The 57,671-nt window shown below is 36.9% G+C and carries 43 protein-coding genes (1 of these 43 running past the window's edge); 39 read left to right on the forward strand and 4 right to left on the reverse strand.

Annotated elements, in window-relative coordinates; translation table 11 throughout:
• From QOL76_RS18300 to QOL76_RS18320, 5 genes are all read left to right on the forward strand, one after another.
• Positions 1-1,643: the 3' portion of an Ig-like domain-containing protein gene (locus QOL76_RS18300; RefSeq protein ID WP_283414408.1), read on the forward strand. 3,142 nt of this gene lie to the left of the window's left edge; only the last 1,643 of its 4,785 coding nucleotides appear in the window; its start codon lies off the left edge, out of view; it ends in the stop codon at positions 1,641-1,643.
• A 5-nt stretch (positions 1,644-1,648) separates the two neighbouring features.
• A complete protein-coding gene (locus QOL76_RS18305) occupies positions 1,649-2,731 on the forward strand; it encodes a PorP/SprF family type IX secretion system membrane protein (RefSeq protein WP_283414409.1) in 1,083 nt (360 codons plus the stop codon).
• Positions 2,732-2,741: 10 nt separating this feature from the next.
• Positions 2,742-5,084, forward strand: coding sequence for an OmpA family protein (locus tag QOL76_RS18310; RefSeq protein WP_283414410.1), 2,343 nt, complete (start codon positions 2,742-2,744; stop codon positions 5,082-5,084).
• A gap of 1,009 nt (positions 5,085-6,093) precedes the next feature.
• A complete protein-coding gene (locus tag QOL76_RS18315; protein WP_283414411.1) occupies positions 6,094-9,405 on the forward strand; it encodes a PAS domain S-box protein in 3,312 nt (1,103 codons plus the stop codon).
• Positions 9,377-9,850: a DNA-binding transcriptional response regulator gene (locus QOL76_RS18320; protein WP_283414412.1), complete on the forward strand. Its 474-nt coding sequence runs from the start codon at positions 9,377-9,379 to the stop codon at positions 9,848-9,850. Before QOL76_RS18315 ends, QOL76_RS18320 begins: the two co-directional genes overlap by 29 nt.
• 44 nt (positions 9,851-9,894) lie before the next feature.
• Here the strand turns inward: QOL76_RS18320 and QOL76_RS18325 are convergent, their stop codons facing one another.
• Complete coding sequence (locus tag QOL76_RS18325; RefSeq protein WP_283414413.1) at positions 9,895-10,287, reverse strand: response regulator; 393 nt, start codon at positions 10,285-10,287, stop codon at positions 9,895-9,897.
• A gap of 974 nt (positions 10,288-11,261) precedes the next feature.
• Here QOL76_RS18325 and QOL76_RS18330 point away from each other — a divergent pair.
• Entirely contained in the window at positions 11,262-11,864 is a 603-nt protein-coding gene (locus QOL76_RS18330) for a hypothetical protein (protein WP_283414414.1), read from the forward strand.
• Between the two features lie 267 nt (positions 11,865-12,131).
• Here the strand turns inward: QOL76_RS18330 and QOL76_RS18335 are convergent, their stop codons facing one another.
• Complete coding sequence (locus QOL76_RS18335; RefSeq protein WP_283414415.1) at positions 12,132-12,845, reverse strand: LytR/AlgR family response regulator transcription factor; 714 nt, start codon at positions 12,843-12,845, stop codon at positions 12,132-12,134.
• A gap of 742 nt (positions 12,846-13,587) precedes the next feature.
• On the opposite strand from QOL76_RS18335, the gene QOL76_RS18340 reads away from it, so the two are divergent.
• The 23 genes from QOL76_RS18340 (at position 13,588) to QOL76_RS18450 (ending at position 38,386) form a co-directional block, all read left to right on the forward strand.
• Positions 13,588-14,793, forward strand: a complete 1,206-nt coding sequence (locus tag QOL76_RS18340) for an OmpA family protein (RefSeq protein WP_283414416.1) — start codon at positions 13,588-13,590, stop codon at positions 14,791-14,793.
• Between the two features lie 137 nt (positions 14,794-14,930).
• Positions 14,931-15,344, forward strand: coding sequence for a response regulator (locus tag QOL76_RS18345; protein WP_283414417.1), 414 nt, complete (start codon positions 14,931-14,933; stop codon positions 15,342-15,344).
• Positions 15,345-15,659: 315 nt separating this feature from the next.
• The gene (locus tag QOL76_RS18350; RefSeq protein WP_283414418.1) at positions 15,660-16,217 is read left to right on the forward strand and encodes a hypothetical protein; all 558 of its coding nucleotides are present in this window, start codon (positions 15,660-15,662) and stop codon (positions 16,215-16,217) included.
• A 462-nt stretch (positions 16,218-16,679) separates the two neighbouring features.
• Positions 16,680-17,456, forward strand: coding sequence for a polysaccharide biosynthesis/export family protein (locus QOL76_RS18355; RefSeq protein WP_283414419.1), 777 nt, complete (start codon positions 16,680-16,682; stop codon positions 17,454-17,456).
• A gap of 6 nt (positions 17,457-17,462) precedes the next feature.
• Positions 17,463-19,910: a GumC family protein gene (locus tag QOL76_RS18360; protein WP_283414420.1), complete on the forward strand. Its 2,448-nt coding sequence runs from the start codon at positions 17,463-17,465 to the stop codon at positions 19,908-19,910.
• 240 nt (positions 19,911-20,150) lie between these two features.
• Positions 20,151-20,762 (forward strand): hypothetical protein, encoded by a 612-nt coding sequence (locus QOL76_RS18365; RefSeq protein WP_283414421.1) that lies wholly within the window; start codon positions 20,151-20,153, stop codon positions 20,760-20,762.
• Between the two features lie 707 nt (positions 20,763-21,469).
• Positions 21,470-22,786, forward strand: coding sequence for a UDP-glucose dehydrogenase family protein (locus QOL76_RS18370; RefSeq protein ID WP_283414422.1), 1,317 nt, complete (start codon positions 21,470-21,472; stop codon positions 22,784-22,786).
• A gap of 37 nt (positions 22,787-22,823) precedes the next feature.
• Positions 22,824-23,819: a mannose-1-phosphate guanylyltransferase gene (locus QOL76_RS18375; protein WP_283414423.1), complete on the forward strand. Its 996-nt coding sequence runs from the start codon at positions 22,824-22,826 to the stop codon at positions 23,817-23,819.
• Between the two features lie 34 nt (positions 23,820-23,853).
• On the forward strand, positions 23,854-24,225 hold the full coding sequence (locus tag QOL76_RS18380) for a four helix bundle protein (protein ID WP_283414424.1): 372 nt from the start codon (positions 23,854-23,856) through the stop codon (positions 24,223-24,225).
• Between the two features lie 55 nt (positions 24,226-24,280).
• Complete coding sequence (locus QOL76_RS18385) at positions 24,281-25,267, forward strand: GDP-L-fucose synthase family protein (protein ID WP_283414425.1); 987 nt, start codon at positions 24,281-24,283, stop codon at positions 25,265-25,267.
• A gap of 78 nt (positions 25,268-25,345) precedes the next feature.
• Positions 25,346-26,542, forward strand: coding sequence for a GDP-mannose 4,6-dehydratase (gene gmd / locus QOL76_RS18390; protein ID WP_283414426.1), 1,197 nt, complete (start codon positions 25,346-25,348; stop codon positions 26,540-26,542).
• Positions 26,543-26,566: 24 nt separating this feature from the next.
• Positions 26,567-27,577, forward strand: coding sequence for an NAD-dependent epimerase/dehydratase family protein (locus QOL76_RS18395; RefSeq protein ID WP_283414427.1), 1,011 nt, complete (start codon positions 26,567-26,569; stop codon positions 27,575-27,577).
• The gene (locus tag QOL76_RS18400) at positions 27,577-27,699 is read left to right on the forward strand and encodes a hypothetical protein (protein WP_377918609.1); all 123 of its coding nucleotides are present in this window, start codon (positions 27,577-27,579) and stop codon (positions 27,697-27,699) included. Before QOL76_RS18395 ends, QOL76_RS18400 begins: the two co-directional genes overlap by 1 nt.
• Positions 27,700-27,797: 98 nt before the next feature.
• Complete coding sequence (locus QOL76_RS18405) at positions 27,798-28,331, forward strand: acyltransferase (RefSeq protein ID WP_283414428.1); 534 nt, start codon at positions 27,798-27,800, stop codon at positions 28,329-28,331.
• A 172-nt stretch (positions 28,332-28,503) separates the two neighbouring features.
• Positions 28,504-29,040 (forward strand): serine O-acetyltransferase, encoded by a 537-nt coding sequence (locus QOL76_RS18410; RefSeq protein WP_283414429.1) that lies wholly within the window; start codon positions 28,504-28,506, stop codon positions 29,038-29,040.
• 59 nt (positions 29,041-29,099) lie between these two features.
• Complete coding sequence (locus QOL76_RS18415; RefSeq protein WP_283414430.1) at positions 29,100-30,629, forward strand: MATE family efflux transporter; 1,530 nt, start codon at positions 29,100-29,102, stop codon at positions 30,627-30,629.
• A 1,218-nt stretch (positions 30,630-31,847) separates the two neighbouring features.
• A complete protein-coding gene (locus tag QOL76_RS18420) occupies positions 31,848-32,777 on the forward strand; it encodes an acyltransferase family protein (protein ID WP_283414431.1) in 930 nt (309 codons plus the stop codon).
• A gap of 68 nt (positions 32,778-32,845) precedes the next feature.
• On the forward strand, positions 32,846-34,012 hold the full coding sequence (locus QOL76_RS18425) for a glycosyltransferase family 4 protein (RefSeq protein WP_283414432.1): 1,167 nt from the start codon (positions 32,846-32,848) through the stop codon (positions 34,010-34,012).
• An 856-nt stretch (positions 34,013-34,868) separates the two neighbouring features.
• A complete protein-coding gene (locus QOL76_RS18430; RefSeq protein WP_283414433.1) occupies positions 34,869-35,924 on the forward strand; it encodes a glycosyltransferase in 1,056 nt (351 codons plus the stop codon).
• Between the two features lie 14 nt (positions 35,925-35,938).
• A complete protein-coding gene (locus tag QOL76_RS18435; protein ID WP_283414434.1) occupies positions 35,939-36,457 on the forward strand; it encodes a serine O-acetyltransferase in 519 nt (172 codons plus the stop codon).
• Entirely contained in the window at positions 36,441-37,451 is a 1,011-nt protein-coding gene (locus tag QOL76_RS18440) for a glycosyltransferase family 4 protein (protein ID WP_283414435.1), read from the forward strand. Before QOL76_RS18435 ends, QOL76_RS18440 begins: the two co-directional genes overlap by 17 nt.
• Before the next feature lie 6 nt (positions 37,452-37,457).
• Positions 37,458-37,901: a glycosyltransferase family protein gene (locus QOL76_RS18445; protein WP_283414436.1), complete on the forward strand. Its 444-nt coding sequence runs from the start codon at positions 37,458-37,460 to the stop codon at positions 37,899-37,901.
• Positions 37,898-38,386: a glycosyltransferase gene (locus QOL76_RS18450; RefSeq protein WP_283414437.1), complete on the forward strand. Its 489-nt coding sequence runs from the start codon at positions 37,898-37,900 to the stop codon at positions 38,384-38,386. Before QOL76_RS18445 ends, QOL76_RS18450 begins: the two co-directional genes overlap by 4 nt.
• Positions 38,387-38,489: 103 nt before the next feature.
• On the opposite strand, the gene QOL76_RS18455 is transcribed toward QOL76_RS18450, so the two are convergent.
• Entirely contained in the window at positions 38,490-40,211 is a 1,722-nt protein-coding gene (locus tag QOL76_RS18455; RefSeq protein WP_283414438.1) for a capsule assembly Wzi family protein, read from the reverse strand.
• A 481-nt stretch (positions 40,212-40,692) separates the two neighbouring features.
• On the opposite strand from QOL76_RS18455, the gene QOL76_RS18460 reads away from it, so the two are divergent.
• The 7 genes from QOL76_RS18460 (at position 40,693) to QOL76_RS18490 (ending at position 49,835) form a co-directional block, all read left to right on the forward strand.
• Positions 40,693-43,428, forward strand: a complete 2,736-nt coding sequence (locus QOL76_RS18460; protein ID WP_283414439.1) for a T9SS type B sorting domain-containing protein — start codon at positions 40,693-40,695, stop codon at positions 43,426-43,428.
• 578 nt (positions 43,429-44,006) lie between these two features.
• Positions 44,007-45,188 carry an ImmA/IrrE family metallo-endopeptidase gene (locus tag QOL76_RS18465; RefSeq protein ID WP_283414440.1) on the forward strand — a complete coding sequence of 394 codons (1,182 nt, stop codon included), beginning with the start codon at positions 44,007-44,009 and terminating at the stop codon, positions 45,186-45,188.
• A gap of 1 nt (position 45,189) precedes the next feature.
• A complete protein-coding gene (locus QOL76_RS18470; protein WP_283414441.1) occupies positions 45,190-45,702 on the forward strand; it encodes a hypothetical protein in 513 nt (170 codons plus the stop codon).
• A gap of 579 nt (positions 45,703-46,281) precedes the next feature.
• A complete protein-coding gene (locus tag QOL76_RS18475) occupies positions 46,282-46,959 on the forward strand; it encodes a hypothetical protein (RefSeq protein WP_283414442.1) in 678 nt (225 codons plus the stop codon).
• A gap of 5 nt (positions 46,960-46,964) precedes the next feature.
• Positions 46,965-48,149, forward strand: coding sequence for an SAVED domain-containing protein (locus QOL76_RS18480; protein ID WP_283414443.1), 1,185 nt, complete (start codon positions 46,965-46,967; stop codon positions 48,147-48,149).
• Positions 48,146-49,381, forward strand: coding sequence for a nucleotidyltransferase domain-containing protein (locus QOL76_RS18485; protein ID WP_283414444.1), 1,236 nt, complete (start codon positions 48,146-48,148; stop codon positions 49,379-49,381). The genes QOL76_RS18480 and QOL76_RS18485 overlap by 4 nt, the downstream gene beginning before the upstream one ends.
• Positions 49,368-49,835 (forward strand): type II CBASS E2 protein, encoded by a 468-nt coding sequence (locus tag QOL76_RS18490; protein ID WP_283414445.1) that lies wholly within the window; start codon positions 49,368-49,370, stop codon positions 49,833-49,835. The genes QOL76_RS18485 and QOL76_RS18490 overlap by 14 nt, the downstream gene beginning before the upstream one ends.
• A gap of 71 nt (positions 49,836-49,906) precedes the next feature.
• On the opposite strand, the gene QOL76_RS18495 is transcribed toward QOL76_RS18490, so the two are convergent.
• Positions 49,907-50,293: a helix-turn-helix domain-containing protein gene (locus QOL76_RS18495; RefSeq protein ID WP_283414446.1), complete on the reverse strand. Its 387-nt coding sequence runs from the start codon at positions 50,291-50,293 to the stop codon at positions 49,907-49,909.
• Positions 50,294-51,339: 1,046 nt separating this feature from the next.
• Between QOL76_RS18495 and QOL76_RS18500 the strand changes: the two genes are divergently transcribed.
• The 3 genes from QOL76_RS18500 (at position 51,340) to QOL76_RS18510 (ending at position 57,664) form a co-directional block, all read left to right on the forward strand.
• A complete protein-coding gene (locus QOL76_RS18500) occupies positions 51,340-52,998 on the forward strand; it encodes a TlpA family protein disulfide reductase (RefSeq protein ID WP_283414447.1) in 1,659 nt (552 codons plus the stop codon).
• Positions 52,995-56,189 carry a SusC/RagA family TonB-linked outer membrane protein gene (locus QOL76_RS18505; RefSeq protein ID WP_283414448.1) on the forward strand — a complete coding sequence of 1,065 codons (3,195 nt, stop codon included), beginning with the start codon at positions 52,995-52,997 and terminating at the stop codon, positions 56,187-56,189. Before QOL76_RS18500 ends, QOL76_RS18505 begins: the two co-directional genes overlap by 4 nt.
• Positions 56,190-56,341: 152 nt before the next feature.
• Positions 56,342-57,664 (forward strand): RagB/SusD family nutrient uptake outer membrane protein, encoded by a 1,323-nt coding sequence (locus QOL76_RS18510; protein ID WP_283414449.1) that lies wholly within the window; start codon positions 56,342-56,344, stop codon positions 57,662-57,664.
• Positions 57,665-57,671 lie beyond the last annotated feature (7 nt).

A 57,671-nucleotide genomic window follows, 5' to 3' on the forward strand; every position in this document is an offset into this window, starting at 1 on the left:
CCGGTCCCAGCGAAGCCTCCCAGCTCCGTGTGGTAGATGACCTTCCTGATGAGTTGGAATATGTGGGAAGTGAAGGAGGTGTGTACCAGTCTTCCACGCATGAAGTAGTGTGGGAACTTGACAGACTCGGAGTTGGAGAGCGTGCCTCCTTTGAGCTTATCACCCGGGTGTCCCTTTCCAAAGAGCCGGGTTTGGTACGCAACGCTGTGACAGTTCTGAACAGAAAAGATGAAGAGGAGGATACAGATACCAATGAAGAGGTAGAGGTAATTCTAACTGAAAAAGTTGAGCTGCAAATCGAGAAATCCATCATTAGTTCTCCAGTAAGTATAGGAGGGGAATTCAGGTTTGGAATACAGCTCAAAAATGTGGGTAGCTTGAGCTTAACAAATTTAATACTTACTGATACACTTCAACCTTACTTAGATTTTCTCACCTCAGAATTTTTGCCTAGTGCAAATGATGAAAGTGTACTGACTTGGGAAGTTGATGATTTGGCACCCGGAGAAAGTATAAGCTGGGAGTTTGTTGTTCTACTTGATTATCAGCCAGACCTTGTTGGAGGGGAAATTACTAACAAAATATGGGCAACTGCTGAAGGACACCCCGACAGGTGGTCCGCTGAAGTGACTGGCGAAATTTTTGGTCCGCCATTAAGCGAATGGGAAGTGGATAAAGAACTGATAGGGGATCTGTTTAATATAGGAGATGTTGTTCAGTACGGCATCAGCATCCTAAATAAGGGAGAGCATCCAATCCGGAATGTAAAGATGAAGGATTATTTTCCTTCTGGTCTTCAATTTCTCGGTGTAGATGGGCCTGGATCTCTTGAACTGTTTGACAATGACTCACTGGAAATTACCATCCCTATATTGGAGGTAGGGCAACATCTGGACTTTACCCTGTCTTTTCTACTAGTGGAGTTTTCTCAAGGAATGATCAATGTAGTTACAGCAAGTGCAGACAATGCCCCAGATGTGACAGATTCCACTGAGATTCTTGATTTAAAAGAGGTAGATGTCACTATTTTAAAAGAAGTGTCTTCACTGTTAGTAGAAGTTGGGAAAGAGTTTAGTTATAAAATCACCGTGTCAAATATTTCAGAAGTTGAAGCTTCGTCTATTGAAGTTATTGATGTTCTACCCATTCAGATGGAATATATCAGAAGTGTTTACACGGTGGGACTGGCCAGCTTTAATTCTTCCGAGAGGTTACTCACCTGGAATATAGAAAAACTTCTTCCTGGAGAAGTGGTGGAACTCACTGTGATTGTGCTAGCTACCACTGAAGGTAAATATATAGCGAATAGCACCTCAGTCACTTCCCATGAACAAGACTCTGATTATTCCAATAATGAAAGTACTGTCATTCATGTGCAATTTTCTATTCATTTTCCGAACGTATTTACACCTAATGGGGACGGGATCAACGATACATGGGAGATTACAGGAATAAGTCTTTTCCCAAACAATTCTCTGGCAATAGTCAATAGGTGGGGTGTTGAAGTATACGCCGCCGATAATTATAAGAACGTTTGGACAGGTGGAAACTTGGTTGAAGGGACGTATTTCTATTCATTTAAATGGACGGATGAGTCCAACCATGTCTTTGAGAAAAGAGGGTTTATACACTTAAAAAGATAAGCATTATGGAATCCAGATTTATTTTTAATTCAGTCCTTGATCCCCATTTATTAAGCTATGGTTCCGGCCTGGTATTAAGGATTATTCAACTGTTAGGACATTTACTAAAAGTCCTTTTTTATTCTGCTATTTTCAAATTTCTTCTATCGGTAGTGGTTTTAATGATAGTTATATTCCAGGGGTCTGCTCAGCAGGTGCCACAGTATAGTCAATACCTGTTCAACCCCATTTACATCAATCCTGCTTATACTGGATATAAAAACGACGTATTCGTTCAGACTTTCTATAGAAAACAATGGGCTGGCCTGGAAGGTGCGCCGAGTACTTTTGGAATTGCAGCTGACGGAATAATCCCTCTTCATAATATCGGATTAGGAGTGGTCGCTTCTTCTGATCAGCTTGGCCTGCAAACTACCCAATCACTTTATTTTAATGGTGCTTACCATCTCCAGGTAGGAGAGTATTCATTTTTAAGTTTTGGTGCTGGGGTAGGCTTTGTAAACTATAGGATTAAATCAGAAAAATATGATCCAACTGTTGCTGCAGATCCTTCATTGATAGGCACCGGTGAAAGTGTGATATATCCTGATTTGAACATTGGCTTATTGTATTATTCGGACAGATTCTATGTAGGCTTTTCTATAGATCACGCACTTGAAAATATACTTCAAATAAAAAATGTTGATTTGGCTGTTAAACCAAAACGGTCCTATTCCCTTACAGCGGGGGCACTAATCGATCTTAATGGATATTTTTCCCTTAAACCTAGTCTATTTCTGTTGGATGATCTCAAGGCCATGACACGTATTGATGGAAATTTATTTCTACAGTATGACCAATTATTGGGTTTGGGACTAGGCTATAGAAGAAGTTTCAACTTTTTTGATAGAGTGGATGATATTGGCCTTCAGAAAGAAATTGCATTTCTGGTAATGGCTGAAATCTTTGTTCGGAAGAATTTTAGGTTCGGGTATGCTTTCGACCTTCCAGTATCCGGACAATGGAGCAGGCTCAATTCACATGAATTTTCACTGGGATATATGATCTCTTCACCTAGATCCAGACTGAAGTCGCCTAGGTATTTTTAATTAGTCTATAATGAAAAATTTAATAGCATATGTCGTCTGTCTTCTATCCCTCTGTGGCTGCGTTTCCTATAAATCCATTCAAAGAGAGGCTGATAAGCAATTCGGGTTATTTGAATATGATCCCGCAATAGAGAATTATAAAAAAGTTTTTGAAAAACGCCCTAGCCATTATTTAGCACTTAGACTTGCAACCTCACATCTGAAAAAGAGAGAGTTTAAAGAAGCTGAATTTTGGTATATATGGTATAGGGAAGGAGGAGATATGGGTGTAGAAAATTACTATGACCTCACAGAGATATTTATTGGAAATTCTAAATTTGAAGAGGCTAAACAAGCATTATCTTCGCTTGCTTCATTGGAGCAGGATCAGACATCTTCGCCTAGATGGCAGATGTTATACAAATCCGCATGGGAAGCAAAATCTATCCTTAATTCCCCTTCCACTTCCGAAATCATACCATTCAAAGAGGTTAATACTACCTATACAGAATTTGCATATTCCGCTTTCGGGACTCAGAAGTATTTTGTCACTGATAGGTTCTCTGAGCCAAAGGATGGTGCTAAATCCAAGGATTATAAATCAAGTAGATATGATTGGACAGGAAATGGTTTCTTACAGATTTATGAAGGTAGATATGATTCTATGAAGAGAGATCTTCAAGAGATTCATCCATCTTCAGATTTCAATTTCCCTCTACATGCTGGGCCACTGAGTAGGGATAGTATTTACTTGTTTATTACCAGCACACCAAAGAAAGGCCCTGCCAAGCATAGAATGTTAGAAGAGATAATTCCTCAGATTACCTGGGAAACTCAGGGTACAGAAAATGCCAGATTAATAACTGATACACCGACTAATTTTCTTACTGACCCATTTTGGGATGCAGATAATCAAAAACTATATTTTGCTGCTGACTATACTGGCGGTAGTGGTCAATTGGACCTATACCAGATGGTATTAGATAAGGATGGAACTTGGACTGAGCCCTTATCTCTAGGTGATGCAATCAATACATTTGGTACAGAGAGAAGCCCATTTGTTCATAAGGATACTCTATACTTTGCTTCGGATGGATTGGGCGGGCTAGGTGGACTGGATATTTATTATGTTCCCTTGCTATCCTCCTCTATAGATTCAATTCCTCATAATATGGGGGTACCTTATAATTCAAATAAAGATGACTTCTTTTTCTTTATTGATAAGGATTTAAAAGGATTACAGGTGATCTCATCAGATCGTGATGGAGGTATGGGGATGGATGATATTTATTATATTAACAAGATTCCTGAAGAACAAGTCAGGCGTATAATTATACAGGTTGAAGATGCGGAGACTCATATTCCTCTTCCTAATATTGGTGTAGAACTTCAAAAACAAAGTCTTAATACCTACCAGAACTTTCTTACAGAGGAAAATGGTACCACGGGTTTTTTTGTGACTCGTGCTGATACGCTAATAAACATCAATGTCTTCGGTCAGGATTACCTTAATTACGAAGTTAAAGAGTTGAATATCAGTAATGTGGATACTATATTTATTGAATTGCAGCGCTTACGACTAAATACACCAATGGTACTTAGGGATATTTATTATGATTTCGATAAGTATACTATTAGACCGCAGGAAAGTGAATCAGTTATCAAGCTTTCCGGTATCCTGAATGATAATCAATCACTGAATGTATTACTTAGATCACATGCAGATTCAAGAGGAACGCATTCCTATAATCAAAAACTCTCAGAGAGTAGATCCAAATCTGTAGTAGATTACCTGATTAGTGTAGGAATAAACAGAGACCGGATTTTTACAGAATCATATGGAGAAATTTATCCGGTCAATAATTGTGGAGATAAATGCAGTGAATATGACCATCAACTAAATAGGAGAACAGAAATTCTGTTTTTTCAGGGTGGTTTTCAGGCGAAACCTTATGAATACCCGTTGCTTGATATGAAAAATGGAAATAGGATGGAAGTAAATACAACAGTTCCTGAAGTTATTTCCACGCTGATTCCTAGTCAAACACATGAAGAATCAGATTCTCGCATGAGCCATAAGTTTGAGGATAAAAGTATGGAAGATTCAATCCAGAGTAGCCCTCACAAAAATAAATATTATCTGATAGCAGGAAGTTTTGTTACTCTGCAGGCAGCAGAAAAACATACCTCTAACCTTAAAACTAAATTATTAGAAAAAGTGATTATTCTCCCGCTCGATAGTAAATCAATGAGATATAGGGTTTCTTTAGGGGAATTTGAGGATTATGAAAAGGCAGATTTAAAGTTGGAATATTTTCAGCAAAAACTAAATCAAAATGATCTCTGGATTATGGTATCCAATAGTTTGCCATAATTGTTCACTATTTTCATTTAAAAAACTAATGTATGTAGATTCCTGGAAAATTGGTTTTGACTGAATGTAGTTTGATGATTTAGTATTGAATGCTACTTGCATTTCAGAAAGGCATAAAATTTTATCTGATTATACGCCTCTTTGCCAGAAGACCACAATGTCCTCGACTTACCTCGGCCACTGAATTTGAGGTTTTAAATTGGAGGAGAGGGGAAATTCGGCGCATGATACGTCCTGCCTAAAAGCCAAAACAAACGTGCAACGAGAGAAGTCAAGGTGAAGCTTAATGGAATTTGGCTACCGCCAGAATTGCGTATATCAATACAATCATATATGATAATACAGAACTCTGCCAGAAACTTCATTGAGATTTATAAAAAAGTTAAAATCAGAAGGCTGTTCACAGATTGGTCATATAAAACATGGCTGCAAAAGCAAAATATGTAAGGTTAAATCCATTATTCAGTTTTCTCCTGGATTTTAATCAGATACAACTTATCTCAGCTTCCTTTCATGAATAATTTCAGAAGATTGAAATTTGCAATATTCGTATATGAAGTTAGTTTCCTTCCCCGATTAGTGCTTAATTGATTATCCAGTACTTTCACGGTCTTCATTTGTACCATTTATTGGTCGGGTTGGATACATTTTAATTATTTTGGTAAGGGGAAATAATTAAATACTTAATATTTATATCCCCAATTGCACCAGATATAAAGCGACTTAATTTAGGTTAACCACTAGCTTTGCTGGTACTTCGGTCACCCGTCTCCCGATAGCTACCGGGAGGTCTCCCAGCCTGATAAGCAAAGTAAAAGAGGTCACTGGCGTCATTGCGGATAATCAGAATACTTAATCTTTAATCAATTCTGGACTTGGAATTAAGAATAAACTACACTCTAGTCATGATTGACATTTTCTTCGAAATTAAAATGATTCCTTTTTGTTGACTATACTTCTACGGGTATGCTAGTATGAAATTTAAAATATGTTATAATTTTCCTTCCATATGATTGATTCGGATATTCTTCTAACTACTACTAGCAAGGCTTTGTCGATTTTAAGAGACTCTAATGACTTCGAACATTCCGTTGCAAGATTTCTAGAGGAGATGGGACAGAGCTTACGCCTAGATTGCACTTACATCATCAGATGCCTGGATTCTTACCAGAATGGCGGAATGTGCTATGATTATGAATGGTGTAATAAAGATGTTGATTCTCGACTAAAGGGAGTTAAGTCAAAGATTCTTCTAAGTGCTAAAACAGGCCTAATCAAAGAAAGACTTCTATTAGATGGATGTTTTCATTCTAATGTTGACCCTAAGTATGATTTTTTTGCTGAATTCCAGGGTATCAGGAATATGAATGCTTGTTTGCTTGTACCCATTTGTGTCAATAAGGGGGTTTGGGGTGTGCTTGGTTTTGAATATAGCTTCTCCTTTCCTTACTTTTCTGATAGTTCTATTATACTCCTAAAGAATTTGGGAATAAGTCTTGGCTTCTTGATGCTCAGTCGCGAGAGTAAAAAACAACAGTTAGCGTGTGAACAAAAATATGGACGAATTATTGAAAATATCAGAGATGTTGTTTTCGAACTTGATTTGGATTTCAGGTTTATCTATCTAAATGGAGGATGGGAAAGACTCTATGGCTTTAGTAAAGAGCAATCCATTGGAAAGTCTATTTTTTCCTTTATAGAAAAGACATTTATAGATTTTTTCCTAGGTGAGCTTAAAGTGCTTTCTAGTGGAGTTACACTTAAAATATCTCTGGATCTTCCACTCATAACAGCCAATGATGGCTTACGCTGGGTAAGAATTTCAGTCAAACGGCCTGTAGATGGGGAAACAAGTCTTTTAGGAACTATTCTCGATATCCATCAAAATAAACTTAATATGGTAAAATTGAGGGACAGCCGCTCTGCATTTAATTCACTTTTTCATACCGTTGAAGGCTTAATATTTATAGGAAATCCATCTACCAGATCCTATAGTTTAATATCAAATAGAATTTCAAATTTTGGTTTGAGGCAAGAGGATTTTTTTAATAACCCGTCCTATTGGTATGAGATCGCACATCCAGACGATCGTTCACAGGTAGAGAAATTTATCCATAATTCTTGGATCCAGGACAGCCAAAAATTGGAGTATAGAATAATTAATATTTTTGGACAAACCCTCTGGGTTGAGAATAAAACATGGTTGGAATATGATCTGTCCGGAAAGCCATTCCGTCTGCATGGACGACTATCCGATATCACCAGAACTAAATCAAAAGAACTGGAATTAGTGGAAAGCGAGGAACGCTTTAAGGTTATTTCAGAAAACCTTCCTTTTCCACTTATTATGTGTTCATTGGAAAAGCTCGAGGTTCTGTATATTAATGAATTCTTTCTTGCTTTGATCTCACAAGGCAAGTCCGCCGTCAGACAGGATTTCAATTTAGATGATTTTGTCTTCCGTCCTGATTCTTCTATTTCCGTAAGAGAGTATATTCTTGATGTAGTGGAGATAGATAACCTGGAGGTGTTGGTTCGTGAAGCAGACGGTAATCACTGGTATAGCCTTTCCTCTCAAAAACTTCCATATAACGGAGGATTTGTAGTGACTATAATCTTATATAATATCCATAAACGTAAACTAGCCGAAATTGAGCGTATAAGGCTGGAGGAGGTACTAGTAGCACTGGATCAGACCCAGATCAGTTTTTCTATGGAAATGGAAGTGAGAGAGACATATTCAAAACTTCTTTCTACCCTGATTTTTTTTACCAAAAGTGAATATGGGTTTTTAGGAGAAGTGCTTTATGATGAGCATGGCTCCCCCTATCTCCGCTCAAATGCCATTAGAAATTCGGAATGTAACGAGGAGACTCAACGCTTTATAGACAGCCACATGGAGAAGGGGTTTGTCTTTAAAGAACTGGATAACTTAATAGGTCAGGTGCTTGTTTCAGGTTTATCCCTGATTTCAAATGAGGTAGGACAGTACATCCGCTCCAATGCAAATATGCCTAAAGGGCATCCACAGCTCAAAAGATTTTTAGGAATACCAATTTATAAAGGGGAGCAGCTTATCGGTATGGTTGGACTTGCAAATAAACAAAAATTGTATTCACAAGAGGACATAGATTTCTTACAGCCATTTATGTCAAGCTATGCAAACCTTATAGGTTTGGTAAATGAAAATAAAAAACGTGTTAAAGCTGAAAGCTTACATAAGGAATCTGAAAACCTCTATAAAATATTATCCGATAACGTGGATGATGTAGTTTCTCTTCATGACCTTCAGATGAACACAAAATACGTTTCTCCTTCCATTGAGAGAGTTACAGGTTTCTTCCCTCAGGATCTTTTAAATAAAGATTTTTTCAAATACATCCATTTTACTCTTCCTAACTCAATTGATTTTGAGAATTATCCAAAATTTGTGATCCCCATTACCCATAAAAAATCAGGGAAAATAATTCAGATAGAGATGATTTGGAAACCGCTCTATAATAACCAAGGGAAACTTTATTCTTATCTCGCCACTTCCAGGGATGTCACAGACAGAGAATTGATCTTGGAAAAGCTCAATAAAACGCTGAATAACGAGAAAGAGCTAAACCAACTTAAATCAAGATTTATTGCGATGACTTCACATGAATTTAGAACTCCTTTAGCAACTATTTTCAGTAGCAACGATTTGCTTAGACGGATTCTTGGCCAACTTGATGAGAGGGATATTAAAAGCAAATCTCTAAAACACGTTGATAAAATAAATTCTCAACTTCTTAGGCTTAATCAAATGGTCACTGACGTACTGTTAATGGAGCAGAATTCAGACGGTAGGCTAAACGTCAACTTGAGTCTATTAAATTTTAATGATATTATAGTAGAAACACTTCAGGAAAACTTCTCATTTGATGCCACAAATCCTTGTGTCTGCCTAAAACTTCCGAAATTATCTGTATACTTGAAATCCGATCGGACTTGGCTATCGTATATTATCAAAAATATTGTGGAGAATGCCCTTAAATACTCCAAAACTTCTGATAGATTACCAAACCTGTCCTTAAACAAAAAGAAAGATACAATTGTTCTATTAGTTCAGGATTATGGAATTGGCGTCCCAAAAAAGGAGCAGAAATTTATTTTTGATCCTTTTTACCGGTCTTCCAATGCAAGTAGCATTAAAGGTACTGGTCTTGGTCTCAGTATAGTCTATGAATTGGTATTGAAGTTGGGGGGTAAAATTAACTTCAAAAGCAAAGAAAATCTTGGCACCTCTTTTTCAATAGTATTCCCCTATGACGCACAAAATTCTTCTCCTGGATGATGGAGAAAGCCTATACAAGACGTATAACACCACATTCAGGAAGAATGGCTTAGAATCAATTTGTTTAATTGAGCTTAGCGAAATTGCAGAAGTGTTACTTAAAAATGAAGTGGACATAGTGCTTGTTGATACTAAACATATTTCAGAAAATACTCTTTATCAGATAGTTGCAGAGATTAGCTTACCTGAAAATCAAAACCTTCCTTTTATATTTCTTGGTAGTGATATTATCGATAGCGACAAATTCGACTTTAGTTTGAAAATTATTTTATGCTTACCTATTAGCCCAGAGTTGCTAGTAAATACCATAAAAAATGTTCTTGGCGAAAAGATAAGAAGAGAAGAATGGGGTAAACAGGACGAAAGAAATACAAACATTTTATCCCTTGCTAGACTCAAAATTGATTCAATAAGTGCTGAAAGGAGACTACAGTCTGGGGAGTAAGTCCACAGATTGATTTTAGAGTTTGTAACCGGCTGTTAGTACAATTAATTACTTTGTATGCATTCCGCATATCCATCTATGAGCTGCAAAATATCATTCCGCAAGTGATCAAGCGAAAATGGCTTTAAAATACAAAGATCAAAGGTGTGTCCTTGCAATTCTTCTTCAGAAAGTAAATCAAATGCGGATATGGCAATAATAGGTAGCTTTCTTGTTATTGTATTCTCCCTCAGAACTTTCAGGAATTGATATCCGTCCATGTAAGGCATTTTGAGGTCAGTCACAATGATATCCGGTAAATTATCGGTATTAATCTGGTCAATAGCATCAATTCCATTGCTTGCTACTTGGACTTGGAAATTATTCACTTCGAGAAATCGTTGAAGCATAAGACGATTGATCATACTGTCTTCTACAACTAATATTTTTTTCTTCATGGATCTATAGGTTTGGAATAGGTGTAATTTTAAATACAAATAAGTTGACTGGCTTGGACATTAATAAAGCACACAGAATTAAGCCGATTCTAGCTTCCGGGGAAATGACCTTTTTTTCAGACTGAATCTGGAAGTGCTTACGATTTAAAAATAAGTTAACCCTTGTATTCATTTCTTAGGAAATAGGAATTGCCTGATTGAGGAAATGATTAGGAAAGCACACTTTAAGTGCATAGAACTATAGATTAAGAAAAAAAATCAAACTATGGGTTCTAAAATCAAAAAAAGAGATGCTTACGCCTTGGTTATTTGGGATTCACTTTGATATCATATTATAACCGTTAATTTACCTTTTTTTTTAATAGGATCAATAGAAAAAATAAAAAATTATGGATAAACGCAATTCTGCCAGTAGCCAAATTCCTTTATGCTCCACCTCGACTTCGCTCGGTGCCCGTTAGTTTTGGTTTTTGGGGATTAGGGGAAAATTCGGCGTATGCCGCATTTTCCCCTAATCCCTTTAATAACCTCAAATCCGGTGGCCGGGCTAAGTCGAGGCCATTGTGACCTACTGGCAAAGAAGCGTATAATCAGAATAAAAAATGCCATTTTTTTTAAACCCAAACTACACCATTTGTTGCTAGGTAGATTTTTTCTTCTTAGGAAAATCCTATTCCGACCCATAAGCGCTCATTTCATTTACAATCTACTTCAAAAACTAAAAATCTCTCCATTAGCGCTATTGTAGCTAATAAAAATGTATTTCTTTTGAGACTAAGTGCTTTTGGAGCTAATAGTACTCTACATTGCTTTATTCGAAGTTTTCTTAGCACAATGCTTTTTAAGGTGATGTTCAGTCAAAAAGTTGTAAGACCTACTACTAAGAGGCTCAAATGCTAATAGTTAAAGTTTGGTTTTTTGACTTGGTAGATTTGAGATTGTGTTTTTTCAAGAAAGTTAAGATGTAAAAATTTATGATTAATTACTTCAGAAAGGTATTTACGGGCTATAAGCGGGTGGAAAAAGTTGTAGAGGGAATGGACACTACCTTTTTTTATATGGGACAATTAGTTAGGTTCAGTCCTATTACGATGATAAAGGAACTTAGATTTAAGCAAGTAACAGAAAAATTTACTCAGGTTTCTTCCAAACTTTCTATTACAGAGATTTTAGATCGTATCGGGCCAAATTCAGGGTTGGCGAATGCCAAGATAAAAGTTCATATAAAGGAAGATAACACCTTACTTAAAGTGCATAGACATGTTACTAAAATTGGAAATTTCAATACCAGCTATTATGAATTTTATATTGAGGATGAGCTCGTGGCAGTCTTCTTAAGAAAATATGATTATGGTAGAAGTTTTGCTTCTACAATCAGTAAAATTCATCCAGAAATTGTAATAACCTCAGTAAAGTCCGGGGAAAAATATCTTTTCAACCATCAAGAGGAAGGGAATCAAGTGATTGCTGAATTTTTTGGACATACCCAAATCTGGGTAATTGTCAAGGGGATTAAATTGAATAAGCTTATAGACAATTGGGGGCTGAATTACTCCCAAAAAAAGGAACTGGCTTAATACTATAATCTGAGTTGAGTATACCGGAAGTTTCCATCTTACTTACTATGAAGGTGAAGATAAACGTTAACCAAAAAACATATGGCCTTTCTATTTGGATTGAGGAGTATCATTTTTTTAATGAAATGAATCTGAAGAATTACCTATCACAAAATAGTTAAACCGCTTTGGACCTATCTATTGAGATACTCCAGCTCACTTTATAGGTATTGCGATGGCTAGTTGAGCAAAAAAGTTGTGCCGCTGTCGAGCTTGCGGAAAACTATTCTAATGAGACCTTTCTTTGAAATCTATAACTTTAGCTTTCAATTCCTGAAAAAAGCCTCTTCTAAGAGGGATGGTTTGCTTTTCCACGATAAGTTCCTTGGAATTTATCGAGTGTACAAAAGATAAATTTACAATATAAGATTTGTGAACTCGTATGAAGCGCTCTTCTGGTAAGTGGCTCATCACATCTTTCAGTATATCACGCATAGTAAACTGCTTTTCTTTGGTGTACACTTTTGTGTAAAGCCCATCTGCCTTTAGAAACATAATCTCATCTTCCAATAAGGATATGATATGTCCTCTGTCGCGGATTTGTAAAGTACGTTTTTTTGGAGAAGATGATTTATGCTCAAATGCCCTGAATGCAAGGTATAGACTAGACCGTAACCTTTCCTCAGAAAATGGTTTAAGAATATATCCTTCGTTTGGAACATTGGCTACTCTTTCTAGAAAGTTCAAATCTGAATAGGCTGTGATAAACACTGTTGGAATATCCTTTGACTTCCTGATTTGCCTGGTTAAGTCAATTCCATCCACGTTGCCATCTAATAAGATATCCATCAGGATCAAATCAGGAGAATTTTCTTTTAGGTAATCTATTACTTCGGTGGCATTTTTTAATATATGGGCGGTCTCATATTCCAAATGACTAAGAAGATCTTGGATGTTTTCTGCTAACTCATCCTCATTTTCTACAATTAGAATTTTTTTCATTAATCTGCTTTTTATTCCTCATTCGAAGGTAAAAGGAATAATTTAAACGGGACAAATCTTTGGTAGTTAAATTAAAAAAAATATGTCTTGCTAATACGAATTAATATTTTCAATAATTCTCTTAAAGATGTTTATTATTAATGTTTTATTGAATATGTTTTTCCTGATTGTTCTTTTTGTTTACAAAATTATTCCTTTTGTTGTATTTGGTTGGATTATTAGTTGTTTATTTGTATTTAATTAATGTTAGTAAATCCTCATATTTCAATTGTTGTTATACTTTTTAAATAGGGTGAATTTCAGGATCACCACACAATTATCAAGCTTTTCTTTTAGTTACTTTTCTTTTTGTTTACAAAATTTTGCATATAACATATAATTCGTTCAATACTCTAAATTTCAGTTTTAAGTCTACGTTTAAATGGTGTTATTACATACGGATTTAAAGGGAAATTCATGTCATTAATAGATATATAAGGCGTTCTTTTGTTTTTCGAACTAAATTCTAACTTAATGTTTTCAAAGCAGGGTTAATTTTTGGTTAATCCAGTCTTAGATTCTGGCTTTTAGTTTTTATTGAAATAAATGTACTCGCTGTCCAGGTAGCCAAATCTTTCAGGTTATCCTTTGCAATCATTATATGAAGAGATTATATTCTTTCCTTATTTTAATAGGTCTCATTAACGCTAATTTGCTTATTGAGATACCCCAAGCTCTGGGCAGTAGAATAGAAAAAGTCTATATGCCTAGCAAAAAAGATTCCCTCAGTAATTTGGGAGCTAAATTTGTCTTTGATCCCACTTTTCATCAGAGAGCCAAGCCGGTTGATGATAGCAGAATTTCTTCTTCTAAAAAGAATATAGCAGATACTAGGGTGTTAAACTCCCGGTCTAAGCAATCAAATTCAATGGTCCTGCTAGTTAAGGACAGGGGTACTGGAAAGCCTATTGACAATACCTTAGTTGTTTTAAAATTATATGAGACCGATACTTATACTGAATACAAAACAGATGATTTGGGTGAAATCAGTATTCCTCTCACATTTTCTGATTCCTTGGTGCATATTTCAATAGCAGCTTCGGGATATGTAAGCATCCCGGAGTGTACCATTCCGGTCTGGGATACTGCTCACTTAGAAGTCATCTTACAGCCTTTGCAACTAAATGAAAATTTAGTTTTGGCTAGGCTCGGGGCCGCTGAGAATGGAAAAACCTTAACAGAATCTGATTACCGCTCACTTGACAACCTAATCCAACTTCTTCATCTAAATCCTGATGTTCGGGTTGATTTAAAAAATCATGCTGATTCTAAGCATGGACACTATTATAATCAACGTATCTCTGAAAAAAGAGCCAAACTAATTGTTTCCTATCTAATCAATAAGGGATTAGACCCTAATAGAATCTATTCCGTTTCATATGGCGACTCCTATCCTTTAGTACCATGCACGCTGAATTGCACAAAAAAGCAATTCACCGAAAATAGTAGGACGGAGGTTGTGTTTTTTAAAGGAGAATTTCACTATCAACCATATAAATATCCAGATTTTGATATCGAGATGCAGGCTGTAGTACATACTGGGTCTAAGGTGACATTGCTGGAAACCAAGTCTACCATCTCTTCCGTGGATTCATTAGATAATTCTGTGATCCCCTCGTTGAAAGATTCCTTACATTTGACAAAGTCTTCAATTGGGGATACAGAAGTATCTCCGTTTTATTATCTGGTTACGAATGGTTTTTCGGATTTGGAAGCTGCTTATGCATGGGCAAATTACCTTAGAGGTAATTTCACCCAAGAGGTATTTGTGCTCCCACCCTCATCTAAGCAAAATAAATTTTTGGTAGCTTTGGATAGATATGTACAGCTGGAGCAAGCGTTGACTGAAATAAAGGATTATAGTGATTCTGCTCCTCATTTGAATATTTGGCTTTATTATCTAGAATAGGTGTTTGCTGATCATTTCTATTAATCTTTTTAGAATTAGTTAGTTATATTATTGGCATGTTATCAATGCCTTAAGATTTAAAATTGTAATTGTTTTGCCCCTTGGGCGTTAATATTTTTCTATTGATTTTAACTAATATGGAGTTTAAATTGTCCGAAATCCTAATCATTGATGACGATGACGCTATTAAGTTTGTGGAAAGCAAAATTTTAAGAAAAATGAGGTTTCTTAAGCCAATTCGCTTCTTAAAAAATGGAAAGGAGGGATTAGACTTTCTTAGATCACGCCCATTGGATCCATCCAGCTCATTCCCACGTCTTATCTTGTTGGATCTTCATATGCCTGTTTTGGATGGCTGGGGGTTTTTGGCTGAGTTCGATAAATTAAGTGATGAAATAAAATCTTCGTATGATGTTATAATAAGGACTAGTTCCATTGACCCGGAAGATAGAAATAGAGCTATAAATTCACCTAGAATTAAGGATTTTATTGTTAAGCCCCTAGAATATGATTTGCTTTTAGAGATATTTGTCAAGCATGGATTTGTTTAATTTACGCTACTTAAATTATTTGTTAGTTGGCTTGTATTATATTGAGCTATATTTTGACATGAAATTTAGACAACTCAGTTTTTGAATGAACTTTCCAATAGCATTGTCTAATTATCTATCTTTATTATCAGTTTTACATATTTCATGTTGGGTGAATCCTTCGAGGCTGCTATTTGATATAAGCCTCTGCGTTTTTAATTGCTCTCTCCGCTTGATTAATTAATTTCAGAAATCAGATCTTTTATATATATAGCAATTCATTTACAATCTAATGCATTTATTCGGTTCTTGTTAACTAATTCATAATATTTAGTCATGGAAAATAATGTATTCGTACGCCCTTTTTCTGCTGTGGAAAACATAGAAGGTATAGACGTGGAATTTATCCATGCTGGCGAAGTATGTAGATTTAGCCCCTTCTTAGTGGTGGAGGATTTTATTACCTCTTTTTATAGTCTGAGAATTAAGGAACGTTTATTAAAGCCATTTCCCCTTGATGTTATTCCCAGGTTTAAGGATTATTTCTTTACTTCAAATGCCAAAATCCAGTGCATTGCCAGCTTCTCCCAGAGAGAAATAAAATATGATTCACATATGTTTACTGGGCAGACGGTATTCACTCCATTCGAACAGGTGAATTACCTAAGAGATGGAAATCTTCTTTTCGAACATTTTAAGTTTAGTAATGATGTGCTGCCTTATGAAAGGTGTGTACAACATTTGGCTTATCTCTCTGAGCTCCGTCTTCCACGTTCCCAAGAGAGAATTCTGGTGCAGAACCATATGGGAGAGACCTGCCTTATAGAGAATGGTGATACAATTCAGATTTGGCTAATAAAAAATTGGCAGGCTATTATGGATATTATTTACTAAACTTCGACTAATGCTCAATCGTCGTTCTTTAAACGCTATTAATTCCCTGAACTATGTGATGGGAATTTCTTATTTACTGCTAAATAATAGTGGCTGTAAAATCTTGAATAGTATAATTTATTTGCATATAAATGCACAAATCAATTTTTAAGATCTCAGGATGATGAATTTCTATTTGTATATACAAACAAATAAAAACTGACAATAACCTTTAGCCCTTAATCCTTAATCCTTAAACACCTAGCAACCTTTGAATTTTCTATTTAAATAATCCATAACGTTACCATAGGGTTTTACTAGACTCCCTGTTCTAACAGTTTTTAGGAGCATTGTATTCGTATTGCTCTAGTACTAAGGTGACCCACCCCACATTAAACCCATAGCCCGATGTACTATTCTTAACTTTTGATTGGCTATGCCAGATACTTTATGATGAATATTAGTAAATGCCTTTTGTATTTTATGCTGTCTTTTCTTGTCTTTGGCTGCATCTCGAATGAGAAAATCATTTATCTGCAGAATTTGGAGGATAATAATCCAATATCAGACGATGAACTTATCACTTATAAAATCCCAGAATATAAACTCCAGTACAACGATATCATAGATGTGAATATCCAGACCGTGGAAGATATGACGCAGTTTGGCTTTAATAATATGCCTCCTCAGATGAACGCCCAAATGGGAAATGTTTCGGCACAAAGCGGGGGTGATATCTATTATATGACTGGATATTCAGTGGATGAGAAGGGCAATATCCGCCTTCCTATTGTAGGAGAAATCTATGTTCGTGATAAATCCCTGGAAGAAGCTAGAATGGATATTGAGAAGAAACTACGGGAGTATGTTAAATCCGAGCTATATGTCAAAGTTAAATTAGGAGGGGTGCGGTATTCTGCTTTAGGAGAATTTAGGAAACCAGGCAAGTACGTAGTACTTCAGGACCGGATGACCATCTTTGAGGCTATTGCCAATGCAGGGGATCTTACCACTGTAGCTAAGAGGAGTGAGGTATTGCTGATTAGACAATACCCAGAGGGAACACGACTTCATCGGATCGATTTACTGGATAGGCAGATTGTTGCCTCTCCCTTTTATTTCATACAGCCCAATGACCAATTGTATGTAGAGCCTATGAAGGTAAGGGAGTCAGGAACCGGAGAGAATACTGCCCAGACTTTGGCTTTGTTATTTTCTGGAATTTCTGCTGTTGCGCTTATTCTCAATTTAATCAATTAATTCCGCATGTATTCCCATATCCCGTCCAATCCTTCCATCGCGCAGAATGATTTTACTTTGCAGAAAGATGGTGAATTAGATCTCAAGGTGCTTCTTTTTAACTACCTGCAGTACTGGCCTGTTATACTCTTGTTTATCCTGGGAGGATTTTCCTCCGCTTTTCTATTCAACCGGTATTCTACTAATATTTACAAAGTAGAATCCAGTATTTTAGTGAAAGATGAAGAACCTACACTTGGAATGGATCTTTTTGAATCTTCCGGCCTGGGGATGCTGCAAGGCAAAAGCAACATCGAGAACGAAATTGGAATTCTCAAATCCTTTTCCCTAGCAGAAGCAGCCATCTCAGGTATGAATCTAAATGTGCAGTATTTCATAGAAGATTTTTTTTCCACATCTCAAATCTATGGCAGTCTCCCCGTAATGGTGTCAGTGGACTGGAACAAACTTCAGTTGGTTGGTGGAAGATTTAGACTTGAGGTGATTGATAGGGATTCCTTTGAGCTGACAGTGCAGAATGATGATTTTATGATCCACAATCCCGCAGATTCTTATTATAAAGTCAAGCGTGAGCAACCTGCTTTATTAGAAAGAGAGAAATATTCTTTCGGTGAGGAGATAGCAGGGGATGGCTTCTCTTTTGTAGTCAATCAGATATCAGCTTTACCTGGTGATGTACTTCTCTTTAATTTCGTAGATACTCCTACATTAGCTCTCAGATATCGGGAGGAACTCTCAGTATCACCCCTCAATAAAGAGGCTTCCATTCTTTCGCTAAGTTTGGAGACACCGGTGAGAAGGCTGGGAGAGGAATACATCAACAAACTGATGGAGATGTACCTTGCCAAGGAACTGAAGGAAAAGAATAAGGCCTCTGAAAATACAGTTAAATTTATTAATGGACAGCTTTCCGGTATATCGGATTCTCTTAGGTTTTCTGAAAACAGACTTCAGGAATACAGAACCAAAAATAAAATCTTTAATCTTTCGGAAGAGGGGTCTGTCATTTTTCAAAGAATACAAGAACTGGAAGTAGAAAGGGGATTGACGGAGATTAAGTTAAACTACTACGAGGTTTTGCGGGACTACCTAAATACTAACCAGACAGGGGATATGGTTGCTCCTGCTGTGATGGGAGTCACTGATCCCTTACTCAATTCACTGGTTCAGGCGTATAGTGAGCTTCAGGCTGATCAAAATACACTTTCCTCTAATTTTACAGATAAAAGTCCCGCAGTTAGGGAGAATTCCACTAAGATCCAGAATATAAAAAAACAGCTACAGGAAAATGTAAATTCTGCCGTAATCAATACACAAAACCTTATCAAAGACCTGGATGATCAGGTTCGGATGTTGGATATCGACGTAAATTCCCTTCCCGAAACCGAGCGTAATCTACTGGGAATACAGCGGCAGTTCTCCATCAATGAAAATATCTATGTGTATCTACTGGAAAAAAAGGCAGAAGCAGAAATCACAAAAGCTTCCAATATGCCCAAAAACAACGTACTGGACTTTGCAAAAGCGGGGCAATTACCGGTGGCACCCAAGAAGTCGCTGAATTTGCTCATTGGGATGATACTTGGCTTTATTATTCCTATAGGATTTATCACTGTCAAGGATTTTCTCAATACTAAAATTGATGATCCAAAAGAATTGGAAAAAGACATCAAAGTACCCCTTATTGGTATGATTGGGCGTAGTGTATCCGAAGATAAGATTCCTGTTTTAAATAACCCCCGTTCTTCTGTTACAGAATCATTTAGATCCATGAGAGCAGATATGTCTTATCTGAGTCCGGTCAGAAACAACCTGGCCATTCTTCTTACATCCTCTATTTCTGGAGAAGGCAAAACTTTCGTTTCTATCAACCTAGCCTCAGTTTACGCGCTTATGGGAAAGCGTACGCTCTTGATTGGCCTTGACCTTCGTAAACCAAAGATTGCTGAGGATTTTGGTTTAGAAAATGACAAAGGAATGAGTACTTGCTTAAGTTCTGATATTCCCTGGCAGGAGGTGGTGAAACCTACTGGCCACAAAGACATGGATGTAATCCTCTCTGGGCCTATTCCACCCAATCCCGCAGAATTACTTCTTCAGGGTAAATTTGCCCAGATTATTAAGGAAGTCAAGCAGGTCTATGATGTAGTGATTTTTGACTGTCCTCCTGTTGGATTGGTTTCAGAAACAAAAGAGCTGTTTCCTTATGCGGATATAAGCTTCTTTGTTTTCCGACAAGGATATTCCATGAAAGCCAATTCCCAGATCCTAAATAACCTGGTGGAAAAAGGAGGGGTATCCAAAATTTATGCTATTCTTAATGATGTACACATAGACAAGGGTTATGGCTATGGTTATGGTTACGGATATGGTTACGGCTATGGCAATAATTCCTATGGATACCACGAAGAAGTACAATTGCCATGGTGGAAAAGAGCTTTGAGAAGGAAATGACTTTTTAACCATTAACCATTAACCATTAACCCTTGCTCCCCTCTCTTCCTTTTATTTACAATTCTCTACAAAATCGAGATAGAATGGGATTTACAAAGTACTCCCTCTCACTTATATCACTAATTTCATTTCATAGTAGAAAAGTGGATAAGCCCAGCAGAACCCAATAATTTAGTCAATGCAGAAACCTCTTTTGCATATTCTTTTAAATTTAAACCATTGTTTGGCTATAATTTGACCATGGACATTTTGAACTATCTGAGTAAGTTGGCAACAGGTTACCATTCCAGATCCCTAATAATTTCAGGAATAAATGTAAAGTTTAAATTTTACGGAAAGCCTGTGCCCTTTGATCCTATTGCCATGCTCCGTGAGCTCCAATTCTTATCTCAGTCCCTAGGCTGTTTAAATTTAGATATGGATAAGGATTATCTGGATTTTGCTCACTATGAACTGGATATAGATCAGCATTTACCGGCTTTGGTAATAGCTTCCTTTCAGCTAGATGGGTTAAGGTATAAAGTAATCCGTTCTGTCAAGCGGGTCGAAAATCCTCGATGCAGCAGGTATATTTTCTATTGTGCTGACCAAATGATGGCGGTTTACCAACGCACCTACGATTATGGCCAATCTTTTGATAAGCTCTCAGCAAAATTTCTCAGGAATTTCGAAGCTACGGCTCCAAGCAATCAGCGCCTGATTAAAGTTATGTCTGATGGACAGTGGGGCCTCTTGGAGGGAATGGTAAACTCTCAATTGTGGTTAATAGTAGCGCCTAATCATATGAGTGATATATTACAGAAAATCATACTAGCTAAAAATACTTCCAGTGCACAAAAGCCGATTCACTAGCTTTAGTCAGACTCTCATGCAAATTCCTAATCCAGAAAACAAGCGTCTTTTTTGTTCGATTGCAGAGGTTTGTCACTTGTTAAAATATGTTGAACCTAATAATTCTAGTATGAACTAATCAACTAAAGACCAATAGCTGACTCTGCAGCAATAGACCCTGTTCGTCGTAGAGTATAGTCAACTTTGGTAATCCCTGCCTGCTATCAGGCGGGGGAATTTGTCTGCCGATTAGCATCAGCAGGACAGAATGAAAAAATAAATTCCTATTACAGACATCAAACTTATAATTAGGAAATACATAATTTCTCACATCTCAGAAATGCTTACAATCAGAAAATCCAAGTATGAGACTATAAAATTTAATTAGAAAATAAGGGTAAAAAATGAGTACAAAAATTACTCACTTTCTTATCTTTACAGCATGAAACGGGTGAACAAGCCTCATAAGCAATACATAGGCACTTTTTATGCCTTTCTACCCAAAAAACCTGGTTTTGATCCGTTTCAGTTTTTCACCAAGCAGCTAGTACCAGCTAAGTCCATCTGCAATCTTATAAGTTAAGACATATTATCCAGTGTAATAGGTAGCTACCTATTTTCAGGGAAGAATATTACCTTGCTTTTTTGATTACAGAATGTGACTGAAGGGGCGAAGCTGAGTTCAGACAGTATCTAAACCTTTTTTAAATCTAACATATTAATCGACAATGAAAATTGCAGTAGTAGGAACAGGATATGTAGGCCTTGTATCGGGCGCATGTTTTGCTGACGTAGGAATCGAAGTAACTTGTGTTGACATCGATCAAAAGAAAATTGATAACCTCAAAAAAGGCATTATGCCTATTTATGAGCCAGGCCTGGAAGAGGTTGTAGTCAGAAATTTCAAAAGCGGAAGACTTAAATTCAGCACGGATTTGGGCGAAGCTATTCAGGGAGCCTCAGTCGCTTTTATAGCTGTAGGTACACCTCCGGGAGAGGATGGATCTGCGGATTTGAAATACGTATTGGCTGTGGCCGATGAGATTGGTACTAAAATGAGTGATTACATTGTAGTGGCTACCAAAAGCACTGTTCCGGTAACTACCGGTGAGAAAGTTCGTGCAGCGATTAAAGCAGCGCTAGATAAGAGATCTTCGGATCTTCCTTTTGCAGTAGCTTCCAATCCTGAATTCCTGAAGGAAGGAGCTGCAGTGGAAGACTTTCTGAAGCCGGATAGAATTGTAATTGGAGTGGATGACGAAAGAGCTGAAGAGATTATGAAGCGTCTATACAAGCCATTCCAACTCAGCGGAGAGCGAATTATCTACATGGATATCCCTTCTGCAGAAATGACCAAGTATGCCGCCAACGCCATGCTGGCTACCAAGATCTCATTCATGAATGACGTAGCAAATTTATGTGAATTGGTAGGTGCTGACGCAAACATGGTTAGAAAAGGTATTGGATCTGACCCAAGAATCGGCAATAAGTTCATCTACCCAGGAGTAGGATATGGAGGGTCTTGTTTTCCGAAGGATGTGAAAGCTATCATCAAAACTGCCAAACAATATGGCTATGACCTGAGAGTTCTCCAGGCTGTGGAAGATGTCAATGACGATCAGAAATATGTGCTTTCCAAAAAAGTAAAAGCTCACTTCGGAGAGGATTTATCAGGAATGACCTTTGCGATGTGGGGACTAAGCTTCAAGCCAAATACAGATGATATGCGTGAAGCGCCTGCTGGAGTGATCATCGATGAGTTGAGAGCAGCTGGAGCTAAGGTAAAAGCTTACGATCCTATCGCAATGGAGGAAGCTAAGGAACATTACATCTTTGACAAGGTGACCTATTGCAAGGATGCCTATGAAGCTTTGGTGGATGCTGATGCACTTCTTTTGGTTACTGAATGGTCAGAATTCAGAATTCCAAGTTGGGATGTAGTAGGTAGACTATTGAAGAACAAAGTGATCTTCGACGGCAGAAATATTTACGACAAAAAGTATCTGAAATCCCTTGGTTTTGAATCCTATGCTATAGGAAGTTAAAACCCCTGACAACCGACAACTGATAACCGACAAACCTTTGAAAACCGTTAACGTCATTCTTTCCGGCGGAGTTGGCTCCAGACTATGGCCTCTCTCCCGCAAATCCCAACCTAAGCAGTATTTGCCAATTTTTGAAGGGGATACGCTTTTTCAAAAAACCATAAGCAGAAATTCCCATTTTTGTGATGAGGTAATGGTGGTAGGTAATTGTGATAATTACGAATTGTCAAGAAAGGACCTCGCTTCAGCTGGGATATCTACTTATGTAGAGATTATCGAGGCCTGTCCTAGGAATACAGCAGCCGCTATTGCTTTTGCAGCCTTTGCAGCTCAGCCAGAGGATATTCTGTTTGTTACACCTTCTGATCATCTGATAGAATCTGGAAATAACTACCAGCTGGCAGTAGATAGAGCTATTCAACTGGCCAAAGATGGTTTTATAGTTACCTTTGGGCTGAAGCCAAGTAGGCCGGAGACTGGATTTGGTTATATAGAGGCGGATGGGGAAGAAGTAAAGAGTTTCCGGGAAAAACCAAACTTGGAGACAGCTGAGGGGTTTTTAAAAAGTGGAAACTTTTATTGGAATTCTGGCATGTTTTGTTTCCAAGCAGGAGTGTATCTTGAAGAATTAAAAGCCTTTGAACCTGAAGTCTATACTTCTTCAAAAAAAGCATTTGATGGAGCGACGGAAGGTAAACTAGATTTTGAACTATCCATGAAAATCCCTTCTATTTCAGTGGATTATGCTGTCATGGAAAATACCAAAAAAATCAAAGTTGTTCCCTCAGAATTTGCTTGGTCAGATATGGGCTCCTTTGAATCTATTTATGATCATTTCAAAAAGCAAGGTCATACTGTAGACTCCAAAGGCAATATGGTAATAGGAACGAAGCTTCACACGGAGTTTCTAGGCCTAAAAAACACCTTGTTGATTCAAACAGCAGATGCTATTTTAGTTCTTAAGAAAGATAATGCTCAGGATGTGAAGAAGGTGTTTGAAAGGTTAGAGAAAGAGAAACCGGACTTAGTGTGAAAGGTGAAAGCTCAAAGGAAAAAGTTTTTAAATAATGAGTAATGATTTTGCTTTTAAGGAGTTGAAAGTTTGGCAAAAGTCCATTGAGTTTGCTGACTCAATTTTAGATATTATTGAAAATTTAAATTCATCACAAAAGCATTATAGATTAATAGAGCAAATTGAAGCTAGTTCAGTTTCTATCTCTTCAAATATTGCTGAAGGGAAAGGAAGAGATTCAAAAAAAGAATACATAAGGTTTCTTTACATAGCGCGTGGTTCATTATATGAGACTGTTTCTATTCTCACCTTATTTGAAAAAAGGAATTGGATTGCAAAAGAGGTATTAATCAAACTAGAAAATCTGGGAGTAGAGATTGCTTCAATGTTAAAAGGCTTAATAAATGCAATCGCTAAAACCCTTTAACCTTTCACCTTTGACCTCTCATCTTAGGTTCTTTAAATAATCAAAACAAAGGAAAGTGAACAAAACCACAAAGATATACATCGCTGGCCATCGCGGCATGGTAGGCTCAGCAATATGGAGAGCTTTGGAAGCTAAAGGGTATACACACCTTATTGGCAAAACCTCAAAGGAATTGGATCTTAAAAGTCAACCTGAAGTAGCTGATTTCTTTGAATGCGAAAAACCGGAAGTGGTGATCGATGCTGCAGCACGAGTAGGTGGGATATTAGCTAATAACAACTATCCCTATCAGTTCTTGATGGAAAATATGCAAATTCAAAATAACCTGATTGATTCATCTTTAAAAGCTGATGTAGCAAAGTTTATCTTTTTAGGTTCTTCCTGCATCTACCCTAAATTAGCCCCTCAACCTTTAAAGGAGGAGTATTTATTGACTGGTCCTTTGGAGCCAACTAACGAGTGGTATGCTATTGCTAAAATTACAGGAGTAAAAGCCTGCGAAGCAATCCGAAAGCAATTTGGCAAGGATTACATTTCCCTAATGCCTACCAACTTATATGGAACCCATGATAATTTTGATTTAACTACTTCCCATGTGCTTCCTGCTATGATCAGAAAATTTCATGAGGCGAAACAACCACAATTGTCTATGCTGAGCGAAGTCGAAGCAGATAAGGAGCACTTACCAGTAACACTGTGGGGAAGTGGAACACCTATGCGCGAATTCCTTTTCGTAGAAGACCTAGCAGACGCAGTAGTTTTTGCCTTAGAAAACAAGTTTCAGGATAACCTATATAATGTTGGAACTGGGGTGGATTTGACAATAAAAGAATTGGCAGAGTTGATCCAAAAAACCGTAGGCCATACCGGAGAAATCATCTGGGACTCCAGCAAGCCCGATGGAACGCCTAGGAAATTAATGGATGTCTCCAAAATGACTGATGCAGGCTGGAAGGCCAAGGTAGGATTGGAAGAAGGAATCAAGAGAACCTACGAATGGTTCCTGGAGAATCAGGAGAACTTTAAAGAAGTGAAATTATAGTTAAAAGTTAAGATGTTAAAAGTTAAGACGATATCACTTAACAGTTAACGATTAACAATTAACATTTAACAATACAACATGAAAACAGCACTTATCACCGGCATCACCGGGCAGGACGGCTCTTACTTAGCGGAACTACTTTTAGAAAAAGGGTACATGGTGCATGGAATTAAGCGTAGAGCATCCTCCTTTAATACCCAAAGAATAGATCACCTATATCAAGATCAGCACGAAAAGTCAGTTAACTTTAAATTGCATTACGGTGACTTGACAGATTCCATGAATATCATTCGAATCATCCAAGAGGTACAACCGGATGAGATTTACAACTTGGGAGCCATGTCTCATGTGAAAGTTTCTTTCGATTCCCCAGAGTATGTAGCTAATGTGGATGGGCTAGGCACATTAAGAATATTGGAAGCAGTTCGAATTTTAGGTCTGGAAAAAAAAACAAGGATTTACCAAGCTTCTACATCTGAATTGTATGGAGGTATGCCAGAGAATAAAAATGCTGCTGGATTTTATGACGAGAACTCTCCTTTCTATCCCCGTTCACCTTATGGAGCTGCAAAAATCTATGGGTTCTGGATCACCAAAAACTACCGGGAAGCCTATAATATGTTTGCCTGCAACGGGATATTATTCAATCACGAATCTCCTAGAAGAGGGGAAACTTTTGTAACAAGAAAAATCACCATGGCTACTGCCGCTATAGCAATGGGCTTGCAGGATTGTCTTTACCTAGGTAATATGGAGGCTCTTCGAGATTGGGGACATGCCAAAGACTATGTAAAAGCCATGTGGTTAATTTTACAACAGGAGAAACCAGAAGATTTTGTAATAGCTACAGGCGTAACTACTAAAGTTCGTGATTTCGTAGAGATGTCCTTTGCACATGTAGGCTTCAAAATTCGCTGGAAAGGAGAAGGAGTCAACGAAGTGGGTGTTTTAGAGTCAGTAGATGCAAAAAAATATTTTGAATCAACAGGAAAAGAGTTAATTGTTAATGGTTCAGAGTTAAATGTTAACGGATTAACTCTTAACAATTTAACTATTAACTCGGAAATCATCCGAGTGGATCCCACCTACTTCCGCCCAACCGAAGTCGATCTTCTCCTCGGTGACCCTACCAAATCTAAAACACAATTAGGATGGACACCAGAATACGATTTAGCTGGATTAGTCAATGATATGATGATTTCTGAAGTCAAATTGGTGCAAAAAAATATGCATTTAGTAGAAAGAGGACATGAGGTTTTTAGACATGCAGAGTAAATTTTAAACTATAATTTTTTAAATATGCAAATTTTAGTAACTGGAGCAGCTGGATTTATAGGCTTTCATCTATGTAAGAAACTAATAGATGACGGGCATACTGTAATTGGAGTCGATAATATAAATGATTATTATGACCCTACTCTTAAAATTGGGCGAATAAGCCAGCTTGGAATAGATAGAGAGCTTTCACTGCCTTTTGATATTGAAGAATCTACAAATAGTGATTTCACCTTTATCAGATCCAATATTGAAGAAGATTATTTTTGGGAAAAATTAGCTTTGGATTTTACTATTGATGCAATTATTCATTTGGCGGCTCAAGCAGGAGTAAGGTATAGTTTAGAAAATCCAAAAGCTTATATTAAATCCAATATTGATGGATTTTTAAATGTTTTGGAATTTAGTAGATATCATAAGATTAGTAATTTGATTTACGCATCTAGTTCTTCTGTATATGGAATGGAATCTGAGCAGCCATTCTCTGAACAGGAGTCTTGTAATAAACCAGTAAGTCTATATGCCGCTACGAAGAGGTCAAATGAGTTGATGGCATATACATACCACCATTTATTTGGCATAACTTCAATTGGATTAAGATTTTTTACAGTCTATGGTCCGTGGGGTCGACCTGATATGGCTCCTTTTATTTTTACAAAGGCTGCTTTTGAAGGTACAGAAATTAGAGTATTTAATCAGGGCAATCAAAAAAGAGATTTCACATACATTGATGATATAGTTAATGGAATAGTCCAAATATTTGATCAAAAAGCGAAAATTGAAGGAGCTGAAGTATGTAATATAGGGCAAGGCAAACCATTGGGTCTTGGTGACTTTATTAGTTTAATTGAAGAATGTACCGGCAAAGAATTAGCCAAAAAGTATGTTGAGGCTCAGCCAGGAGATGTTCAAGTGACTTTTGCAAACACAGAAAAATTAGAATCTACTTTTGCTTATCAACCAAAAATTGAATTGAAAAATGGAATAAACGAATTTGTCAAATGGTATATCAACTATTATAAAATAGATAAATAATGAAAATCGCAGTAGTGGGTACTCGCTATATGGGTCTGGTATCAGGCGTATGTTTTGCAGATGTAGGGATCGAAGTTACTTGTGATGATATCGATCGAAAGAAAATGGATAACCTTAAATAGGGCGTTATATCTATTTGTCAAAGATTAACTCTATGAAAGTCTTTGCTAGTAATGATGAGTTTGTATTATATAAAAAATCACTTTAAAATAAATTAGCTTTGAACATCAATTTTGATAAAATTAGACAATATTTCTTAAGGTTATTACCCAATAAGGTTCAGGCAAAATTATTAGGTGTAGAAATGGGTGAAAATAATTTTATCTCTTCAAGATTTTGGAGCTCTGAACCTTATCTAATAAAAATTGGAAATAATTGTCAAATAACAAATGGTGTAAAATTTTTTACACATGGTGGAGCTGGTGCAGTTAGACTAAAACACCCTAAATTTGATTGTTTTGGAAAGATTGAAATTGGTGATTTTGTCTATTTTGGGACCAATTCGTTAATTATGCCTGGTGTAACTATTGGTAATAATGTACTAATAGCAGCAGGAAGTGTAGTCGTTAGTTCGATACCTGAAAATGTTGTTATAGGTGGTAATCCTGCTAGAATTATTTGCTCGATTGAGCAGTATTTGGAAAGGAATTTGACATTTAATCTAAATACAAAGGGGCTATCTGATACCGAAAAGAGGAAGGTAATTCTTTCTAATATTGATAAATTGATAAAAAAGGAAATGTTAATTGCATGATATTATAACTGGTTGATTTATAGATTTTAGTTCTATCATTGGAGAATATTTTTTGAATAAATTGGCCTTTTTAAAATTTATTGAGCAACCTCTTTTTTGAATTTTATTTTTCAAAAGGGAAATCATCTCGTCGTAGATTATTTGAATGTTTTTTTTGCTAAAATGAATAAAGATGATAGGAAATGATCATATAAGGTATATTGGTAAAGATGGGGGTTGGGTTAAAATAGTTAAACTGTTTTTTACTACACCTGGATATAAGTATACGCTAATTATGAGGTTAGGTCAGTCAGAAGTATTAGTATTTAGGTATTTTTTTAGGTTTATACTTCGATTTTTGTCACGATACTATGGGTTTCAAATACCAGCTTCTGCAAAGATAGGGCATGGGCTTTTTTTAGGACATTTTGGCACAATAGTAATTAATAAAGAGGCCTTAATTGGGAAAAATTGCAATATTGCTCAAGGTGTAACTATTGGTCAGTCAAATCGCGGTAAACGAAAAGGAGCACCGAATATAGGCGATGAAGTATGGATTGGTCCTAATTCTGTAGTTGTTGGATCCGTGAATATTGGCAATAATGTTTTAATTGGTCCTAATAGCTTTGTGAATATTGATGTTCCCCCTAATAGTATTGTAATCGGAAATCCGTGTATTGTTACTAGCAATGAGTTGGCTACAGAAGGCTATATTAATAATAAAGTATAGAGATATTATTCTTTTTTATACAAATTCGCTTTAATATTTTAGTATTTTAATCCAATTTGATGTCTTCAAAAACTAAATTAATATTTAAGAATACTATATTTCTGTATTTCAGAACATTCTTTCTTATATTTATTGGTCTTTATACTTCTAGAGTTGTATTGGACCTTCTTGGAGTTGAGGATTTAGGTATTTATAATGTTGTGGCTTCTGTGGTTTTGATGTTAGAATTTGTTTCTTCAAGTTTGACAAATGCATCTCAAAGATACTTTAACATTGGCCTAGGAAAAAATGATTTTGATTTAACAAATAAATATTTTTCCCAGAGTGTTGGAGTTCATTTTTTTATTTCTTTAGTAGTAATAATTTTATTAGAAACTATTGGATTATGGTTACTTGAAAATAAATTAGAAATACCAGAGGATAGAACATTTGCTTCTTTTTGGGTATATCAGATGGCAATTATTTCTGTTATTCTTAAGATAAATCAGGTGAGCTTCCAAAGTCTTATTTTAGCTCGAGAAAACATGTCTTTATATGCTTATCTAAGTGTATTTGAAGGTGTGTCTAAGTTGTTAATTGTTTTTTTACTTGGTTTCTATGACTATGATAGATTGATTTTTTATGCTTTCCTTTTATTATGTGTTGAACTAATAGTTTTTATTTGCCATGTTTTTTATTGTAGGTTAAAGTATTCAGAATCTAATTATAAATTTTATTTTGATAAGTCTTTATTTCGTGAAATGTTAAGCTTTGTAGGCTTAAATATTTTCGGTTCTATTTCTTGGAGCCTTGGTGTTCAAGGAATAAATGTTTTGCTAAATGTTTTTTTTGGGCCTACTATTAATGGAGCGAGGGCGCTAGCATCTACTTTGGGAAGATATATAAATCAGTTTATTAATAATGTTTTTATGGCAATTAAGCCCCAATTAATTAAATCTTATGCTAATGGTGATTCTAAAGTAATGTTGATAATGGCTGAAAAATCCTCAGTTTATATTTTCTATTTAGTTTTGATTTTTGTTTTACCTGTTTTGTTCGATACCAAGTTTGTTTTAGATTTTTGGCTTAAGGAAGTTCCTCCATATACAGTAGGTTTTGCTAAAATTATTTTAACTCAATCTTTTTTTTGGATGTTAGCTATTCCATACAGTTTTATTACAACAGCAACTGGTAAGATAAAGAACATTCAGTTATATGGTAGGTTATTTACATTGTGTTCTTTACCAATTTCTTACTTATTGCTTCAGTATAATCTTAATCCATATATACCCTTAATTGTAGTAGGACTTATGGATATGTTTTATTTGGCATATACTGTGTTTGATGTAAGTAAACAATTAGAGTTTAAAATTGAAAGATATTTTATTAATGTGGTAAAGCCAATTGTATTTGTTACTTTACCTTTGATATTAATTGTGTATCTGTATTTTTCTTATATTTACCACCAGGTTAGCTCTAATTCTACATTGAATTTTCTTTGTCTAGGTTTGTTTTCTGTATTTGTGGGTCTTTCATTTGTGTTTTTGGTTGGACTTCAAAAAGGAGATTATTTTATAATTAAGAGCTATATAAAGTCAAAAATTGCGTGATTGTTAGGTTAATTTATTTACTGCTTTTTTTTCTAGGTGAAAATGTTTCTAATTTATTAGGAATAGAGCTACAGAATATTTTGTACTTTTTTGTAGTTTTTGGTATACTTGCAATTGTCCTTAATTATTCCCTTTTTAATTTGTTTATTAATAGGAAGGATGAATATTATATTATTCTTGTTATTATTGTCTTATTCTCATTCAGATTTTTTAGCGGCATACTTTCTGATTCAGTAAGATCAATCTTAGTTCTTTTTGTTACACCTATATTGTTTTTGTTAGTTCCTCAAAATATTGATGGAGTAAAGACTTATAATTTTAAGAAATTTTTGATGTCTTTGTTATTTTGGTTTTTCGTTATAGAATGTGCTATAGCAGTATTTGAGTTTTTTATTAAAGATCATGTTTTCTTGTGGGTAAATACAACTTTTGATCAAATATCAAACTCCGATGGAGCTTTTAGGAGTAACTCTATTCATGGTGCACCTCTTACAAATGCATTGTTAGTGACTATTGTGAATTCTTTCATAGTCATTTCAAATTTGAAATCAAAATACAAGCTTTTTCTTTGGTCTCTTGGTTTTATTGCTGTTCTTACTTTTAATGCACGTATAGCTATTTTATTGAATTCTTTTATTTTAATATTTTATTTCGGTCGAATTTTTTTTAGTACTAAATACTCTGTAAATAGAAAAATGATTATCTCAATTGGTGTTTTTATTATTAGTCTTATCTTTCTTTACTTAATATCATCCACTAATATAGGAAGTAGGTTGTTTGATAGGGAGTTATTTGACCAATCTAGTGGGGAGCAAAGACTGGCTATATTTGATATTTTTGATTACTATTCTATATATAGTTTTTTTTATGGAATATCAATGATGGAGTTTAATTATATTAAAGATAGTTTTGGTCTCTTAATTATTGAAAATTTTTGGATAAATATATTGGTATTATTTGGTTTAGTGTTTTTGATATCGTTGATATTTTTTTATACTAGATTAGTAAGAAGGTATTTGATCTTCTATTCTTTTAAAGATTCACTTATTATTGTATCTGTATTTTTGATAATTACTTCCATAAATAATTCTTTATTTACTCAATTTTTTCCACTACTCTTATATTTAGTTTGTTTAGATTTATTTAGGCCAATAATCTTTAATCGTATTGTTAATAAACGATGGTTATCTTAACTTTTCTAAATATTATTTTACTGTGATGCGTAATTTAGCATTAGATTATTTTAAGATCTTTTTAAGTGTCTTAGTTGTATGTATTCATCTTCCGTTTTATGTTGATGTGGAATCTGAATTTCTTTATACTGGTTATTGGTTATTCAGTAATGGTTTAGCAAGGATAGCGGTTCCTTTGTTTTTGATTATCAATGGATATTTTATTAATTTCTCATCTAGAAAAGAATTTCGAAACTTCTTCTTTAGAATCCTGGTCTTATATTTCTTTTGGATGGCTATTTATTTTCCTTTTTACTTTGATTCGGTCAGTGAAAATGTTTCTTATTTACTTATTATTATATTGTTTGGCTATCATCATTTGTGGTATCTGCCAGCTTTGCTATTAGGGGCGTCCATGCTCTTTCTATTAAACAAATATTTTTCTCATAAATCTGTCCTTATTATTTCAATTTTATTTTTTTTCACTGGAGTTGTTTTTCAAAGCATGTATAATTTTTATATTCCAACAAGTCGTGTGTTTTTATTTAGAAATTTTCTTTTTTTTGGCTTTCCTTTTATAACTATAGGGCATTTAATTAAAGTTAAATATATTGATTTCAGTTTTTTAGCCAACTGTAAAGCCTTTTTAGTTATTGCTTTAGCTTTTTTACTTCTTTTATTTGAATCTTATTTATCATTGTTGTATGGTTTAGGAAATGATCTTCATTTGGCATTATTTGTTATATGTCCATTTATTTTTACAGTTATCTCTCGTCTTGTTATTATAGGTCAAAGAGGATTTTTATCTGTTTTGCCTAATGGTATATATTTTACTCACGTTTTATTTATTTTGCTTTATGGTGAGTTTTTCCCATTTGCTTCAAATATTCAATTGTTTCCTGTTATTATGATTAGTTCTGTAATTTTTACATATTTTCTCAGTTTAATTAATAAAAGGGTGAAATATATTTTGTAATAATAATGTTACAGCTTATTTATTTTACTGTCACGTTGTCCTAGTTTGTTTGTAATTATAGATGGTTTATGAGGTTAGTTTTTGATTTAAGAATGGTTCAGCCACTAGGCGGTACTAAATATCATGGAGGAGGAATTTACGGGGAAATTTTGTTTAGTAAGCTTATAGCATTAGATTCTAAGCGTGTGTGCGGTTACTATGATTCTTCTAAATACATTGACTCTGCTTTGCTCGAATTAGTCGAAGTTAATGGTGTGCTATTATATGATTCTAATTTGCTTACCCTTGAAGAAGTAGCTTTTAGGGAGGGTAAAGTTATATATTCTCCTATATTTCTATGGTATCTTTTGGGTATTAATAGTAATATTAAAATTATTTCTACAATTCATGGTTTAAGGGATTTAGAATGTCCTGTTGATTCTCTACAATATGAATATTTAGACGGAAATTCTAAATGGAAAAGTTTTTTTTATAAAATTGGAGGATCTTTATTTAAGAGGGAAGTTAGAAAATACAGGATTAATACCGTTGAAAAGCTTAAATATAGAAGACTGGGCCTTCATTCAAATTTGAAGTTTATAACTGTTAGTAATCATTCCAAATTTTCATTATTGGCATTTATTCCCTCTTTATCTAGTAATAATATTGAAGTCTATTATTCACCTTCTACTGTTAATTCGTCTAAAATTAATAATTTGACACATTCAAATAAGTATTATTTATTAGTAAGTGGTAATAGGTGGCATAAAAATTCCTTGAGGGCTATTATGGCATTTGACAAACTATTCTCTGAAAGACCTGACTTTAATGGTTTTGTTTATATTACTGGTTTATCTTCAGGTGATTTTCTTAATTATCAAATTATTAATGTTAAAAGGTTTAAGTTTTTAGGGTATGTTTCTAAGCAGGAACTTCATACTTTATATAGCCAAGCATATTTATTTGTATACCCTTCTTTGAATGAGGGGTTTGGATATCCTCCATTAGAAGCCATGTCTTTGGGTACTCCTGTTATTGCTTCAGGGGTAGCTTCTATTCCCGAAGTTTGTGGTGATTCAGTTTTGTACTTTAATCCATTTTCAGTAAATGAGATTAAGATTAGAATTTTGCAGATGGAGGACTACGAAATTAGAAATTACTATATTTCAAGAGGCTTTGCTAGATTTAAAGATGTTAAGCTAAGGCAAGATCTTGATTTAGATAAATTGTGCTTTAAGATCCTTTCTTCTTTGTAATAATTTATAAGGTAATTTAGTTTATGTAGAAGTTCATAGAGATTGATTTTTCTTTGAGGGTATTTTTTTTTAAATTCTTTTAACAGTGACTTCTCGAGTCTGATAATTTATGGAGAGTGGGAAGTAACATTTTTTTAAATGGTTATGTTTTTTTAAGTAACTTTTGAGTTTTGTTAACTATCTCATTTGTGAGATGTGTTAATAAAATGTATTATATTTTACCTAAACGGGCATAAGAGTATTTATTTATCTTTAATTGGATGTTGTATGCTTTTAACTTTTTCCATAATTGTTACTTCTGTCGTTGAGGACAAAAGCCTTATATCCTATTAAATGCATTTTTTAGCATATTCATATATTTTTTTGATTTTGTTTCACTTGAAGATTTTTGTTTTATAGAATGTTTCGAATTTATTTAACAATTTTATTATTCTTTCAGATTGTTAGTTTTGACTTCCTTCAATGTATTTGATAAACATTACTTTTTTTAATATATTTATTCTATTTATTTTTATTTTAAGACGCTAGTTAAATTTATAAAGACCTTTCCATTAATCGTATTATTTAGTTTAAAATAAAGTTACTGTTAAATCACGATTTTAAATAAGCTGATGGTTGGTCTTGTTTAAGTTCTATCTCGTTTGAGATAAGAACAAGAATTAAAGGACTTTCATAAGTAAACAATAGTCATACAGATTATTACTTGATTGAAATCTTATAACGGATTATTCGCTCTCAAATAGAAATAGATTTTACACAATTTGATTATAAGGATGGATAGCAGGTATAAACTATATATTTCAAATATCATATTATTTAAATTTTGTCTTTTACTTCTTTATATAAAAACATGTGTATGAAACAAAAAGTGCTTTTTTTTGTAAACTACTACGCTGGTGGAGCTGAGAAGATGACTTTAAATATTGCTGGCTTTTTAAATCAAAATCAGTATGATATTGTATTATATATAATAGGGAAAGATTTGGGTCCCATTAGCAAATTTGTTCCTGAGGGGATTAGGGTTGAGCATCTAAAGGTTAATTCATATAAAGATTTTCTTGTTTTTAAATTGGCAAAAGCTTTGTATAAAGAAAGGCCAGAGTTCGCATTTTCTTCATTAATGCCAATAAATTGGAGGCTTTGTGTAGCTTCAATTTTATTTCCAAGTGTAAAGGTTATTTTGCGTGCCAATGATTATCTTCATACTCAATCTTTTCTACAAGTTGTGCGTCTGCGTTTCACCTATAATTTTTCTTGGAAGGTTATTGTACAAACACTAGAAATGAGAGATGAACATATAAATCGTTTACATCTCAAAGTTAAGGATGTTTTAACACTGAGCAATCCAGTAAATGTTAATAGGATTGAAGAAAAGATTAGGGGAAAGGGTTCTCCTTTTATAATGGGTCATTTAAATTTTGTTTTCGTTGGAAGAGTCGATTATATCAAGGGTGTAGATCTTCTATTGAAGTCGTTTAGCAAAGTCTTAGTGCGTTATCCAGATGCTAAATTATTTGTTGTTGGCGAAATAGGTGGCGTTTTTAAATTCTATTATAACAGTCTTCTTACAATTATTGAAGAGCTTAATATTGGGTCTAGTGTAAATTTTGTGGGTTTTACGGATAATCCTTATATTTATATAAAGTTTGCCGATTGTTTGGTACTTCCATCTAGAAATGAGGGTTTACCAAATGTTGTAATCGAAGCTCTTCATTTGGGTACTCCGGTAGCTGCCACATTATCAGTTCCTGTTGTTGGAAGAATCATAGTTGATGGTGTAAATGGGTATGTGGTGAATGTAGATGATGAGGTTGCATTTGCGAACGCTATGCTTAGTTCAGTGAAATTAGGAAGAGTAAATTCCTATTATAGATCTGCATCAATTGAAGACTTTCAGAATATTTTTTTGTAATTTAATGTGTTTATATGTCGTTTGTTAAAGATTATATTGCTTTTTCAGAACATACAGGAAGTTTTATTAAGCCTCTGTTAAAGGTTCATTTGTTATGTATTTTTTTTTTTAGGATTAGCCATATTTTATATAAAATTAAATTAATACCGTTGAGTAGATTTTTTTGGTTTATAAATCGGGTTTTTTTTTCTATTGATATTGATCCTAGGGCTAAGTTGAATGGTGGAGTGGTGATTTTACATGGTATTGGTGTAGTAATAGGTAGATATGTGGTAGCTGAAGGTGATTTTAAGATTTATCAGGGAGCAACCCTAGGGGGGAATAATGGAAAGGAATCTTGGCGTAATGGCGCTAAGTTTAGTCAGCCGATTATTTTGGGAAATTGTGTAATTGGGATTAATGCAGTAGTCTTGGGGCCAGTAATTTTAAATATAGGAGTTAGGGTTGGGGCAAATGCAGTTGTAACTAAAGACGTTCCCGAAAATAGTGTTGTTGTTTCTCATAATCGAATAATATATGATTTCAAAAAATAAGAGAGTGATTTCTATTACTACTAACCTTGCGCGTTATGGTGGGGCACAAAAGGTTTTAGTGGATGTACATAATGGACTTAAGAAACTATATGATTGTAAAATTACTGGCATTCAGAAATTCACTGAATTGCATCCGAAGTATTCTGTTGAAGAGGTGGAATATTTGAAATTTCGTCCATCAGTACTACGTAATAACATTGTCCTAGTGCATGCGAGGAATCTAATTCCTATAATGGTTTTTCTTGATAGAATCTTGTTTCTTAATGCTCAGATTATTTATGTTTCCCACAATGTATATACTACTTATAGGCATTTAACATTTTTTCCAAAAAATATAGTTTCAATATCGAACAGTGTAACTTCAAATCTATTAAATTATTTTAAAATAAGAGGTAAGAAAATTAAGTTGATTTATAATGGAATAGAGGATATGTTTGATACACTATCAGTAAGTAGAGGCTATAAAGAAGGTGGAATTATTAAAATTCTTTATGTGGCAAGGGTGAATAATGTGAAGAGGCAAGTAAGAATTGTAGAGAGTCTGAAGGGGAAACTGGATTCTAACATCCAAATTCATTTTGCTGGTGAGGGTAAAGATCTTGATAAGTTAAGGGAGATTTGTGATGGGTCTCTCAATTTTTTTGTTTTAGGCTTTGTAGAAAATATGAATAGGTTGGTGGCGGACTATGATTACTTGATGCTTTATTCATCGCAAGAGGGTCTTCCTTTGGCTTTACTTGAAGGAATAATGTGTATGCGTCCTATTCTTGTTAATGATGTTGGTGGAAACTTAGAAATAGGCGTTCCGGGGAAAAATGGTGTCGAATTAAATGAAAACTGGAATACTTTGCATGAACAGCTGAATAATTTAAACAGCATTACTCATCTTAAATATAAAGAAATGGCAGAGGCCAGTAGGCAATTGTTTCTTGAAAAATTTAGTTACGGTAATATGATTGAGAAGTATTCTGAATTAATTGAGTCTTTAATTTAATATGTTATGAAGGTAATAGCCATCTCATCAATAGGAGGTCATTGGATTCAGTTATTAAGATTGCGACCTGCGTTTGCCGGACATGAGCTAGTTTTCGTGTCTACCAATGAATCCTTTCGATCAATGGTACCAAATTCAAAATTTTATGCTATTTCTGATGGCAATAGAAGTGATATAAAGGGGCTATTAAGCTGTGTAACACAAATCTTTACAATTATAAGGATTGAATCGCCGGATGTGATAGTTACAACAGGAGCGGCACCTGGGTTAATTGCGTTAATTATCGGAATGCTATTTGGTTGTAAGACAATATGGATTGATAGTATAGCGAATTGTGAAAAACTGTCACTAAGTGGAAAAATTGCCTCTAAATTTGCTAACAGAGTATTTACACAGTGGGAACATCTGAAAACTGATAATGTATCCTTTAAAGGGAATGTATTAAAATGATTTTTTTAACAATTGGTACTCAAGAGCCGTTTGATAGGCTTTTTCAGGCATTAGAACAAATCGCTCAAAGAATTAACTTGGATATTGTAGCTCAGAACTCTCCAAATTCTGCCTTTACCTCCAATTTAATGGAGATGAATTCCTTTATGGCTCCAGAAGAGTTTGAACGATCTTTTGATTTAGCAGATTTGGTTATCGCTCATGCTGGGATGGGAACTATTATTTCAGGTTTGGTAAAAGGAAAGCCGCTAATAGTTTTTCCACGTCATAAAAGTTTAGGTGAGCATAGGAGTGATCACCAGCAAGCCACAGCGAAATATTTCGGAGAAATTGGTTATATCAATGTAGCTAATTCAGTTGATGAACTGGAGGAATTAATAAAACGGTTTATTTCCGGTGAACTCCTTGGCATCTCCAAGCCTATTGGGAATTATGCTTCGGATTCTTTAATTAAAGCCCTTAAAAATGAGATTCTTTCAAAGTAGGGGCTATTAAAAACCAAGAAAGAAAATCAACCTCGGTCTCAAGTTTTATCAATTGAACCTGTATATCTATTTAAGATCCTGGCACATACCAATTTTCTATTCTTTACAAGAGGTAAATAAGTGACATATTTAGACTTAGATTAAATAGCTTGTTTTCGGTGGAATGAAAAATATTATTTTCTGTGCTCCAGAAATTATAATTCAAGGACTGTGTAAAGCCAAGAGAGGATTTGAATAAGAGGTTTTTGAAGTTGTTCGAATAATTTATGTACAGCGTATTATCTATCCATGGCTTTACATGTAAGCCTGCACTTTTTGCATATCTATAAAAATTCGGATGATGTTCAGCTCTTTCAAGTTTAGCTGAGATCTCCTTTAGTCCGGTATAGTTTCCGATTTTTAGACTGTATAAATTTCCACTAATACCGGTATTTGCTCCCAATATTTGACCGCGGTTTGTCCATCCGTGTTTTACCTGGTAATTGTCATACGATCCCCTTCCACGATTAGGTATTCCATTTCCCCATCTTATAATATTATTTATGCTGAATTGTGTTTGAGACATTTCTCCTTGTATTCCTAATAAACTCGAGTTTGGAAGGGAGATATACTTGCTGAATCCTAATAAGAATGCTCTGCTGTGTTCTGGATTTAATAGAAGTTCTCGCCAACTTAATGGGTGATCATTTCTTGAATATTCAAAGTATATTTCTGTCTTTGCTTTAGGGATAACATATCTAGAAAATATACTTACATTCTGATCTTCTCTTCTCTCAATATTTTCAATTTCACCTTCTCCTTCTTTAGGGAAAGGGGCGAAAATTGGAAAAAATCCTCTAAAGCTATTCTCCATGTCTTCTCTGTAAATCTGAAATCCTCTTGTCATTCCAAGTGAAAATCCCGGAGTCCACTTTGGTGAATAGGATACTGTAATACCTGTGAAATATCGCCAAGATGTCTCATTAGCTCCATCTAGAAGAGCAGTATGTGCTCCATCACTGAAATGAGTTAATTCAGATCCTTTTAACTGACCAATCCAATAATTTCCCTCAAAAGACCCTAAAAATGTTTTTAAAGGACGATTGGTCTGCACTCTAAAATGATAAAAACCAGGAGCATTGTCACTTAGAACCAATGAATTAAATTGTCCTGGACCTGACCACAGATTCTCAGAAGAGAATCCAAAAGAAATACCATCGAAATTCATCATAATATGAGAATTTCCTAAAGAGAACTCTGATATAGAAGAGGTTCCAAATCTTGTAGGATTATCTATATCATAAGCACTTCTGCCTAAATATACAAAGTAGCTCTCTGGCGCATCCTCTGGATATTCCTCAAAGGCTGCATTTTGGGCATAATGATATTGAGGATATAACTGTATAGAGAGCTTTCCCAGCTTCATATGAACACCGGCGCTAGCTACTGTCTGTATTCCCTTTGCTGGGATCAAGGCTCCATTAGTCCATCCTCCTGGTAGGGTCGAATTGTAAACCGTAGTAAGTTGTAGCGGTAGGGCTGAAAGTTTGAATTTCCCTGATCTGCTTTGAGGAAGGCTTAACTTTGTTTCGTACCCTCTTGTTGAATCGGTTAGAAAAGGGCTTTCAAATTCTTTAAATGCAAATTCAACGTTTATTGGCCTTACATTAAAGCTGAAATCCCGGTTCACATTCCCTATCACCTGTTCTCTTCTTAGGTAATCATTTAAGATAGAGAAGTTTGTTGGGATGTTTTGACTTAGAGCATTACTAATAAATAGGATAAAAAACAGGAACGAAAAGATGGTGTTTAGCTTTGCCAAGGTCAATAGTGGTTTAATTTTCAATTAATGGGCTTGGGTATAACCGTAGCGTAAATCTACACAAACTTACTTATATAAATTCCTTAGCCGTGTAATAATGGATTATATACGTTTGAGCCAATATCTGGCCATCTGGTCGCTATCTGGTCTAAGTCTCAAGACTTAGACCTAAGATAATGCAGTCTTCAGACTGCCATTGGTTCTTTTGCCGTATATCCCGAAGCTCCCGTTTCATGCATTTCTAAACATTGGAAGCTTTCAACGTCCTGTGGACAGGGAAATCTCGTCAGTGGACGATTATCTGTTGCTTTCTACAAACAGTCTTTAATTACTGGCATCATTGGGGATAATGAGATTCTTTGTTACGTTTTATACTTTGAAAATATAAATAGCAAATAATCTTATATTTTTTGATTTATATAGGGTGTTAAATGCTGTATATATCTAAATGACAATGGTTTAGGGAATTGGCGGTATCTTTGCAGAACACCCTCACCATTTCAAGTTGAAACGAAAAGAACAATTTCCCTTTGGGAAGATTGCAGCCCTATATTTATTCATTCTGGTTGGTATCCTCTTAGCTTTTGAATTGTCTTCCCAGGGCATTAAAGCCAATACAATAGGCATTACACATGCCAACCATAACACACCAGAGTTAGTCGGTGATGCTAACCTGTGCTTGGTCCTCGGAAGGACAATTGGAACTTATAGTGCGGGAGGAAGTATTGATGACGTTTATGAATGGACTGTAACCGATTCAGCTGGAGAGGAAATTTTTAGTAATAGCGGAGGACAGCAATTTGAAACTATCCAAGTGGTGTTTAATGATGCTGGGGACTATGTCGTATCCATAAAAATTCGGCGTGGGACAAATTCTGATTTTTATCAGAGCCGTATGAATGTTACCATTCAAAAAGGACCGGATAAAATTGCACTTCAATCGGATTATTTACTGTGCGGTGACAATCCGGTAATTCTAACTGCACTGGACCCAGGTACGCCCAACCTTGGGAATTACTCCATAATCTGGAGAGATATAGATAAAAATGTATTAGAAACAGGCAATGAATTAATCGTTAATTCGCCGGGTATTTATTTGGTGGAATTATATCTTAATAATGATGACAATAGTAAGACCTGCACGGTAAATGGGACTACGTATGTAGGTCCTGCTATAGATTTTCAGATTCTTAAATCTAAGGCGAAAATCTGTGAAGGTGGAAGTGTTCTATTTACCACAGATATTCCCTTGTCTGGGGAATGGTTTATCCGTAAAAAATCAGAATCAAATAAAATCAGCTTGGGAAATGCTTATGAGCTTGAACTTTTATCTTCTGATCTCTCCGGCCCAGGAATTTATGAAGTAAGCTTTAGTGTCCCAAGCCTTGATTTTCCTGATTGCCCTTCAGAAAGAAAAACTGAATTTGAAATAATACAAGCTCCCCAGGTTGAAATCAGACTTCTAGATGAACCTGAGCAATGTGATAATCCTAACGGTAGCATGCAGGTATTGGTAATGTCGAATTTAGAATCGATTTCCATTCCAGAACTGGATTTTTATAAACAGGATATTGCGGCAGGGGAGGTATTTACATTTGACAACCTTAAACCAAGAGTATACCTGGTACAGCTGGTGCAAAATGGCTGTGTTACCAATAAACTGATTCAACTGAAATCTGAGGATTGGTCCAATATTCCTCCAGATCAGTTTAATATAGTTTTAAGCCAAATAGATGAAACTTGTGCTGTAGAGGAAATAATCCCTGGCAATCTTAGTGTAGCGCTAGCCGGGCCAATAGAAGATGGAATGTTTCGCATACTTTCCTCAGAAAAGGGAGTAGTTGCATCTGGAGCAATTCCTGTAGATGGAAAATTCGACATAGATCTCAATGCAGGGAATTACCTGCTTGAAATTACAATAGGAAACTGCACCTACCCCATAGAATCTTTTACTATACTTGATCAGCCTCAGGTAGCAGTGAGCGTTCCTTCAACCATAAACATTTGTGAATCCTACCTGTTTGTTCCGGAAACAAGCGATGAACTGCTATTTACTTTAACTTTTCCTAATGGGGAACTGCAATCTTTAAAAACCGGGGAAGCGTTTACTTTAACTGAAGAGGGTAATTATACCCTGCTAGCGGAGCCATTGGACGAAAATTCAACCCTTTGTCTCAAAAGAATGAATTTCACAGCAAGCTTACTATCTCCATTTTCATTTTCCGCTGTGCTTATTGAGGAAAATTGCTTTGATCCTATAAGATACCGGGCAGAATTGGAAGGGATCAGAGCTAGTGAAGTAAGTATACGCTGGTTCGATTCTGACGGAATAATTGTAGGCAGAAGTATGGAATTCTATCCTTCATACATAGGCGAATTCTCTCTTTCTGTAATGCCTATTTCAAGTGGATTCTGTCCTACTATACCTGTCGCATTTGAAGTTAAAGCCCCCATTACGCAAGTGCCCATGGACCTGGATTTAAGTAAAAGTTGTGACGATAGGGAAGCGGTCATCATATCTTTGACTACAAATCCGGAAATTGAATTACGTACTGAGTGGATATATTATGATGAATCAGGCGCACGTGCAGAACTAGACTCTTTGAACGAGCTTTTTGATATAAAAGTCTATAAGAGTGGAACCTATGAAGCGGTAGCTTATACCAAACTAGGTTGTGAAGTTGGTAGGAATCTAATCCAAGTTGAGGTTTCCGAACCTTACCCGGCACCGGATCTAGATCTCCTTTACCCTGTCTGTTCAAAAAACAACAGTATTCCTCCTATAGATCCGGGTGAATATGACGAATATGAGTGGTATTTTGGTGATCAATTGGTATCTAATCAGCGACTCTTTAAACCAGATAAAATTGGTAAATATCAGTTGAGGGTAACAACAGCGGAAGGCTGTATTCTGCTGGAAAACTTTAGCACTCATGATGTCTGCGATTTCAAGGTGGTCTTTCCCAATGCCATGATTCTGGGAAACCCACAAAAGAATTTCAGGGTTTTTATAAGTGAAGATATTACGGACGCTGAGTTGTTTATATTAAACCGGCAGGGGGAACTTATTCACCATGTCTCTACCAATAATGTACCCATAGAAGCTCCGGTTTTTATATGGGATGGCAAATTCAACGGCCAGTATGTTCCAGTAGGGAATTATGCATTTGTAGTTATACTTCGTAACCCCCCTTATGGAATCGAAGAAAGGGAAACCGGATCATTACTGGTATTGCAGTAAGTTTTGGGTGTCTTTTTCCTGGTCAGTTGTATTCTATTGAAAATATTCATAGAATTTGATGGTTGTTATTTCTGGACTGCCTATAATCTTCATCACCCTAGCTAACTTCATAATATTTCTCTCTGAATTACCCCCGTCATTGGGATTTGAATATCGGGTGAGGCACTCTCCTGTAGAGCCTGGGCCGCATACTTACGGGAAGAGGGAATTTGATAAGTTGGAGAAGGGCTTTTTTTCTATCCTTACTTTATGACTAAGCATAATTTCCATTCCTTCAAAGCAGATGAACACTTGAATACCAGCTATTAACGATAAGAGCCAAAAATCAATTGATACTTCACCTTTGCGATAAATATGGAGAGGTTGAATAATAGGTGCAATGAGGTTTTTAAGGCCAGTCCGGACAATTCGATAAATTGATATCTTGATATTTTTTAAAGTCAATTGAATATACAGCTCTCACACGCCGATGAATTCTGATTGACAAAATTTTATCTGATAATTTTTCATGGGAAAATTTTCCTATATTTGTTTTAACCCTATTGGTTTTAATCAAGTATTAAAGGTAAAATTACCTCATGAAAAGCGATATTGATAAATTATTAGAAAATATATTCAGAAGTGAAGAACTACCTTCTTTAAGAGAATTATTCGAACATAGAATCAAACAGCTGAATATAACCAAATCCCAGGCTTACGATGCATTGGAAATGGACAAAAAATCCGTTGAGCCGATTTTGGACAATGATGCCAAGCAGGTCGACACCATAAAGCTTCTCAAAATCGGTGAGTTCCTTGATCTTGATGTCGAGAAAACAATTCAGCTTTATCTAAATCAGAATACGGCTGAAAAAACCAAAGAATTAAACAGGACAAGAAAAGCAAAGTTCATTTTTGAGAATTTCGACTTAGCTGGCCTTAAAAAGCTTGGGTTTATTAATGATATAAAGAATTTGGCGGAAATCGAGGAACGGATTGTTGCTTTTTTTGGCCTTAAAAACATCTTTGAATACAAGGATGAAATCCTTACTAGGGTTGCCTTCAGTAAATCAAAAATATCCACTAGTGAAAAGCAAAGAACGTTTTGGATTAAGGTTGCCTATGCACAGTTTGAGGATATCAATAATCCACATGAGTTTGACCGGGAAAGATTAAAACAGCTAATCAGCCGAATAAAGCCTTTTACCAGAAACGAGAGGGATGGTTTCTTTACGGTATGCAAGGCATTGTACCATGCAGGGGTTACGGTGATTTTTCAAAGGCACATGCCACATACACAAGTCAGGGGAGCCACCTTCGTGGTGAATAACAAACCATGCATTATCATTACAGACCTGTTTAAAAGGTATGGGACTATATGGTTCTCGCTAATGCACGAATTGTTTCATGCACTATACCACTTGGAAGAGATAAAAACCCGGACCTTCCACCTTACAGGCGAAGCTGATTTATGGCTAGACAATGAAGAAGAGGCAGATGATTTCGCCAGAAGGTATTTTTTGCCTGAAGAGAGATATAAATTCATCATTCCCACCATTTCCAACCATTTTGTGGTACAGAAATATGCGAAAGAATGGGATATCCATCCCTGCTTGATATACAATTTTTACTGCTATGACAACCCTTCCTATTGGCCGGCATTTCACAAATATGACCCGGGACTGGATGAATCAGTAAGCAAGATAAATGCGATGCCATTTAATAAAGAGACGGTAAGTGAAATAGTATTGGAGATCAAAAATAATTTAGAACTGGTTTGATATGAGTGAAGAAAGCAACGATAAGGAACAGCAGAAAAAGTCCGAGGAGCAAAAGAGGCTAGAAAAAGAAAAAAGGCAAAGAGAGATTGAAGAAATCCTCTCTGAAGCAAATGCCAAAACCGGAGAACAACTGGTCCTCGATGAACTTGGTGGGCTAAAATCGCAAAATGAACTGAAGGAATTTGCTTTGGGGCAAATCCCTGATGATCCAGAGCAAAAGTACGATGTGTATTATAAAGGAGTTGAGAAGCTCTTAAAGAAATTCTTGCCCGAGGGAGACAAATACAAATCTGCGAGAGAAGTCATCCGGGAAGAGAAGAAAATCTTCTTGACCCGTGGTAAGAAGCTGGATAAAAAAGGAATCCGTCATGCCGACAGCAGAATGGGGTATATACAGGATATGGAGGAGATCATGAACCTGATTACCAAATGGGCTTTCGAAAGTAGAAATTACTTTGAGCTGTATAGCCTGCTAAGAGATAAAAACAAAGAGCTTGGATATCATGACGAGTGAGAAAGCTGAAGAAATGAAAGATGAATACAAATAAATGACTGACAGAATAGGTTTTATGAAGTTTGATATGTCATGTTGACACCAAAGCTGTCAGTAAATTTTGACAAACACACTGACAAACAGAATAATATTTGGCAGTCTGAGAGTAATTGAGACAGTTCATGTCCAAATATCAGATTTATAGATACTTGGCATGAACCCTGTTAAGAAAGGTTAACTTCTTTTGAAAAGAATTTAGTCAAAAGAGTAAAAAAATAAGGGGGAAGCTTCCGTTGGGAAAATAGGCTCCCCCGCTTTTACTTGGATTTAGGAACCCAAAGGTAAGAGTTTTTTTATTTTCCCGGTAGGTAATACCTCTGCCTATTTGACAGAGGTGGTTAAACGCTAGAACAATGGCAAAAACCGGAGATGGGAAGAAAATCGTCCCAGTGAAACCCTACACCAGAAAGGTGGGCGGGAAGAAAGTAGTGGTGCCTGGACATAGAAGATCCACACCGAATTAAGGCCTTATTGGCTTCAGGCCGATCTGTGGTCGGCCTCTTTTAAATATTTATCACCTTACCTTAAAAAAACAATGTTATGGCTACTATTTCCATAAATCAACTGGCCGAGTTTTCCAAGGCGACAGAAAAAGGAAAAGCTAGAATTATTAAACAGCAGATTGTTCCAAATCCTTTCTTAATCCAGTGGTATCAACTTGCAAAAGCGAGACTGAAGAAAAGTATCTCTAAAAATTGGGATCTCAATCCCGTCTATTCTGGAATTGAGTTATTGAAAAGAAGGACACAGTTTAAGAATAACCGACAGCAGACTGACCAAAAGGTTTCTTTAGAAGCCCTACAGAGCTTTCTCAGTACCCCTGCTCCGCTCATACTTCAATCAATCGAGTATGAGAGGGTAATACCTGATACCAAAAGCCTTGTTTTGGGTAACTTAGATATCATTGTAGCTCCAGATGTGGTGTTTCGGACTGAAATAGATGGTCAAAAGTATTTGGGAGGTTTTAAAATCCATGTTAGTAAATCAAAAGTTTTTGATCTAAAGCAATCCAGTTTGGTTGCCACTGTGCTTTGGAAGTATTTAGATCGAGAAGTGGCAAGAGAAGATGAGATTGTCATGCCAGGATTGTGTTTCTGCTATGATGTTTTCTCCAGTAGAATTGTTCCTGGAAATGAAGATTCAATTGCACTACTAGAAAATATAGATATATGGGGCCAAGAGGTAATCCAGATTTGGGATAGTTTAAGTCAGGCGTGATAGATATGGAGATTAAAAATAAATCACAGCTTTCAACCAATAATTCGGTGACTAAGAAAAAGAGGAGACCTTCAATTCCTACAGAGACAAAAACAAAACTATGGCTAACCTCAGGTGGCAGATGCCAGTTTAATGGATGTAATAAGCCTCTGTGGAGAAATGATGTCACGATGGACATCATGAATAAATCCTACATAGCCCATATTTACGCTTTTTCAGATAATGGACCAAGGTATGATGAAATCCTTTCTCCACTGCTAGAAACAGATTTCGCAAATTTGATGATGGTGTGTGATCAATGTCATCGAACCTTCGATGATAAAGATAAAGTGAATGAATATCCGGCTTCTTTTCTGATTCAGATGAAACAATCACACGAAAAAAGGATTGAACTTCTTACAGGTATTGATGTGGATAAAAAAAGCTTTATACTACTTTATGGAGCTAAAATAGGTGAGCATGATTCCCCATTAAGCTTTCCAAAGGCAGCAGAAACTATTGTTCCGAATTTTTATCCTGTTTCAGCAGAACCTCTTGACATTGGATTAAAAAATTCAGCATTTAAAGATAACAGCAAGGAGTATTGGGATTTTCAGGTTGCGAATTTGGTGCAATTGTTTAGAGAAAAAGTTTCTTATTCTAAACAGGCCGGCTCTTCCCCACATTATTCTATTTTCGCTTTAGCACCACAGCCACTCTTAATTAAACTAGGCACACTGCTTTCTGATCTTTATGAGGCGGAAGTTTATCAACTACATCGTAATCCGAAAACATGGAAATGGCTAGAAGAGGATGTAATTGCGAAATTTAAGTTGTTTGAACCTCAGAAGGATGCAGAAAATGTGGCGCTAAACATTTCATTGTCAGCAAACATTTCAAATGATAGAATTATAAAGGTTCTGGGAGAAAATACGGCAATCTGGACAATTACCATTGATTCGCCAGATAATGACTTCCTTCGTAATAGAAGTCAATTCCTTGAGTTTAACAAAATAATTCGTAAAGCATTTGATCAAATTAAATCGAGACATGGACAAGAAGCTATTTTGAATTTATTTCCTGCAATGCCTGTGGCACTTGCTGTAGAATTAGGCAGAGTTTGGATGCCTAAAGCAGATATGAGATTAAAAATATTCGATCAAAATAGAGAAGCAGGTGGATTTATAGAAACATTAACTATACCAGCATGAATTTAACTAAGGAGCAAAAAGAACAATTTGAAGAGATTCTTGAAGAGGTAGGATCTTCACTTGATATAACTGAATCAGAGTACAATGCCGCTGTCCAAAGCTATGAATCTGTTGGGAGATATCTTTCAAAAGATGATTCAGATTTGGCAAAATATGAACCAACAATTCTCCCCCAAGGATCATTCTTATTAGGGACAGTAATTAGACCAATCTGCAAAGATGACGATATTGATTTGGATCTAGTTTGTCAATTGAAAAACAAGAATTTTCACTGGACTCAAGCTGATGTGAAGAACAAAGTCGGTGATCAATTAAGAAAGCATAAAACCTTAGAGTCGTTACTTGATGAGGAAGGCAGAAGATGTTGGACTCTAAAGTACAGGGAAAAATCACCTAATGGTGGTAAATATCATATGGATATTCTTCCGGCTATTATAAGTGAAGGATATGGAATACTTCTTGAAAAAGCATTTTCAAATCGATCCTTGGAGGAAATTGACAGCCTTTCTATTAGAATGACAGATACAGAATTGCTTAATTATCCTTCTTCAATCTATGTGGAAGAATGGCCAAAGACCAATCCTTTTGGATATGCTAGTTGGTTTTTTCAGCAGGCTGAAATAGGCCTTGAAAAAAGCTTTAGCCTCCGAGAATCGATAAAGCCTGTCCCAAAATACCAGAAAGAAAAGCTACCTCTTCAGAGGGCTGTTCAAATTTTGAAACGTCATAGGGATATGATATTCAATGGAGATGAAGATAAGCCAATCTCAATTATTATTACAACCTTAGCAGCTAGAGCATATCGGAAAGAGTCTGATGTAGTCGGCGCGTTATTTGGAATAGTGAATCGGATGGAAGACTTTGTAGAAACCAAAGAAGATCCAGTTTCTGGTGAATTTTACAAATCAATACCTAATCCTGTAAACCTTGGAGAAAATTTTGCGGATAGATGGCGTGGAAACTCCATTAAAGAGGATAATTTTTACAAATGGCTAAAAAAGCTGAAGAAAGATTTGGCTGAATTTGTTGAAAATAGAGGGGTAAATCTTCAAAATTCCTTATCGGATTCATTAGGAAAAGGAGTGATTTCTGAGGCATTTACCAAAATTGGTGTTCGGAAGCGAATGCTGACTGAATCAGGTTTAAATCGGTTTGACTCAAAAATCGGAATAAGTACTTCTGGGGTTAGTTTTCTCAAATCTCATAATTTTTATGGAAATGCAGAAGAGTAACTTCATAAGCGTAGGAGCACAGGCATTAAATCTAAGAAAAAAGTTTCCTTCAGGTGAGATTACTACCGATAAGGATCAATCACTTATTTGGAAGGGGACTTTGACCCCTTCACCTTTGAGTGAGTTCTATGATATAAAACTTAAGTTTCATAGAAATGAAGGAGTCGATGTTTGGGTTACTAACCCTCTTCCTTTGCTTTTAGCTCCTAACAAAACTAAACTGCCTCATGTTTACGACCACAAACATCAAGAACTATGTTTATATTTCCCAGATGGGAAAGAGTGGAATCAAAGAAAGTTATTGAGTGAAACTATTTTGCCTTGGACCATTGAGTGGTTATATCATTACGAAATATGGGCGCTTACTGGAGCTTGGACTGGTGGTGGTTTGCATCCAAAAAAGAAAAAGCCAAAAAATAACTTTGATATTCGAAAGGTCTTTAAAAATAGGTGATCTGTGTAGCATTAGGGGAGTGTTAGCCGAACTCTGTCCTTCCCTTCCATTGGACCACAATTCCTTTAAGTTTATTTCTGGTTTTGATTTTTAGTCTCTACTGCCACTACCTCAAGCATTTTATATTCAAATTTATTTTTAGAGAGTTCACCATTCTTTTTTAACAGAGGAACTTTTTCGAGTATCACCCTAACTAAATCCTTTGTTGCAATTCCTTTTGGGAGAACTTCGCCAACATTTTTGAAACCTAATGCTTTAGCAATCAGAGGTAAATGACGAATATTGTATTTGGCACTGTTGCCAAACATTTCAACTTTTCCCACAAATCCAGATGCTAAACCCATTTTTTGACTTAACTCCACTTGTGTCATGCCTATATCCTCTCTGAGTTCTTTTACGTGAAGAATCAGCCGAAAATCCATCTCAGACATTTCTTGTTCAACAATTATACTTGGCATTGAAGTTTTTTATACCAAGGGACATTAAAATCAATATAAAGTCACCTCCATATATGGAAGTGTAAAATAAATGCTTATATTTAAAGCAGTTAAAATATAAGCGGTATCTATGCCGCACCGAGTATTACGATTCTCTCGTACAAAAACCGCCAGTATTGACCACGAGAGGATGTGATGACTCGCCCTGTTCTGGACTTAAAGTATCTTTTGATATCTTTGAGTGCAGTAGGGCGGGCTTTGCATCAGTCTTTAGTGGTCAACTTTCCGAAAGGATGCGGGTTACCTGGCGGTTTCCTGTACTAAAGCAGTAAAGCTCGCCCTATTTTATGGCGATTTTTACAATAGAGACTCGTTTTACCATTTTTCATTTCTAATGAAAACGAGCATGAGTAATTTACTTCCTTTTATGTTGCAGACAGTATCCTGTAGGATCCACAGGATGGAAGGGTATGCTTTGTTGGTAAGCGGGTCAGTTTGTTCTCTACCTATTACACATTATCTATTACCAGTGGAACTCGGCATCACCGCGGTAGATCGCCTCTTTCCTCTTAAGCCCAAGAATCCGATTTAGGATTTGTTTTTTCGCCGTGAAAGGGGAGGTGCACAGCCCTGAGCAGATCGGTTACTACATAATACATCTTATTATTCATTTTGCTTGTTGCTCGGTGGGAGCGAGGTGGGATTGCTTTGTCTGTATTTGAGTACCAAGTACAAAGCCTCCCCGCCTCAGGAGGGTATCAAGTAGCTAAAGTCAGAGATTGGAGATTGGAGAAAAGAGATTAGGGTTTAGAGTCTCTATGTGGCAGAGGTAAGCACAATTAGATTGCTTCGTCCTTCGTCCTCGCAATGACGTTTTTCCTAAACTTCGGTTTTAAGACTTCTGACTTGAGCTTTCAGACTTCCCTTCTGGACACTGAGACTGCCTACTGCGACTGCTCACTGACCACTGACTGCTGTTGACCGTGGTCTGTCGACTGTGGACTCACTTCCGTCTTCGAACATTGGTCATCGGTCACCGGACATTCAGCAATACAAACAAAAAGCTCATGAAAAAAACACTACTCATCTGCTTACTGGGATACCTATGTCTTCCCACAAGCACCACCACAGCACAGGTTGCTGATTCACCTCCGGAGACTGATTTGGTTGATTACTCCGGCATTCCAGGGCAGGAGGGCGCAAGCTCTTCTGCTCGCTTGGAAGGGATGCTCTATCTGGAAATACCTGCTGCCAGCGGGATCGATACCCTGGTATTGACGTATTGGGAAAAAATGCTTAGCAGCTCGCCTGCCATTTCTCCCGGACATTCCATTCCCTTGGTAGGACACAAGGGGACATTCTTTGAAGGAAGTGGGAATATGACAGTTTTCACCTGCTATCTTCCAGAAGAAGTAGATGAGGGGTACTTTTCCCTGTCTGACGGGAAGGTAGATTTGATCCGGAACTGGAATTTTAAGGGCTTGGACAGGGTAAGGATCCGGTTTGAGCAGAGCTCAGGATTACTGCTTTTCGGAGGTCCCCAGGCTGACTTCTACCGTACCCAGTATTATTTGGATCAGGCAGTTGCCGAATCCAAGTTTAATTCCGATCCCCTCCTGCTTGCAGGTACAAGCCTAGGATTATTTGAGAATTCCAGTTCAGGGGAGCGTTACAGACGTGCCTTGCAGAAACCTGACGACCTGTATGTCAAGCTTAAGGTGCTGGTTCCTGTTGAAACAGGTTGGGAATACCTCAAGGAATATTTAAGTATTCCTGTTACCCAAAATCCAGCTTGGAAGGTTGTACAGCGTTTTAAGGATGTTCTTACTGCTACAGAATACCAGCTTCTGGAAGCCAGAGTAGTTGGAACGATGTTGAAGCAGGGAGTAAACCGGGCTGAATTCGCATTGGATCATTTAAAGGAATCACCGGCAAAGCAAGCTGAACTTCTGGGTTGGGCTGCAGATCTACATATGGAGACCTTGGGGGCTTCACATCCCTTATTGATTGAAGGGGCGGTAGGTCTGGCACTGGTTGAAGCTAAAATCAAAAAGGAGGACTTTTTCGGGGTGGTGGATACTTATCCAGCACGTATGAAGGACCCGATGATAGGTAACTACGTGCTAGGCAATTACAATAAGTTTGGTGATAACCTGTCCACAACACTCGATAGCAGCATCGCTTTTATTGAGACATCCTGGATCAAGGAGCAGTTGATCTCTCTTAAGGAAGTTCAGTTGGGCGGTTTTCTTTCAAGGGGGCTATACGACGAGCGGGGAGAGTCAGTAGACCTTACTGATTATAGCGGTAAGACCTTGCTGATCCATTACTGGATTTCCGGATGTAAATTTTGTATCGATGACTATCAGACCGTTCTGACTCCCCTGAAAGGGCTGCTAGCTGAGGAGTCAGGTTTTTCGGATGCCTCCGACATAATACTGGTCACCATCAATGCCGATTCCGGGGAGGACAGCTGGCGTAATAGTCTTCGCACTGGCAAGTACACATCCGATCAGTTTTTAAACCTGAAGGCAGTAGCAGACAGTGAGGTGCTTTCCCGCTATGGGATAGAGGCATATCCACAAAAAATGATTGTAGGTCCGGATTCCAAGGTCCGCTTTCAGAGCCTGCATCGACTGTCACCCGGGCAGCTTCATGAGATGCTGGACAGCATACAAGCTGAATACGCCAATCAATCTATCACTTTACATCACACACAGCCATGAAATACATTAGTATGATTTTACTGGTCTTCGCTATTTTCATAGGAAAAAGTCAGGCCTATCAACAAACACTAGCTACGCTCCGCGGTACAGTGACCGACAGGGATGGACTTTCCCTGCCCGGTGCACTGATCTATTTACAGGATACCCAGTACCGGACCATTACCAATGAGGAAGGGGAATTTGAGCTTGAGGTTGCTGGGGTTGACTATACCTTGGTTGTATCCTACATAGGGATGAAAACCAAGGAAATGGAAATTACACTTCCGTTATCTGAGCCCTTGCTTATACGCTTGACTTCGTCCGAGACAGAGCTCAATACAGTAGAAATTGTCTCCACGGGGTATCAATCCTTGCCCAAGGAGCGTGCGACAGGTTCTTTTTCCTATTTGGACAGCCAGCTCGTCCAGCGAAGGGTGAGTACCTCGGTGCTGGACCGCCTGGAAGATGTGACACCGGGACTCATTTTTAACCGGGGGAAACAGGCTGTCAATGAACCGGTTACCATCCGGGGCCGCAGCACGATATTTTCTGATACCTCACCATTGATTATTGTCGATAATTTCCCCTATGACGGACCTTTGGAAAATATCAACCCCAATGATGTGGCCTCCATTACGGTGTTGAAGGATGCGGCGGCTGCCTCTATCTGGGGAGCTAGGGCAGGAAATGGGGTGATCGTAATTACAACAGTGAAAGGAGCCAAAGGTCAGCCCTTAAAAGTCAGCTTCAATACCAATGTCACCCTGACCGCACCACGGGACCTCTATTATGTACCTCAAATGTCCATACCCGAATTTATTGGAATTGAGGAGCAGCTGTTTTCCAGCAACTTCTACCGTAGTCTGGAAAGAAACTCGAATAAACCCAGTCTTTCTCCAACGGTAGAAACCCTGATTGCAGAACGCGACGGGCTGCTCACAGGGGAGCAGGCAGATCAACTGCTTGAACTTTACAGGCAAGCCGATCTCCGAAATGATGTAAATGAGTATTACTTGCAGTCTGGAATCAGCCAGCAGTATTCGCTTTCCTTGTCAGGAGGAAGTGATTCCCATGCTTACCAGGTATCGCTTGGATACGATCAGATTCGGTCAGGCATTGTAGGTAACAGTAACAACCGTTGGACCTTGGCGATGGGTGATGAATGGCAAACTCTTTCGGATAAATTGAAGGTGGGTATTTCATTGAATATCTCAAATCAGAACTCTTTGGTAGGTACTGAAATTCCGGGCGGATATGCCTACGACAGGCTTGCTGACGAGCAGGGCAACCCACTCCCTATTGCCAAGTTTTACAGTACCAGATTTATAAATTCAGTCTCTGAGCTGGGCTTGCTGGATTGGGAATACCGGCCCTTAAATGAGATTGGACAGTTGGATCACCGTACGCAAGCCTATGATATCCGGGTGAGTCCTTCAATTCAGTATTCTATTACCCCTGAACTGAAACTGGGGGTATTCTACCAATACTGGAAGAACATTAATTCTACCAGGGACCGGGATCCACTTTCGCTTTTTGCCACACGGGATTTAATCAACAAATATAGCCAGGTCGGCGACGATGGAAATTACACCTATCCGCTACCCCAAGGGGAAGTGTTGAACCTGGGGCAATCAGATACCTATTCCCATACCTTCCGCCCCCAACTGAGCTTTGTAAAGGACTGGGAAGACACACACTTTCTCAATGCAATTGCTGGAATGGAGATCCGTGATCTTCAGGGACTGAACAGCTCAACTGCATATTATGGCTATCGTGACGATACTGGCATCAGTTTACCTGTGGATTTGGTGAGTCGTTTTCCATTGTTTTATAATCCAGGCCAGCAGGCGAGCATTCCCTCAGAAGATTCACATGGTGGGAGAGTGGACCGTTTTATTTCCTATTACGCCAATGTAGGCTATGACTTGAAGCACAGGTATTTTCTTACCCTAAGTGCCAGAAAGGACCAGGCCAATATATTCGGGGTAGAGTCCAATAAAAGAGGGGTTCCGCTTTGGTCAATGGGTGCTGGCTGGATTTTATCCGATGAGAAATTTGCGGACTTCCCTAAGATGCCTTTCCTAAAGCTAAGGGCCACTTACGGAGTGAGCGGAAATGTTGATAAAAGTCTTTCATCAGCTGTTACAGCCAGGTACATTACCTTTCTTCCCTGGGATATTTTACCCCAGTTGACCGCTTCAGGAATAGTAAATCCTCCCAATCCAGGATTAAGCTGGGAAAAGATTCAGACCACAAATCTTGCATTGGATGTGGAAACCCAAAATGGTTTTCTCGCAGGCTCCATTGAATACTACATCAAGGATTCTCGCGATCTGCTGGGGGACTATTCAGTGGAAGCTGCTACGGGAAACACCAACTTTACCGGGAATTTCGCTGCAAGCCGGATCAATGGCGCGGACCTTTCATTGGCAGTCAGATGGTTTAGAAATGATTTTCAATGGACCAGTAATTTGTTCTACAGCGGAGTAAATGAAAAAGTGACGGACTTTGAAAAACTACCCACGGTTAGCAATTTGTTGGCTATGGCAAATACCAGTATGCCTTATCCTTATGCAGGTCGTCCGCTGTATGGTATTTACAGTTACAAATGGGCGGGATTGGATCCTGATACGGGTGATCCCCTAGGATTCGTGGACGGAGAAGCTAGTAATGATTACCTGGCGATTTCCAGGGAATCAACTATAGAAAACCTGCAATACCATGGGCCAGCAAGGCCTACCAGTTTTGGGGCATTCAGAAATGATTTTGGGTACAAAGGTTTCGCATTATCGGTGAATATTTCATATCGCTTTGGGTACTACTATTCCCGGGAATCAATCAATTATTATACCCTTCTGAGAGGAACCATAGGACATGGGGATTACGACCGCAGGTGGCAGCAACCCGGAGATGAGGAATGGACTCAGGTGCCATCACTCCCAGCTTCATCTGATACTAGAAGAAACAACTTCTATATGAATTCCGGAGCCTTGGTGGAGAAAGGCGACCATATTCGATTGAATGATGTGCGATTTTCATATACGCTAAGCAGTGCAAGGATGCCTAGGCTTCCCTTTCACTCGGCTGAGTTTTACTCCTACGCCAGCAATCTTGGTATCCTGTGGAAGGCTTCCGATGATGCACTTGATCCTGACTTTCAGACCTCCCGGCCCTTACGATCTTTTGCACTTGGGATGAGGCTTGACTTTTAGGTGATCAATAAATAAGAATACGGGCTGGGATATGGCCAATAAAAATCAAATTATAAACACATGAAATCGAGCATGACTAAAAAGTCACACACTGGCATGATTATAATCGCTGCGAGATTCCATATGGCCTTTAAAAGACAAATTATAATCATATGAAAAAATACTGTATTAAAATACTATGCTGCATCAGTGTTCTCATCAGCTATTCCTGTCAGGATTACTTGGACGAAAAGCCTCAGAAATCCCTGGTAGTACCTGCTACGGTGGATGATGTGCGGGCTTTATTGGATTCTTATAGTTTTCTGAATGCCAATTCGCTGATATCCTTTATTCTCGCAGATGATTGGGTGACAACATCCCAAAACTGGGAAACCTTGAATCCTTGGGAACAGAATGCCTATTTATGGAAGAAGTCAGTCTTCGAACCCAATGAACGGTCCGGGGATTACCAAAGCCTTCATGGCAGGGTGTTTTACGGGAATGTGAGCTTGGATATTCTGGAGAAAATTGATGATACCTCAGATTCCGGAAACAGTGTCCTGATCGGGGAAGCGTTAGCTTTAAGGGCTAGAGCCATGTTTGAATTGGCTCAGTTGTTTTTGCCTTCCCCCAATTCTGCACTTGCGAACGAAACACGTATTCCAGTCAATTTGAAATCTGATATCAATGCCACCCTGGAAATGTTAAATGTATACGAAGTACTGGAATTGGCAAAAGCAGATTTGGAAGCGGCATTTACCAGGCTGCCGGATCAGGCGCAGTACAAAACCCGAGCGGATAAGTCAGTAGCAAAGTCCTTTCTCGCGCGAATCTACCTGTATGAAGGGGAATGGCAGGAGGCTTACAATTCTGCAGCTTATGTAGTGCAGCAAAAAGGAGAATTAATGGACTATAGTACCTTGGATAGTGCCTCTTCTTATCCTTTCAGCCTATTTAATACAGAAACACTATTCTATAGCATGACCAGCAGTTTCCCTGTGACCGCCAGCGCCGCCACTTTCATCCTTCCTGAACTGTACAGCATGTATGGAGAGTCTGACTTGAGGAAGTCCTTATTCTTTACCCTCGATCAGTCTGGATTACCCTTGTTTAAAGGTTCATATACAGGAGACTTTAACCTGTTTACAGGAATCAGTATGGCAGAAGCTTACTTGGTGGCAGCAGAATCGGCCATTCGACTGAGTGAGGTTGATAATGGACTTGCTCATTTAAATGCGTTGGGTGTCAAACGGTATAGCGATTTCGAGGAGTGGAGTGAGCTGGAGGAAGAAAAGGCATTGGAATTAGTCTTGGAGGAGAGGAGGAAAGAGTTGGTGTTCAGGGGACTTCGATGGTATGATATGAAAAGGCTAAATGAGCTTGGACTTGGTTTAGAGGCTTCGAGAGAGATAAACGGAATAGTATACAGTTTGTCATCTGCCGACCAATATACTTTGGAGCTTCCTCCATATGAAATTGAATTGGGAAACCGCTAACTACAAA

The organism is Algoriphagus winogradskyi (assembly GCF_900182815.1).
Taxonomy (GTDB): domain Bacteria; phylum Bacteroidota; class Bacteroidia; order Cytophagales; family Cyclobacteriaceae; genus Algoriphagus; species Algoriphagus winogradskyi.

Excerpts from the sequence above, each read along its gene's own strand:
- QOL76_RS18510 (WP_283414449.1), top strand. The coding sequence starts at position 56,342 with ATGAAAAAATACTGTATTAAAATACTATGCTGCATCAGTGTTCTCATC.
- QOL76_RS18425 (WP_283414432.1), top strand. The coding sequence starts at position 32,846 with ATGAGGTTAGTTTTTGATTTAAGAATGGTTCAGCCACTAGGCGGTACT.
- gmd (WP_283414426.1), top strand. The coding sequence starts at position 25,346 with ATGAAAACAGCACTTATCACCGGCATCACCGGGCAGGACGGCTCTTAC.
- QOL76_RS18500 (WP_283414447.1), top strand. The coding sequence starts at position 51,340 with ATGAAAAAAACACTACTCATCTGCTTACTGGGATACCTATGTCTTCCC.
- QOL76_RS18400 (WP_377918609.1), top strand. The coding sequence starts at position 27,577 with ATGAAAATCGCAGTAGTGGGTACTCGCTATATGGGTCTGGTATCAGGC.
- QOL76_RS18435 (WP_283414434.1), top strand. The coding sequence starts at position 35,939 with ATGTCGTTTGTTAAAGATTATATTGCTTTTTCAGAACATACAGGAAGT.
- QOL76_RS18470 (WP_283414441.1), top strand. The coding sequence starts at position 45,190 with ATGAGTGAAGAAAGCAACGATAAGGAACAGCAGAAAAAGTCCGAGGAG.
- QOL76_RS18415 (WP_283414430.1), top strand. The coding sequence starts at position 29,100 with ATGTCTTCAAAAACTAAATTAATATTTAAGAATACTATATTTCTGTAT.
- QOL76_RS18345 (WP_283414417.1), top strand. The coding sequence starts at position 14,931 with ATGGAGTTTAAATTGTCCGAAATCCTAATCATTGATGACGATGACGCT.
- QOL76_RS18465 (WP_283414440.1), top strand. The coding sequence starts at position 44,007 with ATGAAAAGCGATATTGATAAATTATTAGAAAATATATTCAGAAGTGAA.
- QOL76_RS18480 (WP_283414443.1), top strand. The coding sequence starts at position 46,965 with ATGGAGATTAAAAATAAATCACAGCTTTCAACCAATAATTCGGTGACT.
- QOL76_RS18410 (WP_283414429.1), top strand. The coding sequence starts at position 28,504 with ATGATAGGAAATGATCATATAAGGTATATTGGTAAAGATGGGGGTTGG.
- QOL76_RS18485 (WP_283414444.1), top strand. The coding sequence starts at position 48,146 with ATGAATTTAACTAAGGAGCAAAAAGAACAATTTGAAGAGATTCTTGAA.
- QOL76_RS18340 (WP_283414416.1), top strand. The coding sequence starts at position 13,588 with ATGCCTAGCAAAAAAGATTCCCTCAGTAATTTGGGAGCTAAATTTGTC.
- QOL76_RS18370 (WP_283414422.1), top strand. The coding sequence starts at position 21,470 with ATGAAAATTGCAGTAGTAGGAACAGGATATGTAGGCCTTGTATCGGGC.
- QOL76_RS18475 (WP_283414442.1), top strand. The coding sequence starts at position 46,282 with ATGGCTACTATTTCCATAAATCAACTGGCCGAGTTTTCCAAGGCGACA.
- QOL76_RS18490 (WP_283414445.1), top strand. The coding sequence starts at position 49,368 with ATGCAGAAGAGTAACTTCATAAGCGTAGGAGCACAGGCATTAAATCTA.
- QOL76_RS18430 (WP_283414433.1), top strand. The coding sequence starts at position 34,869 with ATGAAACAAAAAGTGCTTTTTTTTGTAAACTACTACGCTGGTGGAGCT.
- QOL76_RS18305 (WP_283414409.1), top strand. The coding sequence starts at position 1,649 with ATGGAATCCAGATTTATTTTTAATTCAGTCCTTGATCCCCATTTATTA.
- QOL76_RS18395 (WP_283414427.1), top strand. The coding sequence starts at position 26,567 with ATGCAAATTTTAGTAACTGGAGCAGCTGGATTTATAGGCTTTCATCTA.
- QOL76_RS18355 (WP_283414419.1), top strand. The coding sequence starts at position 16,680 with ATGCTGTCTTTTCTTGTCTTTGGCTGCATCTCGAATGAGAAAATCATT.
- QOL76_RS18365 (WP_283414421.1), top strand. The coding sequence starts at position 20,151 with ATGGACATTTTGAACTATCTGAGTAAGTTGGCAACAGGTTACCATTCC.
- QOL76_RS18445 (WP_283414436.1), top strand. The coding sequence starts at position 37,458 with ATGAAGGTAATAGCCATCTCATCAATAGGAGGTCATTGGATTCAGTTA.
- QOL76_RS18495 (WP_283414446.1), bottom strand. The coding sequence starts at position 50,293 with ATGCCAAGTATAATTGTTGAACAAGAAATGTCTGAGATGGATTTTCGG.
- QOL76_RS18420 (WP_283414431.1), top strand. The coding sequence starts at position 31,848 with ATGCGTAATTTAGCATTAGATTATTTTAAGATCTTTTTAAGTGTCTTA.
- QOL76_RS18330 (WP_283414414.1), top strand. The coding sequence starts at position 11,262 with ATGATTAATTACTTCAGAAAGGTATTTACGGGCTATAAGCGGGTGGAA.
- QOL76_RS18320 (WP_283414412.1), top strand. The coding sequence starts at position 9,377 with ATGACGCACAAAATTCTTCTCCTGGATGATGGAGAAAGCCTATACAAG.
- QOL76_RS18450 (WP_283414437.1), top strand. The coding sequence starts at position 37,898 with ATGATTTTTTTAACAATTGGTACTCAAGAGCCGTTTGATAGGCTTTTT.
- QOL76_RS18360 (WP_283414420.1), top strand. The coding sequence starts at position 17,463 with ATGTATTCCCATATCCCGTCCAATCCTTCCATCGCGCAGAATGATTTT.
- QOL76_RS18440 (WP_283414435.1), top strand. The coding sequence starts at position 36,441 with ATGATTTCAAAAAATAAGAGAGTGATTTCTATTACTACTAACCTTGCG.
- QOL76_RS18350 (WP_283414418.1), top strand. The coding sequence starts at position 15,660 with ATGGAAAATAATGTATTCGTACGCCCTTTTTCTGCTGTGGAAAACATA.
- QOL76_RS18310 (WP_283414410.1), top strand. The coding sequence starts at position 2,742 with ATGAAAAATTTAATAGCATATGTCGTCTGTCTTCTATCCCTCTGTGGC.
- QOL76_RS18380 (WP_283414424.1), top strand. The coding sequence starts at position 23,854 with ATGAGTAATGATTTTGCTTTTAAGGAGTTGAAAGTTTGGCAAAAGTCC.
- QOL76_RS18325 (WP_283414413.1), bottom strand. The coding sequence starts at position 10,287 with ATGAAGAAAAAAATATTAGTTGTAGAAGACAGTATGATCAATCGTCTT.
- QOL76_RS18505 (WP_283414448.1), top strand. The coding sequence starts at position 52,995 with ATGAAATACATTAGTATGATTTTACTGGTCTTCGCTATTTTCATAGGA.
- QOL76_RS18335 (WP_283414415.1), bottom strand. The coding sequence starts at position 12,845 with ATGAAAAAAATTCTAATTGTAGAAAATGAGGATGAGTTAGCAGAAAAC.
- QOL76_RS18315 (WP_283414411.1), top strand. The coding sequence starts at position 6,094 with ATGATTGATTCGGATATTCTTCTAACTACTACTAGCAAGGCTTTGTCG.